The organism is Candidatus Poriferisocius sp. (assembly GCF_965204145.1).
GTDB lineage: Bacteria > Actinomycetota > Acidimicrobiia > Acidimicrobiales > Bin134 > Poriferisocius.
In genome coordinates, this window is record NZ_OZ241977.1 from 1711034 (window position 1) to 1768704 (window position 57671).

Sequence of the window (57671 nt, forward strand, 5' to 3'; positions counted from 1 at the left end):
CCTTCGTCGGCGGCTTGCCTGGTCAGCCCGGACAGCAGCAGTCTGAGTTGGGGGTGATGCGCGGGGTTCGGGCCGGTGTGGTCGCGGTGTTTGTGGGCGACGGCGGCGAGGTAGGTGGACAAGGTGGCGGGCTTTTTGCCCTCTTGCCACAGGGCGGCCAGCCACAGTTGGAGGTGGCCGGGCTCGGCGGGCAGTGTCGGGAGGCCTCTGGCTTCTGCCCATTTGGCCCAGCTCCTCCATCCGGTGCGGTAGGTCTTGCGGGTGTTGGGGGAGAGCGCGGCCGCTTTGCCTTGGGCGACAAGCCGGTCCAGGAGCCCCGAGTCGGGTCCGCTGTCGAGGCCGGGGTGGCAGAGGGGGCGGTGGGTGCCGGTGAAATCAGATGCCTGGAAATCCATGGCCGCTGGCCTAGCGAATGAGCACAGCTCGACACGAATCGTAGCTATATGCCGCTGATTTATCCGAGCGCAGTTCAATATGGCGGATAATTGCCTTTATTGGCTAGCTCAAATCGGCGGTGCTTGTCAACCCTTTCCCCACATGCAGCCGTCGCAAGCGCCGCACCCAGCGGGAAGCACACCCGCTGGCCTGGGGATATAGAACACAGCCCGGGTCGCCGAGCATGACGGGGCGCAGTGCCCCCGACACCGGGTCCGATGAGATGCGGCGCCGCCCGGAACCGGGACAGCAGCCGCGGCGCTGTGCAGCGCCCTGGTCCGGGGAGGCCGGACCGGCCCGCCGCAGACAGCGGAAGATCCCAGTTGCGACCTCGTGTACGCGGTTGCGGTTCTAGCGGCGGTCGAGTTCTCGGAGGGGGTTTGTTCGTGGCGGATAAAGGCAATTATCCGCCGCGTACCAGATCGGGGAACCAGACCGATGAGACGACCAGCATCCCCCTTTGTCCCATTCATTCGCCTCTTGGCCGGCCGACCAGGCGGCTTCCGGCGCGACCGGAGGGTTCCGGGGTCCGCTTCGGGCAGGCCTCGGGGGCTGTGTTTGGTGGTCGTGGCTGTGGCTGTGCTGGCATCGTCGTTGGTGTTCGCGGGCGGGTCTTCGGCCCACAAGGTGGAGCCGGTGTATTCGTGTGATGAGGGGGAGCCCGACGCCGAGAACCAGTGCGCGGTCACCGTTGAGGCGACAGCCGAGTATTCGTGCGCTACAGGGGATCTCGTCGGCACCGAGTGTGTGATCGACACTGGGGAGGTTCCCGCCGCGAGCTGCGCGTCGGGGAGGCTGGCGGGCGACATCTGTTTGCATGTCGCGAACCCCATTTCTTGGTGCCCTGTGGGGGACCTGGTCGGCGGCAAGTGCGAGCACAGCGTCGACGCGGCCGAGCCGTGTGTGTCGGGGAGGCTGGCGGGCGACATCTGTTTGCATGTCGCGAACCCCATTTCTTGGTGCCCTGTGGGGGACCTGGTCGGCGGCAAGTGCGAGCACAGCGTCGACGCGGCCGAGCCGTGCGCGTCGGGGAGGCTGGCGGGCGACATCTGCTTGCATGTCGCGAACCCCATTTCTTGGTGCCCTGTGGGGGACCTGGTCGGCGGCAAGTGCGAGCACAGCGTCGACGCGGCCGAGCCGTGCGCGTCGGGGAGGCTGGCGGGCGACATCTGCTTGCACGCCGCCGACCCCGTCTACCGCTGCTCGTCGGGCACGCTGAGCGGCAGCCGGTGCCTGCACACCGCTTCGACCGTCTACCGCTGCTCGTCGGGCACGCTGAGGGGCGCCAGCTGCGTGACGTCCACGACCGCCCCCGCTGCGGCCAGCTGCTCGTCGGGCAGCCTCAGCGGAGGCCGGTGCCTGCACGTCACCACCGCTGACCCCGGCTGCCCCCGCGGATACCAGGCCGGCCCGTTCGACACCTGCTACAAGTACACCTCGCCCGCCTACCGCTGCGCCTCGGGCACGCTGAGGGGCGCCAGCTGCGTCACGACCACGACCGCGCCGGCCACCGCCGGCTGCCCCGCCGGGTACCAGGCCGGCGCCTTCGGCATCTGCTACCGCTACACCGCAGCCAACGCCAGCTGCCCCGCCGACTACGACCCGCCGAGCCTAGGCATCTGCTTCAAGCGCACCCCGGCGACGCCGCCCTGCCAGACGGGGTACACCCACACGGCGGGCAAGTGCACCCGCGTCACCGTCGTGTCGTCGAGGTGCCCCGCCGACTACGACCCGCCGGCCGCGGGCCTCTGCTTCAAGCGCACCCCGGCGACGCCGCCGTGTTCGGCCGGGTACACCCACACGGCGGGCAAGTGCATCCGCGTCACCGTCGTGTCGTCGAGGTGCCCCGCCGACTACGACCCGCCGGCCGCGGGCCTCTGCTTCAAGCGCACCCCCGCCGAATACACCTGCACCACCGGAACCCCCAAAGGGGCCAAATGCACCACCACCACACCGGCGACGGTCAAATACACCTGCCCCACAGGCACCCCCGACGCCAACAACGAGTGCACCACCACCGCACCCGCCACCCTCACCTGCGACGGCGAGGAAACCACCGACCCCGCCTGCCCCCACCCCCACCCCGACCCGATGATCGACGGCCTCGACGCCACCGGCACATCCGTGGCAGGCACCGCCTACACCGACGACTTCACCGTCACCCCCACCGACACCCCCGTCACCGCCACCGGCACGGGCTGCTCGGTCGCCGGCACGGCCGGCAGCTACACGCTGACCGCCACCCGCCCCGACCCCGGCACCCTCACCTGCACCATCACCGCCACAACCGCCACCGCCACCGCCACCGCGTCGATCACCGTCACCTTCACCGACCCGCCCGCGACGCTCAGAGCGCCCACAGGACTCGCATGCACATGGCCGACCCAGGCCAAAGGGGCGGTGGAGTGCTCATGGAACCCGGTCACCGGCGCCACCCGCGGCTACACGGTGGAATACGAGATGACCCTCGACCTGGGGCGGGGAAACATCAGAACAATCCCCGGCGACAGGGACATAAGCGGCACCAAGTTCTCCATCGGGGCGAACAAATACCTGACACAGACCAGGCTCCGGGCAGCCGCCATCGGCCCCGACGCAACCGGCCCCTACACCGCCTGGGCCACCGCCACCAAACCCCCACCCTTTCCTGCGCCCTCCGGGCTCATGATTGAGTGTTCAGGTGACGGTAGGACATTGACTGCCTCTTGGACAGCAGTGACGCCCCCCTCAGACGTTCAGTTGCAATACCGAGTCGCTACGGCAATCGAGGGACACGGTAACCCAGCCGACCAAGTTGTAGCCCATCCGACAGAAATCGCACACATCAGAGAGGCCGTCAAGGGTGCCCTGCACGCTGTCACTGTCACGGCCGAGCAGACCAGCGATAGCACCAAGGCGTCCACGCCGATAACGGGTTCTACCCGGTGCCCAGAAGCGCCAACCGCCCCAACCGGAGTTACAGCAGCGTGCATCGATGATTCTTTGACACTCTCTTGGAACGCTCCCGCGCACCAGATCTACAACCGGGCAAGCGAATACCGTGTCCGCCTCTACAGCGCCGATACCACCAACGCAGCAGACAACCTCACCGCCTACAACAAAAATGCACTACGAGAGACCGAAACCAAGATCACCCTCAGTAAGACCGACGGAACCTGGCCCGGCTCCTACTACGTCAGAGCACGAGCAGCCAACCTCGCCGGCAGTTCACTTCTCAGCACCCCAGCAACCCCCGTCACCTGTTTCGATTTCCCTTCTCCGTCTGATCTAGAGGTGACATGTTCGGGTGATGGAACTACCTTGACCGCTTCCTGGAGAGCGGTGACTCCCCCAGATGGCATTAAGTTGCAGTACCGGATATCCGTCGCTGTCGCGGGTCACACTGACCCGGCCGACATGGTTGTGGCCCATCCGGGAACAGTCGCCAGATTCGACTCGATAAAAGGTGCCTTATATACCGCCACAACCACAACTGAGCAGGCAGACAACACCAGCAAAGCATCAACCTCGCCATCATCAGATTCTGTTCGTTGCCCAGAGGAGCCCACAGCCCCACGCACTGTTACCGCCCTGTGCGTTGATGATGTGTTGACAGTTAAATGGAATACCCCAACAAATCAATCCCACAATAGTCCTAGCTGGTATCGCGTACGTGTATTTCAAAAAAACACTATCAATCCAAATGACCAGCTACCGGATTACATTCATAATGATCTGCGCGAAACTGTGACAACATTCAACATAGATCGAGATGATGGCATTTGGCCAGGGCCTTACTATGCGCGGGTCATAGCTGCAAACCTTGCAGGCGCATCCAACTTTAGTCAATACGCAGTTGAAGCGAATTGCGTAAATTCACGGCCCACTTCTATGAATGGCATTTCCGAAAGTAGAGTAGCTCTATTTGCTACCCCTGGACCACATTATGACGATATTGCATGCTCTATTCGCTTAGTACACCACCACCCAATAATTGGGTTGTTCTATGATAGTATTCAACATCAAGTTGTAACCTGTTATTATCATTATCATGCAAAAAACTGTCCTAAAGGTAGCGTTATGCATGAAAGTGAATTAGAGGGACCAAATGTATATGCAGGAGGCAGGGACGAAGCAGTAACTCACTCACATTGGTCATATTTTGTCTGGTACGAATGTTACGTTCCCGACAATTAGGCCAAATCAATTTAGTCGGTTTACCAAACCAAGCCTCATCGGCCATTGAACCTACCGTCTGGCAAGCCTACCGTAGTAAGACACAGTTTCCCCGGCTTCAGCATCTCTTGTCGCCCGGACGTTCTGGACCCATCCAGTCTATCAATGTCGGTTGTGACCGGGATATACCCTGTCGGATACCAGTGGAATCGAATAACAGAGTGAAGGGATCTTCGTTGAACACTAAGTCGTCCAGCAGCAGCGGGTGGCCATTGCCCGCTCCCTGGCTATGCAGCCCAAGATCATGCTCTTCGACGAGCCCACCTCGGCCCTTGACCCCGAGATGATCTCCGAGGTGCTCGAAGTGATCCTCGAGCTATCCCGAACCGGTATGACCCTCATCGTGGTGACCCACGAGATGGGATTCGCCCGTGAGGCCGCCGACCGGGTGATCTTCATGGCCGACGGCGAAATCGTCGAAGTCGGCGAACCCGAGCACTTCTTCACCAACCCCCAAGAAGAACGCACCCAACTCTTCCTCTCCCAGATTCTCTAACTGGCGAGACACAGTGCTTTAGTGGCGTGACGCTTCCCGTAAAGCGTGCGTCCACAAAATGGGGAGATCCTGATTTACCACTTCCTAGAGCGTCGGACGATGCCCGCTCGACGCAGATGGTGTTGAGTTCGCCTCCATTTCCTTGCGAAAGCCGCAACGGCTACAAGCAGGATTACTGCGACCAAGACTTGAGTGATGATGATGGTGCCGTCCAGCCAGACCGTCTCCACAAACCTTGCCAAAGCAATGAGCCCGACTGATACGAAGAGCCAAACATAGGCCGTAGCCAATTCTGGGGTGCGGGGCGTGTCTGGCGGACCAAGGTGATACTGCCCAAAGAAGCCCCTCATGAGTTCACCCTACCTTCGTATCCAGCCCAGCAGAGTCGGAAACGGAGCAATCCGGTCCGCCGGTATTATTGGCGGTATGAATGCTGGTTCCCCGCTGATTGAGAATGTTGCTCCTCCTGGCCTCAAAGGACTGATCGTGGCCGATACGGAGGTGGGCTCGGTTCGCGGGGACGAGGGGTGGTTCCACTACCGGGGACGAAATGCGGCTTCGCTGGCCCGGGAGCACTCGTTTGAGGCGGTAGCTCATTTGCTGCTGGGCGGGGACTTGCCGGACGACGTAGCCGAGGAGGCATTTCGGGCAAAGCTGGCCGCGGCCCGGAGTCTGACTCCAGAGGCAGCCGATCTGGTTGCTGCCCTGGGGCAAACTGATCTGCCTCCTATGACAATCTTGCGCGGCGTGCTGGGGGTAGAAGTTGATCCTCGGCCCACCCTGGATCTTGACCCGGATGAGCGGCGGGCTGCGGTGATGCGGGCCATCGGGATCACGCCCACTGTGTTGGCTTCCGTGAATCGCATCCGCTCTGGGGCTGAGCCGCTAGGACCCGACGAGTCGCTGTCCCACAGCGCCGACTACCTGCGCATGACCTTGGGGGAGACGCCGCTTCCGGAGCACGCCCGGGCGGTGGAGACCTACTTGTGTTTGACCGCCGATCACGGTTTCAACGCCTCCACGTTTACGGCCCGAGTTATCACCAGCACCGGTACCGACGTGGGCGGGGCCATGGGCGGAGCGTTGGCCGCGTTGGCCGGCCCGCTGCATGGCGGGGCGCCGGGTCGGGTGCTGGACATGCTCCACGCCATCGGCCATCCCGACAACGCGGTGCCCTGGATTGCGGCCGAGCTCGATGCTGGCCGCAAGATCATGGGGTTCGGGCACGCCGTTTACCGGGCGGACGATCCCCGCTCTGAAACCCTGAAAGCCATGGCCATCGAGCTGGGCGGCGAGCTGGTGGAACGAGCCCTCGACATCGAGAGCCGAATCCTGTCCTATCTGGCCGAGTGGAAGCCTGATGCGGTGATTGTCACCAACGTGGAGTACTACGCCGGCGTGGTGCTTCACCTGGCCGGGCTTCCCCAAGAGGCGTTCACCCCCACCTTCACTACCAGCCGGGTCGTCGGCTGGGGCGCCCACCTGCTGGAGCAAGCCGCCAACAACAAGATCATGCGCCCCAGCGCCCGCTACACCGGGCAGCTCCACAACGGCGACTAGGCGTCGAACGCGGCCAGAATTTGGTCGGCGGCCGCTGCGGGGGCCACTTGTCCCCCTGCTACCTGGTCCTCGAGGAGACCGGCCAGGTCGGCCACATCCGGGGAGGCCCGGAGGCGGTCTCGGAGGCGGTCTTCCACCATGGCCCACATCCACCTCACTTGCTGGTCGGACCGGAGCCCGGCGAGCTCCCCAGAATCGCTCAGCGCTTGGTAGTAGGCCTGGATTTGTTCCCAAACCTGGTCGAGGCCGGTGCCCTCGATGGCGCTCACCGCCAGCACCGGGGGAACCCAGTTGGGATTGGCCGGAGCAGTCATGGCCAGTGCGGCCCGGTAGTCCCGCACTGCCCGCTGGGCAGCGATCTCGTTGCCGCCGTCGGCTTTGTTCACCACCAGGGCGTCGGCCAACTCCAACACACCCTTCTTGATGCCCTGGAGCTCGTCGCCGGCGCCGGGCAGCATCATCACCAAGAAGAAGTCCACCATGTCGGCCACCGCGGTCTCCGACTGGCCCACGCCCACCGTCTCCACCAGCACAACATCGAATCCGGCCGCTTCCACCACGGTCATGGTCTCGCGGGTAGTGCGAGTTACCCCGCCCAGCGAACCAGAAGATGGCGACGGGCGGATGTAGGCAGCGTCGTCGATGGCCAGGTTGGGCATCCGGGTCTTGTCACCCAGGATGCTGCCCCCGGACACGGTTGAGGATGGATCAACCGCCAGCACCGCCACCCGGTGATCCTGCGAGGTGAGATAGGTGCCCAATGCGTCGATGAAGGTGGACTTTCCAACCCCGGGCACCCCGGTGATCCCTACCCGCCGAGCGCCGCCGGTGTGAGGCAGCAGCCGTTGAAGAAGCTCAGTAGCCAATGTCCGATCATCTGGCTTGGTGCTCTCCACCAGGGTGACGGCCCGGCCCAGCCAAGTGCGGTCGGCTCCCAGCACCCCCTCGACACAGGCGTCGAGGTCGATCACTGGCGGTTGTCCAAGGCGGCCAGCAAATCCAGCGCCGCGTCGGCGATCACCGTGCCGGGCCCGAAGATGGCCTCGGCCCCCGCGGCCCGCAGCTCGTCGTGGTCGCTAGGCGGGATGACGCCGCCGACCACGATCATGATGTCGGCCCGGCCCATCTGCTTCAGCTCGGCCCGCAACTCGGGCACCAGGGTCATGTGCCCTGCGGCCAGTGACGACGCTCCTACAATGTGTACGTCGGCCTCCACCGCTTGGCGGGCCACCTCGGCCGGGGTCTGGAACAGTGGTCCGACATCCACGTCGAAACCGAGATCGGCGAAGGCGGTGGCGATCACCTTCTGACCTCGGTCGTGGCCGTCTTGGCCCATTTTGGCCACCAAGATGCGGGGTCGGCGCCCGGTTCGGGACGCGAAACCAGCCACTGCTTCCCGCACTTCGCCGGTGCCGCCGCCGTTGCTGTCGCTCTGTCCCATCTCTGATTGGTATACCCCGGAGATCGTTCGGATCCGGGGTGCATGGCGACCATACACCTTCTCCAGCGCGTCGCTGATCTCTCCCACGGTGGCCCGAGCCCGGGCCGCGTCTACCGCGAGAGCCAGCAGATTGGAACCCTGGCTGCCGACGGGCTGGTCGGCCCCAGCAGTCAGCGCGTCCAAGGCTCGAGCGCAGGCCTCGTTGTCCCGGTCGGCCCGCAGCCGCTCCAGCCGGGCGATCTGGGAGGCTCGCACCTCGGCGTTGTCCACCTTCAGCACCTCGATGCCCTCTTCGCCATCCACCTGATAGCGGTTCACCCCCACCACCGTCTGAGAGCCGGAGTCGATGCGGGCCTGGGTGCGGGCGGCGGCCTCCTCGATGCGCATCTTGGGGATTCCCGCCTCGATGGCCTCGGCCATTCCGCCAGCGGCCTCCACCTCGCTGATGTGCTCCCACGCCCGCTGGGCGAGGTCGTGGGTGAGCCGCTCCACGTAGTAGGAGCCGCCCCAGGGGTCGGCCACCCGACAGGTGCCCGACTCGTGCTGCAACAGGAGCTGGGTATTGCGGGCGATCCGGGCCGAGAAATCGGTGGGCAGGGCCAGCGCCTCGTCCAGGGCGTTGGTGTGCAGCGACTGGGTATGGCCTTGCGTGGCGGCCATGGCCTCGATGGTGGTGCGGACCACGTTGTTGAACACGTCTTGGGCGGTGAGGCTCCAGCCCGAGGTCTGGCTGTGGGTGCGAAGCGACAGCGACCGGGGGTTGGAAGGATCGAATGGCCGCATCAGCTTGGCCCACAGCAGGCGGGCGGCCCGCAGCTTGGCCACCTCCATGAAGAAGTTCATGCCGATGCACCAGAAGAAGCTGAGCCGGGGAGCAAAGGCGTCGATGTCCAGCCCCGAGTCCAGCCCGGCCCGCACGTACTCCACCCCGTCGGCCAGGGTGTAGGCCAGCTCCAAATCGAGGGTGGCCCCGGCCTCTTGCATGTGGTACCCGGAGATGGAGATGGAATTGAACTTGGGCATGTTGGCCGAGGTGAAGGCGAAGATGTCGGAGATGATCCGCATCGACGGCGTCGGCGGGTAGATGAAGGTGTTGCGGACCATGAACTCCTTCAAGATGTCGTTCTGGATGGTCCCGGCCAGCTTCTCGGGGGCAACGCCCTGCTCCTGGCCGGCCACGATGTACATGGCCAGGATGGGAAGCACCGCGCCGTTCATGGTCATCGACACGGTCATCTGGTCGAGCGGGATGCCGTCGAACAGGATCTGCATGTCGAGGATGGAGTCGATGGCCACTCCGGCCATGCCCACATCACCGCTTACCCGCTGATTGTCGGAGTCGTAGCCCCGATGGGTGGCCAGGTCGAAGGCCACCGACAGACCCTTCTGCCCGGCCGCCAGATTGCGGCGGTAGAAGGCGTTGGAGTCCTCAGCGGTGGAGAACCCGGCGTACTGGCGGATGGTCCACGGCTGGGTGGCGTACATGGTGGCGTATGGACCCCGCAGGTAGGGCTCCAGTCCGGGGTAGGTGTCACAGAAGTCCAGCGGGGCCCGATCCTCGGCGGTGTAGAGCCGGCGCACGCCGAAACCCTCAGGGGTGGCCCAGGTGAGGTGGTCGGGGCCCTCCCCGGTCTGCGCTGCCACCAAATCGGCCCAGCCCATGCCGTTGGCGCCAGACACAGGAGAGGCGTGGAGGTCCACTCGGGAGAAGTCCGGGACGGTCATAGGCCCAGCCTGTCGTGGATGGCGCCCAGGGCATCCAGCACGTCGCAGCCCATGTGGATGTAGCCGTCGGCCCCCCATCGATCATCGGGGCGGCCGGCCAGCAGCACATAACCGCATCCGGCTTCTTTCAGCGCGGCCACCATGTCGGCGGCGTGTTTTTCGTACATCTCGTCAGACGAGCACACCACGGCGATGGGTGAGCCCGAGACCTTCCACGCCGAACTCGCTTCTGCCGGGGTGTCGCATCCATCACCGCCGACCGCCTCGATGCCGCCCGCAGCCAGCAGATTGGTGGAAAAAGCGGTTCGGGCCGTGTGGACGGCGATGGAGCCCAAGCTGGCCAAGAAAGCGGTTGGGCGAGACGGACCAGCGTCAGCGGCATCCCGCAAAGCCTCGAACGGCTCGGCCAAGCGGCGCAACCCGGGATCGGAAACCACCGGTGGCCGGTCGACCGCCGGCTCATCGAGGTCGGGGAACTCGCTCACGCCGGTGAGCGGCAGGCGGCGGGTGGCCACATCCCGGCTGCGGGCCTCATGGACCGCCTCAATGCGCTCCGACAGGCTGGCCCCCGCCTCCAGCTCCTGGAACAGTCCCCAGGCAGTAGTGGTCAGGGCATCGGTAAGCGACTCGATGTAGTAGGAGCCGCCCGACGGGTCGATCACCTGATAGAGGTGGGACTCCTCCCGAAGCAGCAGCTGCGTGTTGCGGGCGATCCGCCGCCCCAGCGGGTCGGGCACTCCAATGGCCGAGTCATACGGGCTAACGGTGATGGCGTCGGCGCCACCCGCCGCGGCGGCGAAGCAGGCCACCGTGGTGCGGATCATGTTCACCCACGGATCGCGGCGGGTCATCATGGCCCCGGCGGTAACCGCGTGCTGGCGCTGGGCGGCAGGCTCGATGCCGCATGCCTGGGTCACCCGGGCCCACAGTCGTCGGGCGGCCCGGAACTTCGCGATGGTCAAGAACTGGTCTACCCCGGCGGCGTAGCGGAATTCCAGCCTGTCGGCCGCCGATGCCAGGTCGAGGCCCGCCTGCTCACAGGCCCGCAGGTAGGCAACTCCGTCGGCCAGCGATCCGGCCAGCTCCTGGGCCTCGCTCGCGCCCTGGTCGGCCAATCGTGCCCCGTTAACAACCGCGACCAGCACGTTGCAGTAGTCCAGGTTCAAGGTGTTGGCCACTGCTTCAGCCACCGCGGGATCTCGGGGGTCCATCCCGAAGCCGCCGAGAGCCTTGTCTCTGGCCACTCCCCTGCTGTCCCAAAGGTCGACCAAATGCCAGATCGCGGCCTCGCTCCCCGGCGCCAGCATGATCGGCACCGTTGAGGGAACGCCATCGAGAAGGCTGTCGAGTTCTTCCAAACTCGTTTCGCCGTCGATGTGGAGCTCTATGGCATCAGCTCCCCCGGCCAAGTCGTCCAGCACCGCGCGGTTGCCGGTAGCGCGGCTGTGGGCCTGGCGGACCTGCCACGCGCCCCCCACCACCCTGCTTCCCCGGGTGAACGGCGCCACACCGGGCAGGCTGGTGTCTCCGGCGTGGTCGGCACCGGTGTAGAGCGGTTGAATCCGAATGCCGTCGTAGGTGGTGCCCACCAGCCGCTTGTCGAACGGCGCCCCCCGCAGCACCTGCTCCACCAGCTCCATCCACTGGTCCCGTCCGACCAGGTCGAAATCCCCAGCCAGGCCCATCACGGCGTCGCTCACCCCCTCATGGTACGTCCCGCCCCCTCCCCTCTCCCCAACCAATCTGCCTGAGAAGAAAACCAGTAAGGGAGGTCGAAGCCGCCCTCGTACCATCTCCGGGTGGCTGCAACATTCCTCCGAGACATCACCGACCTCGGTTTATTGGAGTCGGCCATCACGGATAAGCACGTCTCTGCCCGCACAACCGCCGAGGGGCTGACCGTGTACAACTACACCGCCCGGGCCCAGTATTCCGAGGCGTGGAACCAAGCCACCTTGGCCTGTCGGGGGTTGATCGCCGACCAGCACGGACGGGTGCTGGCCCGCCCGTTCCCAAAGTTCTTTGCCCCGTCTGAGCCCTGTGCCCCGGAAGTACCAGCGGAGGGGCCAATGCACGTCGCCGACAAGTGGGACGGATCACTGGGCATCGCCTACCGGCACCCCAATGGCGATATCCACATATCCACCCGAGGCAGCCTGGAATCCGCGCAGGCCATCGAAGGAACCCACATCTGGCAAGAACGGTACGCAACCGTTGAAGTCGAGCCCGGCATCACACCATTGTTCGAGATTGTCTACCCGCAGAACCGGATCGTTGTGAACCACGGGGACATGCGCGATCTGGTTCTGCTCGCGATCATCGACATCGCCACCGGCACCGACCTGCCGCTCGACCGGTTGGATTGGCCCGGCCCGGTGGCCGCCAGCCGAGAATTCGCCTCATTGAACGATCTTGCTGATCACATGGCCAGGCCTCGTCCTGACCACCACCCTGAGGAGGGTTTCGTAGTCCGGTACGACACCGGCGACGGCCAGCCCCACCTCCGCTTCAAGATGAAGTGGCCGGCCTATGTGGAGCAGCATCGGATGGTCACCGGATTGAACCGGCGACACATCTGGACAGCGGCCGCGGTGTTCGACGCTGCCCGTCGCGGTATATCCCCCAAGCACATCGCCGCCCGCCTGCGCCTTCCCCCCGAGACGGTAACGGGCCTGCTCGACCAGCCCGAGAATCCCATCGAGGCCATCCGGTCGGTGATGCCTGAGGAGTTTCACGGCTGGATCGACGGTACGCTGGCCGCCGTCGCTGCCGAAGCCAGAGAACGGATCTCCCTCTACGAACGGCTGACCGAACAGGCCGCCGATGAGAGCCGCGGCCAAGGTGACCGGGAGTTCGCCGAGGCGGCCCAGAGGCTGGCCGCCCACCACGACCTGCCAGTCGGCCCCATCTTCGCCCTCCACAAGCAAAAGCCCGAAGCCCATCTAGCTATCTGGGCCGACCTCCGACCCCCTGCCGATCCCGAAAGCGGTCCCCTGACCGGCAACCACCCACAGCTCTGAGCCACCTGCAATTCATTCGCTGTGGGTGCGAGAACGCATCTGTGAAGCGGTCCTGTAATAGTGATTGACATACACCCAATATCATGTAAAGTCACGATATGTCTGTGATGGAAGAGCCAGAGCAGCCAACGCCGCAAGAGCAACACCGAGCGGTTCCCATGTCTTCCACCGCTCAGTCAGTTTCCGCTGCTTCGACTGACGACGGCGATTCTCCTGCTCGTGACGACGCCGCAATCATCAAGGCGGGACTCGCCGCCGTAGAGGAATGGGAGGCCGAGCACGGTCCCATTTCCGCTGAAGCCTTGGCCTGGGCCGAAGAGGCCTTGAACGAAGCTCTTGGCTCTGCCAAAGAGCCATCCGACAAGTGAACGGAGTCACATATGACACTGGAGCTCTCATCGCGGCCGAGCGAGGCGACCAGCAGATGTGGGGGTTGCACCGCAGGGAAACCTAAGTGAGTTGATCGGCCGCGCCGGGATTTGTGGGCTTGGGCTGGCGCGGCGAAAATCGGGGGCAACGCCCGCCCCGCCACTCCCAGAGGTGCATCATGGCAGACCTGCCGTTCAAGGTGTTCGACGCCGACAACCACTACTACGAGGCCACCGACGCCTTCATCCGCCACATCGACCCGGCGATGAAGAAGCGCTGCATGCAGTGGGCCGACATCGACGGCAAGCAGCGCCTGCTGGTGGCGGGAAAGATCAACCGGTTCATCCCCAACCCCACGTTCGACCCGGTGTCCAAGCCGGGAGCGCTCCAGGACTTCTTCCGGGGCCGCAACAAAGAGGGCGTGGACGTGAAGACCATGTTCGGCGAGCTCGACCCCATCTCCGAGCGCCCTGAGTACCGCGACCGGGACAAGCGCCTGGAGTTGATGGACGCCCAGAACATCGAGGCCGCCTTGTTCTTCCCCACCCTGGGCGTGGGCATGGAGCAGTCGCTGCGCCACGACCCGCCAGCAGTGGTCGCCGCCTTCACCGCCTTCAACCGGTGGCTGGCCGAAGACTGGGGATTCGCCTACCAGGAGCGCATCTTCGCCGCCCCGGTGATCTCCATGATCGACGTGGAATGGGCCGTCTCCGAGGTGGAGTGGGCCTTGGCCAACGACGCCCGCATGGTGGTGATGGTGCCCGGCCCGGTTCCCACCCCTGAAGGGGGCGACCGCTCACCGGGCATGCCCCACTACGACCCGGTGTGGGCCCGCATCGCCGAGGCCGGCATCACCGTGGGCATGCACGGCGGCGACGGCGGCCTCCACGACTACAACGAGCGGTGGGAGCCCACCGCCGACTTCCAGTCGTTCCGAACCTCCACGTTCAAGCAGATCACCGGCCACGACCGCCAGATCTTCGACACCATGGCCGCCCTGGTGTGCCACGGGCTGTACGACCGCCATCCCAACCTGCGGGTCGCCTGCATCGAGAACGGGGGCATGTTCGCCCCTCGCCTGGTGGAGGAGCTGAAGATCGCCTACGGCAAGATGCCCCAGGAGTTCCGCACCGACCCGGTGGAGCAGTTCATCAAGCATGTCTGGGTGTCGCCCTACTACGAGGACGACATCGACCTGATCAAGGAGACGATAGGCGCCGACCACATGCTGTTCGGTTCCGACTACCCCCACGCCGAGGGGCTGGAGGTACCCACCGACTTCATCTACGACATCCCCAACTTCACCGATGCCGAGGCCAAGGCCATGATGCGGGACAACGCCTGGGACGTGATCACCCCCCGCTCCGCCCTGGCCGCCTGAAGCAACCCAAACCATCAATCCAAAGGACCTGACCCATGGGCATGCCCACTGACATTCCGATCATCGACACCATGGTCGGCTTTCCCAAACCCGACTTCTCCACCTACGACTTCATCCGGGCCCAGACCAAGGACGACCAGACGTCGGAGGAATTCGACTTCCCGGTGGAGTACATGTTCAAGGGAGTCCCCAAAGAGCTGTATGGCACCGACGACGACCCCATCCAGGTCGTGCTCAAGGAGATGGACCGGTTCAACGTCGAGATGGCTCTGATCTCCTGCGAAGACGAGACCGGCCAACGGGCGCTGAAGGACTACCCCAACCGGTTCATCCCCTCCATGAACGTGGACCCCAACGACGTGATGGGCGAAGTCCGCCGCATGGACCAGCTCCATCGGGAGTGGGACGTTCGGGCAGTAGGGGCGTTCCCCGCGGGCTGCTTCCCCCAGGTACCGATCGACGACGCTAAGTTCTACCCGATCTACGCCAAATGCGTGGAGCTGGATCTGCCCATGTTCGTGTGCGCCGGCGTGCCCGGCCCCCGCTTCCCGTTCTCGCCTCAGCACGTGGAGCGCATCGACCGGGTGATGTATGACTTCCCCGAGCTCACCTTCGTGACCCGCCATGGCTGCGAGCCGTGGGAAGACCTAGCAGTGAAGCTCATGCTGAAGTGGCCCGGCCTGCACTACTCCACCTCGGCATTCGCCCCCAAGCACTACCCCGAGGCCATTATCCGCTACGCCAACACCCGGGGCGCTGAGAAGGTGATCTACGCCGGCTACTTCCCGATGGGCCTGTCGCTGGAGCGGATCATGACCGACATGAAAGACGTCCCCTTCCGGGACAAGGTGTGGCCCGGCTTCCTTCGGGAGAACGCCCGCCGGGTTCTCAAATTGGATTGAGCGACAGGAGACAGCACATGAGCGATCAGCGAGTCGAGCAGGACTGGGAGACACCTTCTTTGGAGGAGATCCCGGTCATCACCAAGATGCACGTGGAGGCGATGGAGTCCAGCGACGACTCCGCGGTGTGGGGCGTGGCCGGCATGCACCATGTGCTGATCCGCACCATCGGACGCCGTTCGGGCAACGAGCACAAGGTGGCCCTGCCCTACTGGCGGGATCCCGACGGGCACCGCATCGTGGTGGCGTCGTACGCCGGGGCCAAGGCCCATCCTTCGTGGTACTTCAACCTGGCCGACAAGGAGGCCAACCCCGAGCTACTGGTCACCGACCAGGGCCAGGACTTCTGGGCGGTGGCCGACATCTGCGAAGGCGACGACTATCAGGCCACCTGGGACGGCTTGGTGGCCGACCGGGCCTGGTATGCCGACTACCAGGCCAAGGCCCCCCATCGCCAGATCCCCTTGGTGCGGCTCGTCGAGCAGCGCCCCGCTTAGGAGCAACCGCCATGCCGAACCAACCCGTCCGCACCCTGCCGCCCGCGGGGGCCATCCAAGACGAGCGCGAGATCGAAGCCGTGCTCGAGGTGCTGCGCTCCGGAGACCTGTTCATCGGAGAGAACGTGGCCCGATTCGAAAACGAGATCTCCACCTTGCTGGGCAAGCAGCGGGGGGTGATGGTCAACTCCGGCTCCTCGGCGCTGCTCTTGGCGGTGAGCATCTTGGACTTGGAACCAGGCGACGAGATCATCACCTCGGTTCTCACCTTCTCCACCGATGTGTCGTCCATCGTCCATCAGGGGCTGGTGCCGGTATTCGTCGACGTGGAGCCCGACACTTACCAGATCGACGTCAACCGCATTGAGGAGATGATCGGCCCCCGGACCAAGGCCGTATTGACCCCCAACCTGATGGGCAACTGCCCCGACTGGGATGTGATCCGGTCCATCGCCGACAAGCACGGGCTGAAGGTGATCGAGGACTCCTGCGATGTGCTGGACACCCGTTTGCGAGGCACCCGGATCGGCGCCCGCAGCGACATCAGCGTGACCAGCTTCGCCATCTCCCATTCGCTCACCTGTGCGGGCAACGGGGGCATGGTGGCCATGGACGATGCCGAGATGCACGACAAGTGCCTGACCCGCCGCCGCTGGGGAAGGCGCTCGGAGTCGTACCTGTACGGCTCCCGTCAGGGCGAGGACACCCGCTGGGGCCCCCTTGACGACGGCACCATGTACGACCAGATCTTCATCTTCGACGACATGGGCTACAACTTCGAGCCCTCAGAGCTGGGCGCGGCCTACGGGCTGGTGCAGCTCTCCAAGCTGGAGGAGTTCAACGCCCGCCGGCGCCACGCCTTTGATCGCTACAACGACCTGCTGGTCAACCACACCGACAAGGTGATCCTGCCTCGCACCACGCCTGATCTGGAGACCACCTGGATGCGCTACGGGTTCATCCTCCGGCCGGAGTCGGGCTACGACCGCACCGAGGTGCAGAACTTCCTCGAAGACCGCAACGTGCAGTCCCGCATGGTCTGGACCGGCAACATCCTCCGCCAGCCCGGCTTCTCGGGCATCGAACACCGGGCACCGGCCGCCGGCTTCCCCAATGCCGACCTGGTGATGGACAACGCGCTGTGCATCCCCACCCACCACGGGCTGGGGTCTGACGACATCGGCTACGTGGTCGACACCCTGTCCGATTTGTTCGGCGGCTGAGCCACCCCCCTTTGGGGCGCCGCGCTCAACCGCCGGCGAATTGCCCCATGTCGAAATAGTCCGACCAGCGGGCGATGCGCCCGTCGCGCACCTCGAACACGCCGCACACCGGCAAGGCAATTTGCCCGTCGCCGGTGTTGATGTAGTCGGTCCGCTCGTTCAAGACCATGTTGCCGTTGGCTGCCTGATGGTGGGTCTCGAACACAATGCCGCCGGAGGCGGGGAAGAACCCCTCCAAGAACGCCCGAATGGCCGCAGCCCCTTCCAAAGGGTCCATCGGCACGTTGTGATAAACGGCGTCATCGGTGAAGTAGGCCATCAGCTCGTCGGCGTCGCCGTTGGCCCATGCGGCGCAAAACTGGCTCACCAGCTCGCTGGGATCGGTTGGCAAATCAGCCATCGCACTCTCCTGTCATCGGGGATGCCCAGCATGGCCCGCCTCGCGCCCGCGCTGCCAAACGCGAAGACCCTCTAGCGCACGGCGGTGCCATGTGCTATCTTACAAAACAGTCCAGCTAGCCTGTTTTTCGGGCGCTGCCAATTTAGGGAGGGGAATCCCAATGCGGACCAACAAGACAAAACCGTTCCGAAGCTGGAGACTCACGGCCTTGCTCCTGGCTGTACTGGCGCTCGTCGCTGTCAGCTGCGGCAACGACGACGATGACGACGCCAGTGCTCCAGCTGCCACCGCAGCAGCCACTGCGGCGGCAACCGCGGCTCCGGCAACCGCGGCTCCGGCAACCGCGGCACCTACGCCAGAACCCGAGCCCGAGCCCGCGGATACCCATGGGTCGCAGCACACGATCACTATCGCGGTAAACGGCTGGAACGGTGCCGCAGCCAATTCAGCGGTTGCTGCTCAACTGCTTGAAAGCGAGCTCGGCTACGAGGTGGTCCGGGTGGACATCGACGAAAACTCCCAGTGGCCAGCCATCAACACCGGCGACATCGACGTGTCGCTGGAAATCTGGCCATCTGGGCACGCACAAGACGTCGTCGACTTCATCGACAATCCCGATGCCAACATCGACAACGCCGGACTGCTCGGACCCGTCGGCAAGATCGGCTGGTTCATCCCCACTTACATGGTGGACCAGCACCCGGAACTAGCTACCTGGGAAGGCTTCTCCGACCCTGAGCTAGCCAAGCTGTTTGCCACCGCAGAGACCGGCGACCTCGGACAGTTCCTGGGCGGCGACCCCAGCTTCGTGCAGTTCGACGAGGCGATCATCAACAACTTGGGCCTGCCTCTCCAGGTGGTCTACGCCGGCTCCGAGGCCGCAATCCTGGCCGCGGTTGATTCGGCCTACAGCCGTCAAGACCCGATCCTGGTCTACCTGTGGACGCCGCACTCGGCATTCAACAACTACGACCTCACCAATGTGCTCCTTCCCGAGTACACCGACGCATGCGGCGAGGCAGCGGCGAGTGCGCCCGAGGATGTTGACTGCGACTACCCGGCAGACGTGCTGTTCAAGATCATCAACGCCGACCTGGCTGAGAACGCCCCTGATGCAGACGCATTCCTGAGGGCCATGAACTACACCAGCGCCGACCAGATCGCGATGCTGGCCGCCATCGAAAACGATGGCCTGTCAGTGGACGACGCGGCAGCCGCGTGGATTGAGGCCAACGAAAACGTCTGGAGCGCTTGGCTCCCCTCCTAGGCTCCAGCTGAGAACTGGTGTCGGCGGCTTGCGGGAGCTGCCGACACCAGTTCTCTCTTCCTCTCATTAGGTCATTAGGAGCAGTCGTTGTACGACTTCATCATCGTCGGAGGCGGCTCTGCTGGCTGCGCGTTGGCCAACCGACTGAGTGCGGATGCCGACAACAGCGTTCTGGTACTGGAAGCAGGGCGGCGGGATTACAAGTGGGATGTGTTCATTCACATGCCCGCGGCCCTGGCTTTTCCCATCGGCAGTCGCTTCTACGACTGGCAATACGAGAGCGAGCCCGAGCCCCACATGGGAGGTCGACGGGTCTATCACGCCCGGGGCAAGGTTCTAGGCGGCTCAAGCTCGATCAACGGCATGATCTTCCAGCGGGGAAACCCCGCCGACTACAACAAGTGGGCCGCCGAACCCGGCATGGAGAACTGGGACTACCGCCACTGTCTGCCCTACTTCAAGCGCATGGAAACCTGTCTGGCTGGGGCAGACCAGTGGCGCGGCGACGACGGACCGCTGGTGTTGGAGCGGGGGCCGGCCGACAGCCCCCTGTTCACCGCCTTCTTCAAGGCAGTGCAGGAGGCGGGATACGAACTGACCAACGACGTCAACGGGTACCGCCAAGAGGGCTTCGCTGCGTTTGACCGCAACGTCCACCGGGGACGGCGGCTCTCGGCGTCGCGGGCCTACCTGCACCCGGTGATGCACCGCAAGAACCTCGAGGTGAAAACGGGCACTCTCATCAGCCGGGTGCTGTTCGAGGGCAACCGTGCGGTTGGCGTTGAGTACCGCCGTCGGGGACGCAAGCACACCGCCCGGGGGGGCCAGATCCTGTTGTGCGCGGGGGCGTTCGGCTCAGCCCAGCTGCTCCAGCTCTCCGGGGTGGGGCCGGCTGGCCTGCTGGAGTCTTTGGAAATCCCGGTAGTGGCCGACCGGCCCGGAGTGGGAGAGAACCTCCAAGACCACCTGGAGGTGTACGTTCAGTACGCCTCCAGCCAACCGGTTTCCATGCAGCCCCATCTCAAGCTGTGGCGCCGGCCCTGGATCGGCCTGCAATGGCTGGCCCGAAAAGGGCCAGGGGCCACCAACCACTTCGAGGGCGGCGGCTTCGTCCGCTCCAACCCCGACGAGTCCTACCCGAATCTCATGCTCCACTTCCTGCCGTTGGCCATCCGCTACGACGGCTCGTCGCCGAGCAGCGGACACGGCTACCAAGTTCACGTCGGACCCATGTACTCAGACGCCCGGGGCCATCTGCGAATCAAATCGCTCGACCCCCGGGTGAAGCCGGCGATTCAGTTCAACTACCTCTCCACGGAGCAGGACCGGCGCGAGTGGGTGGAGACCATCAGAGTGACCCGCAGCATCATGAGCCAACCGGCGTTTGCCGCCTACAACGCCGGCGAGCTGTCTCCGGGCCCCGAAATCGCCACCGATGACCAAATCATGGACTGGGTGGCCCGCGACGCTGAGACCGCGCTGCATCCCGCGGGAACGGCTCGCATGGGAAATGATGATCAATCAGTCGTGGACCCCGCAACGATGCAGGTTCACGGAACCGAGGGGCTGACGGTGGTGGACGCCTCAGTGATGCCCACCGTCACCAACGGCAACATCTACGCCCCGGTGATGATGATTGCCGAGAAGGCGGCCGATCTCATCTTGGGCAGCCAGCCCTTGGCTCCCCAGGATGCCCCGGTCTATTCCGCCGAGCCGATCAGGTCCCGAGCCGCCCCATGATCGGAAATCAGGCTGGAAACCAAGTCGATCACCTTGCTGCGCTCCTCCCCGGTGGGCGGGGCCAAGCCGAACAGGTCGATGAGCCAGAGCCCGTCGCCGACGATTCGGGCCAGCAGCGCCCCAACCTCGTCGAGCCCGTCGTCGTGGCACAGCCGGTCCTGCCAACGCCGAAAAGTGGCCCGAGTGCTGTCCAGCAGGTCGTCGTCCACTGCGGCGGCGGCCAGGATCGACACCGCGGTGTCGGTGGCCGCCTTGGTCGGCTCCCGCACGTAGTCGAGGTAGGCCAGCGCGAACGCTCCCTGGCTGGCCTCGATGCCGTCGGCCAGCACGTTGAGCTCGTGGTCGAGCACTCCCATCACCTGATTGAGCAAACCGACGATCAGAGCGTCTTTGGAGCCGAAGTGATACAGGAAGCCGCCCTTGCTCACACCGGCCCGGGCCGCCACCTTGTCAAGAGTCAGCGACGAGACTCCCTCTTGGATGATCACCTCGGTGGCCGCTTGGAGTATCCGGTCGCGGGTCAGCACGGCCCGCTCTTGCACCGGCTGATTTCTGGGCCGTTCGCCCGCCTGTCCCATTGCCGGGTCAGGGTAGCCCAAACCGATACCCGTCTGTTCGGACGGTAAAGTCGGTAGCCGGGGACGGCAATGGACACTGCGACAGACACGGTCAACGAAGCAACCCAAGTCCGAGTCGAGGGCGTGTGGAAGGTCTTCGGACGAAAGCCCGCCGAGGCCCGGGAGATGGCCGGCGCCGGGGCCACCCGGGAGGAGATCCAAACCGCCACCGGAAGCGTGGTGGCCGTGCGCGACGTCACCTTCCGCGTGGCGCCGGGAGAGACGTTCGTGGTCATGGGCCTTTCCGGCTCGGGCAAATCCACCCTCATCCGGTGCGTCTCCCACTTGGTGGAGCCGACCGAAGGAACAGTGGAGGTGTGCGGCACAGAGCTCACCCAAGCCGACAATGCCACGCTGCGGGACCTGCGCCGTCAGAAGATGGCGATGGTCTTCCAGCACTTCGGTTTGTTCCCCCACCGCAAGGTGGTGGACAACGTGGCCTACGGGCTCGAAGTGCAGGGGGTGGATCGTCAGGACCGACAAGACCGAGCCAGAGAGCTGTTGGACACGGTCGGCTTGGAGGGTTGGGGCGACCACTACCCCCAGCAGCTCAGCGGCGGCATGCAGCAGCGGGTGGGGCTGGCCCGAGCCCTGGCCGTGGACCCCGAGGTGCTGTTCTTCGACGAGCCGTTCTCTGCGCTCGACCCGCTCATCCGCCGTGACATGCAAGACGAGCTCATCGACCTTCAGATGAAGCTCCAGCGGACACTGGTGTTCATCACCCATGACTTCGCCGAGGCGCTGAAGCTGGCCGACCGCATTGCGATCATGAACGACGGGGCCTTTGTGCAGGTCGGCACCCCGGTGGAGATCCTCACCAATCCGGCGGACGACTATGTGCGGGCGTTCACCCAGGATGCCCCGGTGGCCAAGGTCTTGCAGGCCTGTTCGCTGATGCGACCCCTCGACGGGACCGCAATCGAGCCGGGATGGCCGCAAGTGTCGTTGACCACACCGTTGGAGACTGCCCTCCCCCACTTGCTCGGGTCGACCCACCCCGTGGTGGTTTGCGATGAGCACAACACGCCGGTGGGCCTGCTCCACGGAGACGATGTCGCGGGTGTGATTTCTGAGAACCGCCCATGACGGCGGTCGATGAGGCCCGCCGCATGGTCGGCGGGCTTCGAAGCGGGACCGACAGTCGCCTGGCGCGTTTCATCCTGGCCGTCGGCACCATAATCGTGCTGGTACTGGTGTTTCGGCTGTCCACCAACTTCGGCGTCTTCCCCGACTCCTGGGATATCGGACTGGCCGATCCCATCGACCGGGCCCGGCGGTGGCTGATCAACAACCAGACCTCCCACTGGCTGTACACCGCGTTCTTGAACCCCATTACCGATGCCATCGACTGGGGGATCCGCCGCTTGGAATCCATCCTCAAATGGTTTCCGTGGTACTCCTACCCGCTGTTCACCGGCATCGGACTGTGGTGGACCCGAGGACGAGTGGCCGGAGTGCTCGGCTTGGCCAGCGTGTCGCTGATCGGAGTGGTGGACCTCTGGGAGGAGTCCTTCGCCACCCTGGCGCTGATGGGAGTGTCGGTGCTCATCTCCATGGTCATCGGCATTCCGCTTGGCATTGCGGCCTGGCGCAGTGACGCGGTTGCCAGAGTGGTTCGCCCCACCCTGGACGCCATGCAGACCATGCCGGGGTTCGTCTACCTCATCCCGTTCGTGCTGCTGTTCGGGTTTGGGCGGGTCCCTGCGTTGATCTCCACGGTGATCTTCGCTTTGGCACCGGTGGTACGGCTCACCGAGGTGGGGCTGCGCACCGTCCCCCAGGTCACCGTCGAGGCCTCGGAGATGTTCGGCGCCACCGAGCGCCAGACTCTACGGCTTGTTCGCCTCCCTCAAGCCCGGCCGGCCATTTTCGCGGGGATGAACCAAACCACGATGCTGGCCATGAGCATGGTGGTCATCGCCGCATTCATCGGCGCCGGAGGCCTGGGCCAAGTGGTGCTGCGGTCCATGCAGAACATCAACGTGGGGAAGGCGTCGGAGGCCGGAATCGCCATCGTGATCATGGCCATCATTCTCGACCGCTTCTCCACCGGAATCGCCACTGCGGATCCGGGCCGCGACGCACTGGCCATTCGGTGGCTGGCCACCGCAGTATCCGTGGTGGCCGTCGTCGGGGGCATTATCGGCCACAACGAGTTCCCCGAACCGCTGAACTGGCAGTTCGCCCCCTACGTGAACGACGCCACCGACTGGGCTCGGGACAACCTGTACGACATCGGCGGCTCGGAGATCGGGACCGGCCCGTTCAGCGACTTCGTCACCCTCGAGTTCGTGACCCCGCTGCGCGAGCTGCTCGCGTCCGACATCCCGTGGCCGGCGATGATCGGGATCGGAGTCGTTCTCGGTCTGTGGGCCCGAGGGATCCGTCTGTCCATCGGCATCGGAGCGGCGTTGTTCGCCATCGGGTTCTTGGGCATGTGGGCGCTGTCCATGGACACCTTGGCCCAGACCATCGTGGGGGTGGCCATCACCCTGGCCATCGGGGTGCCCGTGGGAATTCTGACCTCGCACAATGATCTGCTCCGAACCGCCCTCAAACCAGTGCTGGACTTCTTCCAAACCATTCCCAGCTTCGTGCTGCTGGTGCCAGTGATCACCCTCTTCCACGTGGGCCGCATTCCCGGCATCATCGCCTCGGTGATCTATGCCCTTCCCGCCGCGGTCCACTACACCGACCTCGGGCTGCGCCGAGTGCCCGCGGAGATCCATGAGGCGGCCGAGAGCTTCGGGGCGACCCGCGGCCAGCGTCTGCGCCGAGTGGAGATGCCGCTGGCCGCTCCCGAGCTGATAGTGGCGGTGAACCAGGTGATCATGCTCATCCTGGCCATGGTGGTCATCGCCGGCCTGGTCGGCGGGGGCGGTTTGGGTTTGGAAGCCGTTCGGGGGCTGCGGCGCAGCGACGCAGTAGGGCGGGGCTTCGAGGCCGGCATCGCCATCGTGCTGTTGGCCAGCATCCTCGACCGCCTCACCCGGGCCATCGCCGACCGCCTCCGCCCTCCGGCTGCGGTCTAAGGGGCCACCGCTCAAGCCGAAACAATCACCGGCCGTCCTCGATCCACGCGGCCGTGGCCGCCGCCTGCTTCGTGCCGTCGAAAGAGATGCGCTGGGTGGGCTCGACCTCGAGGATCACTCGCCGGGAGGAATCCAAGAATTGGGCAAAGTGGCGCTGCATCTCCTCATCGGCGTGCAGGGCGGCAGCCAATTCTGGGTAGAACCAGGCTTTGGTCTCGTCGTCGTCGTGGAGGCGGCAAATGCCCTTGTAGGTCACTGTCTGCCTGCGGGGCACCCCGTCTGCCCCGGTGCTTGTCACCACCACGCATACCCGGGGGTCGCGGCGCACTGCGGCGATGCGGGCCCGCTGGCCGCTGGCCGTCAGCCAGAAGCGCCCATCCCGCCAGATGAAACTCATGATGACCCCCACCGGCCATCCCTCTTTGTTGGCCCAGATGAATGTGCATTCGGTCTGAGCCGCCAGCATGGCCTCCTCGGCGTCGGTTTCCAGCCCCCATCCCGTCACATCCTCGTAGTCGGCCACCGTGTCGGATTGGTGTTCGTCGCTCATCAGTGCCTCCGCCCGCTCAGCCCTCGGCCATTGTTTGTACTTGGGATCGGGCTATCTTGCCCAGAGGACTACGGGGAAATGCCTCCACGAAGCAGATCTCGCTCGGAACCTTGAACGCGGCCAGATTGGCCCGACACAGGCCGAGCAGGTCTTCTGCTGCCACTTCCACACCGTTGGCCGGCTGCACGAAGGCCACCACCACCTCCCCGAGGCGGTCATCGGGCCGGCCCACCACACAGCATTCGGCCACCCGGCTGTCGGCCCCCAGCACCCGCTCGATCTCGGCGGGGTAGATGTTGTTGCCGCCCCGGATGATCAGCTGGCTGCGACGCTCCACGATGTACAGCTCGCCGTCGGTGTCGAACCGGCCCAGGTCGCCAGAGTGGACCACGCCGCCCCGCAACGTTTCGGCCGACAGTTCGGGCAGGCCCCAATACCCCAGCATGGTGCGGTATACCCCGGCCCACAGACCGTCCCGACGGGGACCGAAGCAGATCTCCCCCACCTCGCCCACCGGCACGAGCCGGTCTTCGTCATCGAGCACCTGCACCTCCACGTGGGGCAGCGGCCGCCCGCAGCTTCCCTCGATGATCGGGCGGCCGAGATCTTGGCGGGCCACCAGCGTCGGCCCCTCGGTGAGGGCATAGCTGGTGGCCGGCTTGGCCCCGAACCGCTCCTCGAACAGCAGTTTGACCGTTTCGGGCATTGCCGCACCCCCCACCCGGGGCTTGGTGAGGGTGGCCAGATCGTCGGGATGGACATCGGGGTGGGTTAGCAGGTCGTAGGCCACTGTGGGCACCACGGCAAAGTGGGTGACGCCCTCCTGCTTGATCCATCGGGCCAGCGACAGCGGGTCGTGGCGATCGGCAATGGCACAGGTGGCATGGGCCTGAACCGTGGTCAACGGGTTAAGCACTTGCAGGTTCAGGATGCTCAGCGGCTGGACGCACAAGAACACGTCGTCGGCGTCGTAGCTGCCCCGCTCCACGGCCACCGCTCCCGGCAACAGGGCATTGTGCTGGCTGTGCATCACCCCTTTAGGGCTGCCGGTCGTGCCCGAGGTATAGGCGATGGCCGCAGCAGCCAGCGGGTCGGCCTCGGGCCATGGATCCAGGGGATCGGCGCTGGTTACCAGCGATCGCCATTCATCCAGATCGACGGTTCGGGGTGAGCTCACATCCTCGGAGGGATCGGCGGTCAAATACAGCGCGGGCTGGCAGTCGCCGATCAGATAGCGCTTCTCGGGAGGAGCCAGCACGGTGTGGACGCCCACGAACACCGCGCCGCGGATCCAAATACCCATGAGCGCAACCACGATGTCGATGTCGTTGGGGAGCGACACCGCCACCCGGTCGCCGGCTTGAACCCCAAGGCCGTCAAGTGCGGCGGCAGCTCTGGACGCCTCATCGGCCAACTCGGCATAGGTCAATCGCCCGCGAGCACCGACCAGCGCGGCCTTCTCCGGGACCGCATCCACCGCTCGACCGAACTGCACATCCAGCGACAAAGGCCGGCTGAAGTCAATGGGAGGGGTATCCAGCACCGGCCCACTGTAGGCGGCGGGCTCGTTGAGCGGCCTCTATCCTCGGGCCATGAGCGCATCCATCGCATTCGGCACCGGGAAGGTTCCCGAAGACCTGACCACCTACGGGGCTTGGGCCCGCCAGGTGGAGAGCTCGGGCTTCTCCATGGTGGTGGCGGGCGACTCCCAGTCGCTGTGGGCCGACCCCTTCCTCACCCTCTCTGTGGCCGCCAATCACACTGAAAAGGCGCTGCTGGCCACCACGGTCACCAACCCCGTCACCCGCCATCCGGCCGCAGCCGCCTCCACCGCCATGGCCCTCCAGCAGATTTCGGGAGGGCGGTTCCACTACGGGATCGCCTCGGGCGACAGCGCGCTGCTCAATATTGGGGAGAAGCCGGCGACCGTGGACTACCTCCGGGACTACACCGCGGCGGTCAAGGCGCTCAGCAACCGCGAGACAGCTCGCTGGCAGGGCAAGGACCTGCACATGCGCTGGGGTCCGGCACCGGTCCCAGTGTGGATCGCCGCGGAAGGGCCCCGCACCCAGTACATGGCCGGTCAGATTGCCGACGGGGTGATCTTGTCCAACAGCCTGCCCGCCGACGTGTGCGAGATCGTGCTGGGCAACATCGCCGAAGGGGCCCGCTCGGTGGGCCGAGACCCCGACGAGGTCGAGGTGTGGTGGTTCGCCAACCTGCTGTTCGCCGAGTCGGAGGAGGCCGGCCTGGAGCAGATCAAGTTCCTGATCGCGGGCACGGCCAACCACGTGTACCGCTTCCACATGGACGGCAAGGGATTACCTGAGGACATCAAGCCCCGGGTGGCCGCCATGATGGCCGAGTACGACAGCCGCCACCACGCCTTCGCCGATGGGGCCAACGTCAACGCCGGGCTGGCCGACAAGCACGGCCTCACCGAGTTCTTGGCCAGCCGCGGCACCATTGCCGGCCCGCCCGAATACTGCATCGACCGGCTCACCGAACTGGCCGAGCGGGGGGTGAACAAAATGGTGCTGGCTCAGTTCATGGACGACAAAGAAGGCTGGATGCGCACATTCGCCGACACCATCGCCCCCGTTTTCTGCCGCTGAGCAATCAAGGCGCTGCGCTGTTGCGACCCCAGGATCAGCTTTCGGCATCCGCCGGCAAAAGGCGGAACGGGAGGCTGGAGAGAGATCGGACGACCCGGAAATGCCGCTCGTCCAGGGTCAAGATGGTGTCGGTCTCGTACCGGTGGGCAAGCACAACCAGGGAGGCGTCGGTCAAACCGAGCGGCAGATCCCGATAACGCTCGATCACCGCCCGAGCCCGAATCAGATCGTCGAGCCCAAACGAAGCCAGTTCGTAAGCCCCAGAGGACAGCTCGCCGAGGAGGGCCAACTCGGCGTCCACTCCTGCCAACTGAGCCGTCAAATAGTCCAGTTCGGCCAAGACCAGCGGCGAGAGAACCAGCGGCCTTGTGGAAGCGATGACTCGGGCGCATGCCTCGTGCTGTCTCTGGTCAGGGACGAAGGCAGCGAGAAGCACGCTGGTGTCGACGATCACTGGCCAAAGCCGGTCTCGGCCAGCAATTCGTCGACTCGCTCGGCCAGCGTCGGATCGCCCCACCCCTCGGCAAACAGCGGCACTGTGGGCGACACCTCGCGACGCTTGAGAGCCTGATCAAGCGCTTCGCGCACGATGGCCGCCTCAGTGCACCGCTCCTGCTCAGCAACCTGCTCCAACCGCAACTTCAGATCATCCGGAAGGTAGATAGTCGTCCGCTTCACGCCATACATCATAACATACATTTACGTCTGGAGGCATCCTGCCGAAGACCACGTGGATTGCTGGTCGCGCCGGGTTCTGACGGCTTCGCCAGTCGATGCAATCACCACGACGCGACCCGTCAGACTAAAAGTTAGTCATCTTGACAAATTATCAGATCTGCCTTATGCTGCCCCAGCAGGCGGCCACAGGGTTGAAGGGAGGCAGAGTATGAGCACGCAGGGCATACCGCCCACTCTCCATTTGCCCGCTGAGAGCGCAAAGCAGGGTGGGTGCAGTGCGCGGAGGGTTGGGAGAACTCTCGCCCTCGCTCTTACGTTCTTCGCATTCCTGCTACCACCGGTGAGCTCTGCAAGCGCGAAACCTGATGGGAAAACATGGGAAGACTTCATCCAGACTGTCTGGGCGTTCGAATCGTCGATTGATCCGAGCAAGCAATCCTTTTACGAAGCAAACTGGGACAAACCAGTTATGGACCCATACCCGCTCGTATATTACCCAGGGCGGGTTGTGCGGAATTATGGCACAGGCAATCCGGCGATGAGCGAATCGCTCACAGTGAGCCAGTATTTTGAAGTGATTGGTGTTGCCAAATTTTTTGATAAAGGTACTCCCATAACCGATTGGGAGAACATACAGTCTAAGGTAACAAACTACCTAGGATTTGTGGGGTTTCAATTTCAAGAATCTGATCTGTATGACCTTGGCTATTACAAATATGGCACAGTTACCATTTCCCAAATTACCTATCCATCTCACTATGTAGATGTCCCGAACTCAAACTGGGCATATGGAATAACGGGATTTCTTGACACTAATTCCAAGCAGGTTTCAGAGCCAACCTATGTCACGGATGTTATTCACTGGGATGCGGGTACGTTTACAGGCAAGAACGGCATTGATAACTACAACGACTTCACAACCCCTGAGAAGCACAAGATAATTATCCAAGATCATTTCAAAAACAAGTTTGATGGAATCGTAGCTGGTTTGGCAAAATACGGAAAAACCCTTGATGACTATCTTGGAACGATAGTCACCTGGAACGGCCTTGATCCACCGGTTAGTCCACCCCCAGGCGGTCGATCCAACTCGGTGACTATCACTCTTTCAGGCCTTTTGGCTGGCGCACACTTGCGCGGTGCTGAGGGTGTCATTGAGCTGCTTGTAAAGCACCAAAACCCAGCCGACGAGAGCGGTACATATATATTGCAATATGTACAGGATTATGCGGGTTATGACACTCCGTTCAAACCCTGACATCCATTACACCAATAGATCAGGCTGTTACCTGCTGGAGACCATCGGGCGATGAGGGGCGCTTCTGATTCTCGGCTGCTTCGGTTGTTGAACGGGCAGCGCATCGTTGATGCCATGTTCGACGCTGCCCCACAAGGAATATCTCGGGCGGACATTGCGCGCGTTACCGGTTTGTCGAAACCGACGGTCTCAAATCTGGTCGCCGACTTGGAAGCTTCGGGGCTGATCCGCCTGGCCGGAACGCCGACCGTGGCTGGGAATGTGGGTAGACCGGCCATGCCCTACGAAATCGTGCCGGAGGCAGGGTTTGTGGTGGCAGCCGACATCGGTGCCACCAAGATCATCGTCGGCGTGGCCAATCTCTTGGGAACCGTAGTCGCCGAACAGGAGTTGGAGACTGGACCCAGTGCGGAGTCCGCGCTCAACAGCGTGGCCGAAACGGCCTTGCGCATGCTGTCAGACATCGGTGGCCAAGCCGGTTCGGCCTGTGTCGGTATTCCCGGTATCTATCGGCCGGACCCCGACCGCGTCGAACAAGCATTGAACCTTCCGGGATTCGAGGAAATCGCCGTTCGGGCGAAGCTCGAAGATCTGCTGGGCATGGAGGTTCACGTCGAGAACGACGTCAACCTTGCTGCTCTCGCCGAGGCCGACGCGGCTGTAGACCAAACTGACTTTGCCGCTATCTCGGTCGGCACCGGGATCGGCATGGGTCTCATTGTGGGTGGAGAGCTGTATCGCGGAGGAACCGGAGCAGCCGGTGAAGTCGGGTCGATGGTGCTCCACAACTCCCTTGCCGAGCCCAACGCTGCGGTCATCTTGGAAGCCGTCTCATCAGCTCCGGCCATTCGCAAACTGTTCGGCCAGGCCACGGAGGCTGGCTACGCATCAGAGCTTCAAGGCAGTGCGGACGTACCGGAGATCTTCGATGCGGCCACCCGCAAGGATCCGGCGGCCGCGCATGTCCTCGATATCGCCGCAGATGCTATGGCAACCGCTGTAATGCAGATATGCCTCATCACCGACCCGGAGCGGATCGTTTTCGGCGGCGGTGTGGGAAGCAATCGGGTGTTCGTAGAAGCTGTGGCCGCTGAGCTAGGCAAACGACAGTCCCGGCCAGTTGAAATCGTCGCTTCGACACTAGGGCGGCGGGCCACATTCCTTGGTGCCGTGTCATGGGCCCTCGGGGCACTGCACGAGTCGCTCGTCACCAACAACCTGGGATCCCAGAGGTGAACCCCGAAGCAGCCGCCGAGGCAGTGGATGCTGACCAGCTCGTCGAGCTCGTCCAGCAGGCCATCCGCATCCCCAGCGTGACACCGCATGAGGAGGACTTTTCCCGGTGGGTACACCAGCAACTCCTTCACGGCGCGTGGGATAACACGCAGATCTCCCTTTGCGCTGACAACCGGCCCAACGTGTACGCCCGCGTCGGCCAAGGGGGTCCTTCCCTGGTCCTTGCCGGACACCTCGACACTGTCCACGCTGACGACTGGGCGGATCATTGGTCGGGCACCGATCGTGCCGACCCCTACGCCGCCCCGATCGTCGACCGAGAGATCTGGGGCCGAGGGGCAGCAGATCAGAAAGCCGGCATCTGCGCAGTCCTAGAAGCACTCCAGGCAATCGACCGAACCGGCTGCAAACCAAAGGGCGCTGTCACCGCTTTATTCGTTTGCGACGAGGAATCGGGGCAACCCGGGAGCGGCGTTTCAGCGGGGATGAAAGCCGCCATCGCCGACGGCGCGATTTCAGAAAACCATCCGCCGGAGTTCCTGATCTACACCGAGCCCTCGACCTCGGCCATATACACCGCTCAGATGGGCTTCCTTATCGCCGATATCACCCTGACCGGTCGATCGGCGTATTTCGGACGACCAGAACTGGGCGTGGACGCGCTGAAAGCAGGACATCACCTGCTCTCCGCTCTGTGGGAGCACTCTGAAGACCTCCGGACCCAACCGCCACATCCCCTGATCGGAGAGGCATTCCTGCTGGTGACCGAGGTCCGCTCAGGAGAGAGCATCGCCGTTCCCGGTCAGTTCGATCTGTCCTTGATCCGCAAGGTCCTTCCCCATGAGAGTCTCGACTCGGCGGCACAAACCATCCGAGACATGACGGCACAGGTGGCCTTAGACCATGGAGTCGAGTCGAAAGTGGAGTTCTCCGCCCCTCGCGATCATCCGGTTGGGGGCACACCAGACGAAATTCCGACCGACCATCCCGCAGTCCAGGCACTCGGAACATCCATCACCGCGATTACCGGAGAAACTCCCCGGATCGAGGCCGCACCATTTTGGTCGGAGAAGTCGTTCCTCGCCGCTCTCGGTGTGCCCGGTGTGTACTTCGCGCCAGGGGATATCTCACATGCCCACACTCCATTTGAACGTGTGGGGATTGACGAACTCGTAGCCGCCACCCGCACCCTTGCCCATTTTGTGGCGTCGTGGTGCGGACTCGAAAAAGCCCCAACCACCAACTGAAAGAGGAGAAACCCATGCAACCCCGAAAGAAATCGCGATGGCTCGTATTGAGCGCACTGCTTGCCGTTCTCGTTCTGTTGGCCGCAGCTTGCGGCAACGACGATGATGGCAGCAGTACCGACGCCACTGCTGCGCCAGCTACGGCCGCACCCACGGCTGCCCCCGAACCTCCCCCGGAACCCACACCCGATCCGGAGCCTCCTGAGGAAGAAACTCCGGCCAGGGAAGCTCCGGTAACTCAGGGGCCGAACGGGGAGACGGCCAGTCCATCAGGCGAGATCGTCCTGACCGCCGACGAGCTGGCCCAGATCCAAGAGGGCGGCTACACCGCGGCACTCCTATGGCACATCTCCGGTGCGTTCACCGACGCGGTGAGCCAGGGGGCGCGCGACGCCTTCGCGGAGATGGGCATCGACGTGGTGGTCGAAACCGAGGCCGGTTTCGATGCCGCCCAGCAGGCCAATGACGTCGAAACTGCCATGGCGCTAAACCCCGACATCATCCTCAGCCTCACCATCGACCCGGTCTCCGCAGCGGAAGGGTTCCGGCCTGCGGTCGATGCCGGTGTGCAGCTCGTGTTCTTGTCCACGACCCCCGAGGGGTATGTGCAGGGCCAAGAATTCGTGGGGGTGGTGACCGACGACTTGGCCGCCATGGGCATCGCTGCCGCCAATCTGCTCGGCAACGCGCTCGGCGGCGAAGGCGAGATCGGCTTCATCTTCCACGATGCCCCGTTCTACGTGACCAACCAGCGCGACCAGGCGTTCAAGGCCTGGATCGAGATCAACTTCCCGGGGATCGAGATCGTGGCCGAGCAGGGTCTTGCCGACCCGGCTGCCGCAGAAGACATCGCCTCTGCCATGTTGACCCGCAATCCCGGCCTCAACGGGATATACGCCCCATGGTCGGCCGGGCCCGCTGATGGCGTGCTGGCCGCGCTGCGAGCTGCGGGCGCAAGCGATGTGGCGGTTGTGACCATGGACCTGGACACGAACGTCTCGCTCGACCTTGTGGAGGGCGGCAACATCGTGGGCATCGCGGCTGATGAGGCCTACGAGATCGGTCGGACAATGGCCACTGAGGGGGCCTACGGCCTGCTCGGGAAGCAAGCGCCGCCCTTCGTCGTTGTCCCTGCTATCGAGGTAACCGCTGACAACATCGTCGAGGCATACCGGGTGTCGCTGGCCGCCGACCCGCCGCAAGAGGTGCTTGACGCCCTCGGCGGCTAAACCTGCACAGGTGATTCGGAAGTCGATCAGCAAACAGGCCCCGACCGGTCTCCCCTCCCCGGTCGGGGCTTGGATCGACCGCTATCGACATAACGGCGGAATCCGCCAATACGTTGTCTACCTGGCATTTGCGCTGATTCTGGCAACGTTCAGCATCATCTTGCACGACGACGGGTTCCTCAGCTCCTCCAACCTGCTCAATATCGGTCGGCAGGCCGCACCAATAGCGGTCATGGCGGTGGGGATGGCTTTCGCACTCGCGGCGGGCGAGATCGACCTCTCGGTCGGCTCGGTGGTGGCGCTGTCGTCCCTGGTGGCTGCGGAACTGGTGGGCAACTATGGATTCCTGGCCGGCGCGCTGGCCGCCCTTGGAGCTTCGGCGCTCGTCGGCGTCGTGAACGGGCTCATATCCGTAAAGGTGCGAATCCCGTCCTTTCTGGTCACACTGGGAATGCTGGGGATCATCAGCGGAATTGCTCGCAATTGGAACGACTTGCAGTCGCTGCCCATTCGCAACGACAGGTTCAGCGGGATATTCGGCGCGGGAGGTCTTGGCCCTGTCTCTTCGCTCCTGATCTGGATCGTCATCGTCGGAGGACTCGGACATATTGTGCTCCACCACCTGCGGTGGGGACGCCACGTGCTGTCCACCGGTGCCGACCGCGACGCAGCCAATGCAGTGGGGATCAACACCGCCCGAGTCAAGATCTCGGCGCTGGTGGTCAGCGCGACCGCCGCAGGATTTGCCGGGATTCTCCTCGCGGGCCGGCTCAGCATCGGCCGCCACGATCTCGGAGAGGATTATTTGCTCACCGTCATCGCTGCAGTAGTGATCGGAGGGACGAACCTGTTCGGCGGCAGAGCTTCGGTGATTGGGGCTGTCACCGGCGCCCTCATTATGGCCATGCTCAATAACGGGCTGATTCTCATGGGACTGGAAGTGGCTGACCAGCTCATCGCCCGGGGTGTGATCATCATCTTGGCCGTGGCCCTGAGCATGCGAGAAGCCAAGGAGGCCTGACGGTGTTCCTGAAATCGCTGCTGGACAAGAACCCTGACTTTGTGGAGACGGTTGTGGCTCTGCATCAGGCCGGCGCCATCCCTGCCAACAGCTACGCATTGGACCTCGACGCCATGGCCGCCAACACCGCGCATCTCATGGGTGAGGCGAGGGCCCTTGGGCTGACCGTGTACGCCATGACCAAGCAGGTCGGAAGGGCGCCAGGCGCGCTCAAGGCAATATCCGGCGCAGGGGTGAACGGCTATGTGGCGGTGGACATGGCCTGCGCCCGGCCGATTGCGGCCCTCGGGCACAATCTCGGACACCTTGGACATCTCGTGCAGGTGCCCACAGCCGAAACCAGCGAGGCCGTGACTATGCAGCCCGACTATTGGACGGTGTTTTCCCCCAACAAAGCGGCAGAAGTTTCGGCTGCGGCCGCCCGCTCCGGGCGGGTCCAGAATCTGCTCGTACGGGTGTTCGCTCCCGGCGACGATTTCTACCCCGGGCATGAGGGGGGCGTTCCGCTCGATGAGTTGCCCGGGATGCTCGACCACATCAGCGGCCTGCCAGAAGTCCGGTTCGCCGGCCTCACCACGTTCCCAGCGCTGCTCTTCGATCCCGACAGCAGCGGGGGGCGCACCACCCCCAATCTGGCGACCCTGGGTCGGGCCGCGGAAATGGCCCAACGACACTTCGGAGGCGACGGCCCGACGCCACTACAGATCAACGCCCCGGGCACGACGTCGACGGCAGTGTTGGCCCAACTCGCCGAGGCGGGTGCCACCCAAGTGGAACCGGGCCATGGCCTTACCGGAACCACTCCCCTGCATGCGGTTCGAGACCTGCCCGAACAGCCGGCGGCGTGCTACGTCAGCGAGGTCGCCCACATTCATCAGGGCACCCCGTTCTGCTACGGCGGCGGTCTCTACATCGATCCCGTCTTCGGGGACTACCAACCCACCGCCGTCGTTGCCCACGACCCCAGCGAGGCAGCTACCAAGCCCATGCCGGTGGATATGCCCGATCCTGCCACCATCGACTACTACGCCAAACTCAGGCCTGAATCAGGTCGCACAGTCAGCGAGGGTGACACCGTAGTCTTCGGCTTCCGGATTCAGGCCTTCGTGACCAGGGCATTTGTTGTCGGCGTCGCTGGTGTGCGGTCGGGAGCGGCGTCGGTCGCCGGAATCTGGGATGTGATGGGCAACCCGGTGGCTTGGAAGGGCAAGCGATGAGCAGGGTTCCCGCATTGGTCGCTTCTGGGATCTCGAAGTCGTTTCGGGCGGTGCAAGCCCTCGACGACGTGTCCATTGAGCTGCACCATGGCCGGGTTACCGCCTTGTTGGGCGACAACGGCGCAGGAAAATCAACCCTGGTGAAGTGCATCGCTGGTCTCTACCAACCCGACGCGGGACGTATCTTCGTTCAGGGGGCAGAGCACCGCATCAATTCTTCTCGCCATGCGCGAGAGCTGGGCATCGAGACAGTTCATCAAACGCTGTCGGTGATCGACCCGCTTGATGTGGCAGAAAACCTTTTCTTGAATCGAGAGCACACCCGGGGAGGATGGCTCGGTGCCCGCATCGGCCTGCTCGACAAGCGGCGTATGCGCGAGGAATGCGCCGCCACGCTTGCTCGTCTCGACATTCGAATTCCGTCACTGCGGCGCTCGGTCGGCTCGCTTTCCGGGGGACAGCGCCAAGCTGTGGCCATTGGCCGCGCCGTCGCCTGGGGCCAGCGGATCGTGCTGCTCGACGAGCCCGCCGCGGCCCTCGGCGTCGAACAGACCCAGCGAGTTCTAGATCTCATCGTCAACCTGCGCGACCAGGGGGTAGCGGTACTGCTCATCACCCACAACATGGACCGGGTGCTCGCCGTGTGCGACCAGGCGGTCGTGCTCTACCAAGGCCGAATATGCGCTGAAGTCGACGTGGCCGACGTCACAAAAGACGACCTGGTGTCATACATAACCGGGGCCCGTACCACCGCCTGAAGTGCCGGGGTCTGGTTGTGCAGGTCTTCATCGCCGCTGATGCCGCAGAGGCTGCCGACAAAGCAGCCGACATTGTGGAGAATGTCGTCCGGTCGAGACCTCGGCCGCGCCTCGGGGTGGCGACCGGCAGCACCATGGTCGGCGTCTACCAATCGCTAGTTGATCGGTGTCAGGCCGGGGGGCTCAGTTTTGCTGAAACGTCCATCTACTTGCTCGACGAGTACGTCGGCCTCGACTCCAACCATCCGCAGGCATTCCGAAACGTGATCAGGGCAGATCTCGCCGACCTCGTCGACCTGAGAGATGACGCGGTGTTCGGGCCCGACGGGAGCTCACCCGACCTCGAGGCTGAGGCTCAGCGCTATGAGCAACTGGTCACTGAGGCCTGCATCGACATCCAACTCCTCGGTATCGGCAGCAACGGACACATCGCCTTCAATGAACCAGGCACTTCATTCGAAGGGCTGTCAAGCGTGGTCACGTTGAGCGAAAGGACGCGGCGGGACAATGCCCGGTTCTTCGCCTCGATTGACGATGTCCCCCGCCAGGCGATAACTCAAGGAATCGGAACCATCTTGCAGGCAAGAGCGATACTTCTAGTAGCACTCGGTGCCCACAAGGCCCGTCCAATCTGTGATGCCCTCATAGGGCCAGTTTCGATTGAGACTCCGGCCTCGGCAATTCGACTGCACCCCGATGTTTCCGTGGTCCTAGATGCTGAGGCGGCTTCGCAGTTACCGGCGGCCAGGTCGGAAAGCTGACCTCCGGCTACACCAAATCCAGCAGGTGGCCGAGGCGTTGTTGTTTGGTGCGGAGGTAGTCCACGTTCTCGCTTCTGGGGGGCACTACCAGGGGAACTCGGCGGGCAATCTCCAGTCCGTAGGAGGCCAAGCTGTCGAGTTTGGTGGGGTTGTTGGTCATCAGCGCCGCTCGCGTGACCCCCAGCTCGGCCAGAATGGCCGCTCCGACGCCGTAGTTGCGGTCGTCCACCGGCAAGCCGAGTTCCAAGTTGGCGTCTACCGTGTCACGCCCCTGGTCTTGAAGGCCGTAGGCCTGAAGTTTGTGCCCGATGCCGATGCCCCTTCCCTCATGGCCCCGCATGTACACCAGCACACCGGTGCCGCAGGCCGCGATGGCATCCATAGCCGCGTGCAGCTGAGCCCCGCAGTCGCAGCGCCACGAGCCGAACACATCCCCGGTAAGACACTCGCTGTGTACCCGCACCAAGACCTCGTCGACACCCGTTATATCGCCGAGGGTGAACGCCACATGCTCCACGCCGTCGTCCATCGACTCGAAGGCGTGACAGGCGAATCGCCCCCATCTCGTGGGCACCTCGGTGGTGGCTACCAGCCTGATCTTTGGTTGGTGTCTCATTAGCTGGCCCCGACAGTACCCGTGCCAGCAGCGAAACTGGCAGCCCAAGCAACATACGCTTTGGGCATGCGGTTCGGGGTGATGATGCAGACCACCGACCAGTCGATGTCGCCGGTGCGCCTGGCCCAGGAAGCAGAGGCCCGGGGCTACGCATGCATCTACCTGCCCGAGCACACCCATATCCCCACCAGCCGGCGAACTCCACCTCCCACCGGCGACGACGAGCTGTCTGAGACCTACCTACGAACGCTGGACCCCTATATCGCCCTGGCCGCCTGCGCCCAGGCCACCAGTGCCGTCGGGCTGGGGGTGGGGGTGGCCCTGCCCGCCCAGCACGACCCCATTACCTTCGCTAAGCAGTGCGCCACCCTCGACTGGATGAGCGGAGGGCGCCTGGTGCTGGGAATCGGCTACGGCTGGAACCGCGAGGAGATGGAGAACCACGGCATCGACGTTCGCCGCCGCCGGGCCCGGGTGCGCGAGCACATGCTCTGCGCTCAAGCGCTGTGGGGAAGCGAGATCGCCGAGTTCCACGGGAAGTTCGTGAACATGGAGCCCTCGTGGAGCTGGCCCAAGCCGATCCAGCAGCCCCGTATCCGCACCATCATCGGCGCCGCTCCCGGCCCCACCACCTTCGCCCATATCGCGGAGTTCGGCGACGGCTGGATGCCCATCGGCGGTGCTGGGATGCGAGCCGCTCTTGCTGACCTGGGCGAGGCCATGGCCGCCGCGGGGCGGAGCATCGACGAGTTGGAGCTGGTCACCTACGGCACCCACCCCGACCCCGGAAAGCTGGGCTACTACGAGGACATCGGGATCACCGAGGTGGTGCTGCGGTTTCCCCACGGCGGCTCAGCCGATGAAGTGCTGCCGGTACTGGACGACTACACCCGCTGGATCGAAGAGTTCGGGTAGCCGGGCTATTCCTCGCCGATGTCCAACACAGTGCGGACCACGCCGCCGGTGTCCAGCTCGTCGAGGGCGGCGGTGACGTCATTGAGGGGGCGGTGCTGGGTGATCAGCTCGTCGAGCAGGAGCTCGCCGGAACGGTAGAGATCGAAGATCCACGGAAAGTCCCGAGCGGGCGAGGAGTTGCCGTACATGCTGCCGGTGAGCGCCTTGCCGAAGTAGATCTCAGTGGCGTCGATGTGGAACGGGGTCCCCGCGGGCGGCCCGCCCACCATCACAGCCAACCCGCCCATGCCGATCGAGTTCCAGGCGTTCATGTAGGTGGCCCCGGAACCGATCACCTCGAAGGCGTAGTCGGCCCCCCGGCCTCTGGTCAGCTCCATCACCGCGGCCACGGGATCGTCGTCGGATGCATTCAAGGTATGGGTGGCGCCGAACTTCTCGGCCAGAGCCAGCTTGTCATCCAGCAGATCCACCGCCACGATCTCGGCTGCGCCCATGAGGCGGCACCCCTGGATGACGTTGAGACCCACCCCGCCACAGCCGTAGACCACACAGGTGCTGCCCCGGCGGACCTGGGCGGTGTTCACCGCCGACCCCACCCCGGTGGGAACGCCGCAACCCACCAGGCAGGCCACGTCCAAGCCCACATCGTCGGGCACTCTCACCGCCTTGGAGAAGTGAACCACGGCGTGCTCGGCGAACGAGCCCACCGTGCAGAACGAGTGGTGGACCTCGCCGTCTTTTTCGAAGCGATGGCCGCCGTCGTAGTAGGTGCCGATGGGGAATGCAGGCAGCACCTGGCAGCGGTTGGCGAAACCGGCGGCGCACGACCGGCACCGCCCGCAACTGGCCACCAGCGACAGCACCACCCGGTCGCCGGGCTTGACTCCGGTGACGCCCTCCCCCACATGCTCCACTATCCCGGCCCCTTCGTGGCCCAAGATCATGGGAGTTTCCCAGTCTCGGCTGCCGTGGTACACGTGCAGGTCGCTGTGGCAGATCCCACTATGGGTGATCCGCACCAGCACGTCTTGGGGGGCCAGATTGCAGATGTCCAATTCGACGATGTCCAGCGGAACATTCGGCTCCCGATACACCGCAGCCCACGTCTTCATGCCTGTGCCTCCCTTTCCGCCAGCCACTCCCGCAGCTCCCGAACACCCCAGTGCCAGCGGTACTCCCCGATGCCCGGCTCGCCGTCGTAGCTCCAATCCACGAAGCCGTTGCACGAGAACGCGTTGGTGGACACCTTCTCGATGGTGCGGGCCACCCGGCCCTCGAAGCGGTGGTGACGGCCCCGCTCGTCGACCACCTCATAGACCAGTGCAGTGGTGCGATAGCCGTCGAGCTCGAACCGGCCTGTCCCCTCGGCGATGCGGAGGATTTCCCCACCGTCTAGCAGGTAACCGTGCGTGATCACGCAGGAACCAGGAGTGTCGTTGCGGGTCTGGACCAGGAAGTGGAAATCGTCGCCCCAGTGGCCGTCGTCGAAGTTGCCGCAGCCCAGCCGGGCCACCGACTCCCGGCGGGGCCCCCACGAGTGATCGCGGTTGACCGCGCAGTCCACCTCGAACCGCACGCCATTCACCACCACTTCCCCCGAGACGTGGAGAGTCTGGTCGATGTGGCCGTGGGACAACGCCGCATCGGAGCGCTGGATCGACCCGAATCCCTCCCCCGCTCCCGCCACTTTGGTCTCGCCCACCTCTACCGGCGGCATCAACGCGGTGTACTCCAAGTCGAACACCGTCCCGTCGATGCCGTCGTAGCGGACTTCCCAACGCTGGAACGCCTCGGTCTGGCGCACCGCGATGCCATTGTCCAGGCGGTAGTCGTCCAGGTTGTGGGGCGGCATGGGCATGGCAAAGCGGTCCTCGTGCATATCGTTGGCCAAGGCCCCGGTGGCGCCCAGCCCTCGGTTGGAATACACGAACACGTTGGCCCCCACCACTCCTAGCGTGGGCCGCCACATCGAACGCAGGTGCCCGACCATGGCCTCACCGGGGACGAAGAAGCAGAACCAATTGGTCTCCACCCAGTTCCAATCCCGAAAGCGGGGCTGGTGCAGGAACCGGTCTCTTCGACTCAGCCGAGTTCCCGGGGCCTGAATGCTCTCTCCCATCCACCTCCGACCGTACCCCGCGAGCACAGCCCAGCACGCAATGGATCAGCCGGGGCCGAGGTCGAGACCGGCGAAACCGCGGGACCGGATGACCGTGGTCGCCCAAAAGACAGCCAGCAATCCCCCGTACACCAGCACCACGAACCGCATGGACACCAGGTCGCCCAAGAATCCCCCGATCAACGCGCCGATAGGCAGCCCGGAAAGCACCGACATCAGCCACACCGACATGACCCGGCCCCGAAACTGCTCGTCCACCTGCACCTGCAGGGCGCTGTTCATGGTCACGCCATGGGCCATATGCCCCGCTCCGAAGATCAAGTACCCCAACAGGCCGACAACCAGCCAAGAAGTCGCCCCGGTAACCAGCACCCCGACGGCATACACCCCCACTGCTGTCATCTCGACCCGGGATCGGGCGTGGCGATCGCCGTATCTGGTGACGTACAGCGCGGCCAGCATCGACCCGAAACCGAACGTCGCCGTGAGCCAGCCCAGCCCGCCATCACTGAGAGCGAACACATCGTCAGCCACGCTCTCCGCCAGGGCGAACGCGAAGACCGCTCCGACACTGGCCACGGCGAACGAGGTGAACATCACCAGGCGCATGGCGGGACGGCGCCTGACGTAATCCAAACCGTGGCGGAACTGCAACCAGAACGGCTCTTGCTCAACCGGTTCCGTGGCCCGAAGCCTCATCGGAGCCATCAAGGCCAAACCCAAGCCGAAGCCCACAATGGTCACCGCGAACGCCGGTCCTGGACCCCAATTAATTAAAGTGAGCCCGGCCAGCGCCGGGCCTAGCGCACGCCCGGCGGTGAACGACAGCGACACGAAGCGCACCGCCGACAAGAGATCTTCGGGCGGCACCAACAGCACGGTCATTGCCTGGGTGGGGGCCCACTGGAACCCCGATGCCACCCCCACCACCACCTGGATGCCGATCATCAGCCACGGGGTGAGGAGGTCGGCGGTGAACAGTGCCAAGAATACCGCCGAGCAGGCTAGTTGGGTGAAGAATGATCCGAACAAGAGGGCCTTCCGGCTCATCCGGTCGCTCCAGATACCGGCCACCGGGGTCATGAACAGCGAAGGGATCAGCACCGCGAACGCCGAGCTGCCCACCCACCAATTCGAGTCGGTCAGCTGGTTCATGTAGAAGGGCACGGCCAGCGACTGCATGAACTGCCCGGTGGTGGCAATGGACACGCCGATGAAGAACAGCCGGAATCCCCGATGAGACAAGGCGCGAAGCGGAGAAGGCGGGACAGACACGATCAGCCGACAGTACTTCCCTGGATGATGAATCTGGTCGTCCGGATTCGGTGTGCCAACATCGGCCAGTGCCTCAGGATGAACGAGAGCCCGGGTTGGTCCGCAACCGCCACGGCAGCGGCGCCTTCCGCCGACGGCTGCGGATGGTCGCCCCCGACCCCCACACGGTGGTGGTGGGCCTCGAGGACGACATGCACCACTACGAGGCGGCGCTCGCCCATGACGGCCGCCACATCACCGGGGCGTCCGCCGCCGGGCCCCGGATGCCCTGGGAGCCGTGCTCGGGAGCGCTCGACCAGCTCCAGGCCCTTGTGGGCTGCCCGCTGACCACCACCGCGTCGGAGGTGTTCGCCTGGACCGACGTCCGCCAGCAATGCACTCACCTCTACGACGCCGCCGTGCTCGGGGTGCTCCACGCCGCCCGGGGGCGAGTCGGCACCCGCCAATACGACGCCACCGTGCCCGATTGGGACCAGCCCCCGTTCGACGCCTGGGTCGAGCGGGACGGGACCGAGGTCTTCCGCTGGCGGATGGCCGCGACCCTGGAGATCGAATCACCTGAGCCGTTCGGCGGTCGTCGGCTCAAAGGCGGGTTCGTCCGCTGGTGCGAGCAGGCGCTCAATCCTGAGGCCGCCGAGGCCGCCTGGGTGCTCCAGCGCACCGTGTGGCTGTCGGGTGCCCGCCGGGTGGAGCTGGAGGACTGCGACAACGCCATCATCTCCGGGCTGATCCCAAACGTCTGCTGGACCTCCCAGCCTGAGCGCTATGACATTGCGATCCGCCGCCGGGGCACATTGCGCGATCACGGCCCCGGACCAGACAGGATGCTCGTGGACATGCCCGCCCGCTGGCCGCAACTCCGCGACACCTGAGAGACTCCACGATATGGCTATGAGAGACGATATAGCTATGAGCGAGGCAGAGGAACCGCTGTTCGCCGAGCAGTTCCAATCCATCACAGCCAACATCGGCCGGGCCATCATGGGCAAGCCCGATGTATTGGATTTGGCGGTGACGTGCTTGCTGGCCGAGGGGCATCTGCTCATCGAAGACGCCCCCGGGGTCGGCAAGACCAGCCTGGCCAAGGCTCTCGCCATCACCGTGCAGGCTGAGTTCGGCCGAATCCAGTTCACCCCCGATTTGCTTCCCTCCGATGTGGTGGGGGCCACGATCTGGAACCGCGCCGCTAACACGCTGGATTTCCAGCCCGGACCGGTGTTCTCCGGCATCGTGGTGGCCGACGAGATCAACCGAGCTTCCCCGAAGACCCAGTCGGCGCTGTTGGAGGCCATGGCCGAGAGGCAGGTCACCGTCGATGGAACCACCCATCCCCTTCCCCGGCCGTTCATGGTGATCGCCACCCAGAACCCGCTGGAGCACGAAGGCACCTACCCGCTGCCCGAAAGCCAGCTCGACCGATTCCTGATGCGGATCGAGGTGGGCTACCCCTCGAAGCAGGCCGAGCTTGACATCCTCGACGCGCACGGGACCGACAACCCGCTGGACTCCCTTCGTCCCGTGGTGGATTCCCAGGCGGTCAATGCGCTGGCCGACCATGCCGGAGCGGTCTTCACCGCGCCGGGGATCAAGCGCTATTTGGTGCAGATCGCGAACGCCACGAGAGACCACCCGAGCCTGGTCTTGGGGATGTCCACTCGGGCCACCCTTGCACTGCAACGGGCCAGCCGGGTGCGGGCGGTATCCCAGGGACGGGACTACGTGCTCCCCGACGACGTGAAGCAGCTGGCTGTGCCCGTCTTGGCCCACCGGCTGCTGCTGAACCCCCAGGCCCGGGCTCGGGGCACACCAGCCGCGCAGATCGTGGACGAGGTCATGAGCTCGGTTCCGGCCCCAGTCGACTAGCTTCCCGCCAACCGTGCTCACCCCCTCAGGCTGGCTGCTCTTCATCGGGTCGGCGCTGCTGGTGGCGGCTGGCCGGGTGTTCGGTTCCGACGAATTGCTGGCCGTCGGCGTTGCCGGAGCCGCAGTGGCGGTCCTCTCAGTGGCGTACGTCAGAGCCCGTCGGCCGCTACGGGTGATCAGCCGGTCGCTCAAGCCGCAGCAGGTGCACGTCGGCGACGAATGCCAAGTGCGGCTGGAAATGGCCAACCCCGGCGTGTTCCGCAGCCCGGTGCTGCGACTGGCTGATCAAGTCTCGTTCTCTACCAAGAGCTCAACCAGCTCCTTCCAGTCTCCCGACCTGTTGGTGGCACCGGTTCGCACTGATGACGAGCTCACCGTTGCCTACCGGCTCCCCACCGAGGAGCGGGGAAGGGTCGTCGTCGGGCCGCTCACGCTGACGGTGACCGATCCACTCAGCATGTCCGCCCGGCATTTCCAGTTCGGCGGCAAAGCAGAGGCGCTGGTCTACCCGGCCATGTATCCCATCGGGCCGCCGCCGCGCCTGCCGGGGAGCTCGTTCGACGCCGTCCGGCGCAGCCCCATGGCCCAAAGCGGCGACGAGTTGTACGGCTTGCGCCCGTTCCAGAGAGGCGACGACCCCCGGCGCATCCACTGGCGATCTTCGGCCCACCACGACGAGCTGATTGTCCGCCAGTTCGAGGAGTTCTCCCACACCCACACCACCGTTTTGCTGGACACTCGGGGCGCGCTGCTGGGCACTGAGGCCGACGGCGAGCGCTTCGAGGCCATGGTCTCGGCCGCGGCCAGCATCTGCCGGGCCAGCCAGCATCGAGGAGACCAGGTCCGCCTGATCACCACTGCGGACTTCGACAGCGGCTACGGATCTGATTCTGCCCACCTTCACAAGATCTATGAGCACCTGGCTCTGATCAGCCCCGACGTCGGAACCTTGATGGGCGCTGTCGAACGGCTGGGCCGAGAGCACGGCGGCGGGCTGCTGGTGGCCGTGGCCGCCGCGGTCGACGGAACCGAGCCCCGGTCGCTCATGCCCTTGGGCTCCCAATTCAGCTCCAAGACGGTTGTGCTGTTCGCCCCGGCCAAAGGGGGGCAACCGCCCCCGGCCTTCATTCCGGACACAACCCTGCTGCCCGTGAGCGAGCCCTCGGGATTCACCGGCGCATGGGCCGCTCATTCGACCTCCGGCGAAGATCCCTCGACAAGGCCCCGCTCGTCGGCCTCGGCTTCCGCCGACAGACGCCCATGATCGGCTCCCGAGACTCTCGCAGGGGTCGGGCGGCCGAGTGGGAAATTCCCTTGGAATCGACTGGACCGATTCTGACGGCGGCCACCGCCTTCGGCCTCATCCGCGTCTTCCAGGGAGACGACTGGGTTCTGCCTGTGTTCATCGCTGCCGCGGTCAGCCATCTGCTGGCGCTGGCCGTGCGCCGTATCGGCTGGGGAATGCCGATCTCGGCTGTGGTCACCGGAGTCGGCCTGATTTTCACAGTCACCTGGACCCGCTACTGGGACACTGCGTTCTGGGGCCTGCCGGTCGGAGACACCTGGACAGTGCTGCCCGACGACTTGGAGCAGGCCTGGGCCAACTTCGGAGAACTCAGCCCCCCGGTGGAGCCGGTCAACGGTTTCATCGTGAGTGCCATGGCCGGGATATGGCTGCTGGCATTCCTCAACGACTGGACGGCGATGCGGATGCGGGCCCTGTTCGAACCCATGGTTCTGCCCATCGTCGCCTTCGGCTTCATGGGGCTGGTAGGCGACGGCCAGCACCGCATTCTCACCATCGGGCTGTTCACCGCAGCATTGCTGCTGTTCGCCACGATTCACCGGGTGTCGGCCCGCACCGCAGGGGCCGCGTGGCTGGGGGGCGAAGGCCGGGCCTCGAGCGGGCGCCGGGCGTTGCTGGGCGGAAGCGCCGCCATCGCGGCGGTTGCCTTGGCGGGGGCGATCGCCGCAGGTCCGGCCCTGGGCAGCAGCGAAGACCCATTGGTCGACCTGACCGAGGCCGTCGAGCGAGGGCGGAGGAGTTCGGGGAGGGTGGTGATCAGCCCTCTGGTGGACATCAGGGGCCGACTGGTAAATCAGAGTGACACATTGATGTTCCAGGTGAGGGCGGAGGAGCGGTCCTATTGGCGCCTCACCTCGCTGGACCAGTTCGACGGACAGGTGTGGACGTCCCGTGCCGAGTACGCCGCTCGACCCACACAGCTGCCGTCCCTCTTCCGATCAGGCTCCAGCGTGCAGGAATCGGTGCAGCAATTCAACATCGAACGGCTGGGTGCGGTCTGGCTGCCTGCGGCGTTCGAACCCCGGTCGCTGGTCTCGACCACTGACGACACAGGCAATGGCGACATCAGCTACGAGCCCTCGTCCTCGACGCTCATCGTCGGGCGCTCTCTGGCCAGTTCCAACGGCCTCTCCTACACCGTCACCTCCGCGCTGCCCCGATTCGACCCCGAGGTGCTCAGGAGCATTCCCCTCGATGCCGTGGGGACCACCCCGGTGGACTCCTACACCTCGCTGCCGTCGGACTTCAGCCCCCGAGCTCGGGATCTGGCCGCCCAACTGACCGCCGGGGCCCGATCGGGCTACGAACGGGCGCTCGCCCTCCAAGGTTTCTTCCGCAATGGGGGCTTCGTTTACGACGCCAATGTGGCGCCTGGCCATTCCGGGAACCGAATCGAGGAGTTCCTGGCCAACCGACGGGGGTACTGCGAGCAGTTTGCCGGCACGTTCGCGGCCATGGCCCGGTCGGTGGGTCTCCCAGCGCGGGTGGCAGTGGGATTCACTGTGGGCGAAGCCGACCCGGACGATCCCAACCTCTATCTGGTTTACGGAAGACACGCCCATGCCTGGCCCGAGGTGTTCCTGGCCGGCGTTGGGTGGGTGGCCTTCGAGCCCACACCGGGCCGGGGCGCCCCGGGCGCCCAGAACTACACCGGCCTGGCCGAAGACCAAGCCGTCAGCGGATCTGGTCTCGAGGCTCTGGGGGCAGAGCCGCTCACCGGCCCTGCCGGCCCTCTTGAGCCCCCGACCGACTTCGAGAGCCTCTTTCCCCCCGATTCGCCGGAATTCGGCGACACCCAGCCAGAAGCCGGCGATGACGGCGGGATGACTTGGAGAACTTGGATTGCCATACTGGCCCCGCCGCTTGCCGGGCTGCTTATCCTGCTCATCCCCTGGCTCAAGAGATTCCAAAATCAACGGCGATTTCTGAAGATCACGGGCAACCGGGGGAAGATCAGGCTGCTTTGGACAGAGACCGTGGAGTCGTTGGCGCTCATCAACATGACCCCTCGGCCCGACGAGACCTACACCGAATTCGCCAGTCGGGCCATCAACCAAGTCCCGCTCCACAGCCCGGACCTTCGACAATTGGGCGAGCTGGCCGCGGCCGCAACCTTCGCGCCGTCGGAGCCCACCGACCACAACCAGTGGCTGGCCCGCACCTGGTCGTTGTCGGTGCGCTCCGAGGTCAACTTCAGGGTGAGCCGGTGGCAGAAGCTGGCGGCCGCGTTCAATCCTCAGCCGCTTGTCAGCTCACGGCGGCGAAGACCGCAGGGCCCAAGCTGGAAGATCGGCCCCTAAGCGCGACCAGGTTTGTCTCAGGTTGTCCAGCTAGGACCGCTCGGCGTCGCCGCGGCGCAGGCGGTTGACGATTCGGCGGCCCGGTGACCTCAGGAAGCTGCTCACGTCGCCGCGGTTGATGCTGTCGCTGATCTGCTGGAGCCCGAACCGGCCGAGCTGGCGCAGGTTGCTCCACCCCCAGAGCGACGCCGCCAACATGACCAGAAAACCCAGGAAAGACAGCAAGTACGAGGTGGAAAGGGTCAGGATCATGAAGACCAACCCCGCGATGCAGCCCAGAATCGCCAGCCGGAGGTTGCGGGCAGGATGGGTGAAAACCGTGGTGCGGCCGACCTCGCGGGCCAGCGCAGGGTCGGTTTCATAGAGCTGTTCCTCTATTTCGCTAAGGATGCGTTGCTCGTCCTCGGAGAGTGGCACTTTCTAAGTGTCTCACAGCCCAACCCGCCAAACAATGCCAGCCGCTCGCGGGCGCGGCCCGACGCGCTCACTTCTGCCGGGACCAGCCCATTCCCCGGGGGCCGCCGTCGGCAGCTCCGCCGGTCTGGATGACCTCGCTCCCAAAGCGGTCCCTGATGCGATCGACAGCCCGGTCGACGTCGTGCCATGAGGGGGTGCTGGCGTCTTCCAGCGAGAGCTGGCGCTGGCCGTGATCCTCCAGATCCGATACCCCCACCCCGATCAAACGCACCCCCGGGGCAACATCCACGGACCCCAGCAGCCGCTTGGCCTCCCGCGCCAACACCACCCCGGAGTCGACCGAGCTGGCCAGGGTGTGCGACCGGGTGATGGTGCTGAAGTCCCCGAAGCGGATCTTGATGATCACCGTGCGTCCCGCCACTCCGGCGGCCCGCAGCCGGGAGGCCACCGAATCGCTCAAGGCCACCAGCTCCGCGCCGAGGTCCTCTTGGGTGTGCAGGTCGCGGGCAAACGTCTTCTCGTGGCTGATCGACTTGGCTGCCGTCTCAGGAATCACCGGCCGAGGGTCGATGGCGTTGGCCAAGTTGTGCATATGCCGGCCATGGGCCTTGCCCACGATCCCCTCCAACCGCTCCAGGGGGAAGTCGGCCAACTCGCCGATGGTGGCGATGCCGACGCGGTTGAGGTGGGCCAGCGTGGCCGGACCCACCCCCCAGATGTCGCTGACCGGGCGAGGCGACAAGAAGGCCAGCTCTTCGCCCACCGGCACCTCGAACACTCCGGCCCCGCCCGACGGCCCCGACGGGGTGGGCTCGGGCTTGGCCAGCTTGGAGCCCAGTTTGGCCAAGAACTTGACTGCGGCCACCCCCACCGCGCAGTTGATGCCCTCCTCGGTGCGGACCTGCTTTCGGATCAGATGGCCGATCTCCACCGGGGGGCGATGGGCGCCGGACACATCCAAGAACGCCTCATCCACCGACAGGGGTTCAACCAGGGGGGTGAACGACCGCAGGATGCCCATGATGCGCCCGCTCACCTCGGAGTACAGCTCGTGGTCACCGGGCAAGAACACAATCTCCGGGCAGAGTCGGCGCGCCTGCCCCGAGGGCATGGCCGATGAAACCCCGTAGGCCCGGGCCTCATAGGAGGCCGACGCCACCACCCCCCGGCTGCCCGAGCCGCCCACCGCCACCGGCAGACCACGCAGTTCCGGGCGCCGGAGTATCTCCACCGACACGAAGAAGGCATCCATGTCCACGTGCAGGATGGACCCCGACTGGGTCTGCCTGCTGCCGCTGCTGAAATCCTCCACCGTCATTGCTACAGCTTCGCTACAGCCTTGTGACCGCGAGACCGTCGATCTCAGTCCCGGTCACCTCGTAGCGATAGGTCAGCATCTGATCAGGGCGCTCGCGGCACCACTCCAACAGCGGCTCGCGCACCCAACGGGGACTGTGGACCAGGCGGGTCTCGCATTCATCAGAATCATAAAAATCGGCGTGCTCCACGATGCCGTCGGGATCCTCCAGCACGATCTCCCCGTTCCAGTCCACCGCCCGATGGGCCTCCACCCGCAGCCGCCAGCCCAAGTCGGTGAAGTCCACGGTTATCTCATACAGCGGCCCCTCCCAGAGATGCACGCGGATCCCGGTCTCCTCCAGCACTTCCCGGCCGAGCGCCTCCAGCATCGTCTCCCCCGGATCCACCACTCCGCCGGGCGTGCTCCACTCCACCGAGTCGTTGCGGCGCCGGTTCCGCACCAGCAGCATCTGCTCCCCCCGCAGCACCACTCCCCCGGCCACCTCCCAATCCCGAACTCGCCCCGGCGCTGCCTCCGCCACTTCACCAGTATGGCCCGACCCAGCGACAGCACGCCCTGAGATCAACTCGGAGTCCAGCCCTGAGATCAACTCAACAGCACAGGTTCAACGTTGCAGGGCCGATGGTTGCTCACTCCTACATCGGGAAATGGCTCGGACTCATGCGGAGGCGAATTGGATTTGGATTTCCAGGGTGGGAGATCAGCGCGAGGCTCGGGTGGCGGTCGCAACTCATAGGTGCCGTCTTGGAGTCGATGCACAACCCAGCCGTCGTCGTGGATGCTGTGGTGGCAGCTGGGGCACACCAGCACCAGATTGTCGATGTCGGTGAGCCCGCCTCGGAACCATTCGACGATGTGATGCACTTCGCACCAAGCGGCCGAGCGACCGCAGCCGATGCAGTGCTTGTCCCGGACGATGAGAGCATCCCGCTGGGCGTCGGTAGCCGAGCGGTACTTGCGTCCCACCCACAGTTCCTGGCCCTCAGTGTCGAACACGGCAGGCAGGATGTCGGCGTTGCAGCCCAGCCGCAGAGCCTCAGACAGAGGCAGCGGCGTACCGTCGAGCAGGCGGGCGTCGGCCAGCTTCTGATTCAGCGAGTCCCAATCGGCGGTCACCACCAAGGTGGTGCCCTGCGGCTTGCGATCGCCAGACTCGGCGCAGACCAGGTTCTCCAGGGCGTCGGCCAGGCGCTGGTTGAACGTAGCCTGATCGGCCGCCGCTTTGTCGCTATTGGCGTTTCGCAGACGGCGTTCCTCATCGGCCAGCGCAGCCTCGATCCGATTCCCGGCTACGGGATCGAACCGGCCGTTCAAGATGAACATGCCGTCGTCGGGCGACTTGAAGAAGCTCAAGTCGCGGCGCTGGCGCTGCTTGGCCATCAGCGACTTGCCGTCATCGCCCGATTGCTCGTGCTGGTGGTCGCGTAATGTCCGGGAGAAGGTGCCAAAGTCCTGGTGTCGGGCCGCTTCCACCAGCACGGTTTCGTCAACCGGCCCCTGGGAAGCGGCTTTGGCGATCTGGGTGGCGTGGGCCGCGGGAATGTCCCCGGCACCCAGCGCGTCGAGGGTTTCGGGAACCTGGGAAAACTGGGAGGCGGTCTCCACCTCCCGCCGAGCCTGCTGCTTGGAGGCCTGAAGCTCTTCAAGAGCCACCCGGCGGGCCAAACCCTTGCCTGCCCGATTGGAATACGCAGCCAGCGTGGCCGTCTTCATCGCAGCCAGTCGAGCCTCAGCCTTCTTGATCAACCCCAGCCGCGCCCGCAACTCCGACAACGACAACCCATCGACATCAACCACCTCCGGCCAAACCGCCCCAGATGGCTTGTCTTCAGCTCGTTTCCCCTGTTCAAGAGGCCCAAACTCCATACATGCAAGTATACCGACCCCTGTGACAACATCCCCCTGAATAAGCGTGAACAGGCTAATTTATCTTGTAATTTATTGAACTTAGTTAAACATAAGCAACATGGTCCACAATCCTCCACGGTCCAGACCCTGTCGCCACCCTCCGAAACCCTCAATTCCGTTGTGACTGGGGCGAAAACTTGAACCTCCGCTTCACATCCAGAAAATCAAGAGTCAGAGGTCCCATCGCAGGGGCTGGGCTGATCACCCCCAACAATCACAACAAGCGGCGTCGCAGCCGGACTCAGATTCGGCGCTTCGGCGACCGCAGACGCGCCGCCGCCAAAGCCATCGAGAAGAACATCGAAGAACGCCTCGACGACGCCGTGCGCAAGAACCCCACCCGGCGAGACCTCGCCGAGCGGTTCCGACGACTCATCGACGAACTCGTCCTCGACTGGAAACGCAAACGACAAACCCTCTCAGCCGTCAAAGTCACCGTACGCAAGACCCTCGACAACGAACTGCCCGACATCTACGGATCCGAGCTGTTCGACCAAAAGGTCAGCGCCGTCTTCGAGCACATCTACGCCAGCTACTACAACAACGGGGAGTCGGTGTATAGCCAATCGCCCCCGTAACATGGGCGGATGGTCGATCCGGGGTCTTCTGAGGAGCGGTCGGCGCTTCCGCCCAGGGGGGCGCGGTGGCTGGCCTTTGCCTCGATTCTGATCGGGGGGCTGTGCGGGGGGTTGATCGGGTTCGCCTTTATCGACCTTCAGTGCGAGGGCAACTGCGGCCTGTGGACCGGGCTCGGCGCATTGGTCGGCGCATTGGTGGGCGCGGTGGGCTTGGCCGTGGTGGCGATATTGACGTTGCGGGCCATGGAGGAGTGGCGTCGCTTCGGCGGCCGCCGACAGGATCGCGATCGCGACTAGCTAAGCCGGGGCGGAGGACAACGCGGCGACGGCCCGCTCGATGTCGGCGTCGCCCACGTCCAGATGGGTGACAAAGCGCACGATGCCCGGCGCCAGCAGCCCGGCTCGGATGCCGGCCTGATGGAGGTGGTCCAACAGGCGCGGCGCGTCGGGGTGGCGAAACGCCACCACGTTGGTGTGCGGACGGCCGCGGGCCGCTTCCGCCTCGCCCAAGCGGGCGCCTGGCCACCGCTCAGCCACAGCATCGCCCAGGCGCTGCGCCCGGTCGTGGTCGTCGGCCAGCCGATCGATGTGGTGGTCGAGGGCATACAGCCCGCCGGCCGCGATCACCCCGGCTTGCCGCATGGCCCCGCCCAGCCGCCGCCGGTGCAATCGGGCTTCGGCAATCAGGTCGGCGGGCCCGGCCAGGAGCGAACCCACCGGCGCCCCCAATCCCTTGGACACACAGGACATGACTGTGGTCGCCGCGCTGGCCAGTTCTTCAGCAGGGGTTCCCAATGCGACGGCGGCGTTGAACAGGCGGGCGCCGTCCAGATGCACCGGCGGTCCCAGTGCGGCGGCCGCGGCCATTTCCCCAGCCCCGACGGCCAAGCCGCCCGAGGCCAGATGGGTGTTCTCAAGGCAGATGAGCGATACCGGGGGCCAAAAGCCGCCGCTCCCGGCCGCCACGGCCTCGGCGGCGGCTTCCGTGTCGATCACCCCGCCGGTGTCGTTCACCGCGTAGATCTGGAAGGCATTGTTGAACCCGGCCGCACCGCTCTCGTAGGACATCAAATGCTGTCGCCGACCCACCACCACGTTGCTTCCCGCTGCTCCGTGCAGCCGCAGAGCGATCTGATTGCCCATCGTGCCCGACGGCACGTACACCGCGGCAGGCTTGCCCACCAGTTCGGCAAACCGCTCCTCCAAACGGTTGACCGTGGGATCCTCCCCATAGCGGTCATCGCCGACCGGCGCAGTGGCCATGGCCTGCCGCATGGCCTCGGTCGGCTGCGTCAGCGTGTCCGACCGCAAATCCACCACTCCACGAGATGCCATCGCCATCAGCGTAGAGTTCAGCTGTGCCAGAGACCGAACCCTCTTCAGTGCCGGCTGGTCCAGAGTGGGACCACCTGGAGAAGCTGGCGGCGGAGGCCGCGGAAGTCGCGGCTTCGCTGCTGCGAGCCCAGACCGGTGCCCAGCTTCAGATCTCGGCCAAGTCGTCGCGTACCGACCTTGTCACCGACATGGACGTGGCCTGCGAGGCCGCCATCGTGGAGTTCTTGACCGCCTGGCGGCCCGATGACGCCATCCTGGGCGAGGAGGGCTCGGGACGTGACGGCACCACCGGCGTGCGCTGGATCATCGACCCCATCGACGGCACGGTGAACTTCGTCCACGGCCACCCGGGCTTCGGGGTATCGGTGGCTGCCGAGGCCGCCGGCCAGGTCGTCGCCGGCGCGGTGATCGATCCAATGCTCAACGAGACGTTCACCGCGCACCGGGGCGGCGGGGCCCGGGTCAACGGAAGTCCCATCCACGTGCGCCCCGACGGCGATCTGGCGCTGGCCCTGGTGGCCACCGGGTTCTCCTATGCCCACGAACGCCGGCGGCGCCAGGCGGAAGTGCTCGGGGAGCTGCTGCCGGTCATCGGCGATATCCGGCGAGTGGGAGGGGCGGCGGTCGATCTCTGCTCGGTGGCCTGCGGCCGGGTGGACGCCTTCTTCGAAGTCGGGCTGAATCCGTGGGACTATGCCGCGGGGGTCCTCATTTGCGAGGAGGCCGGCGCAATCGTCCAAGACCTGAACGGGGGGGCTCCCAGCAGCGATTTCGTGTTCGCCGCGTCGCCAGGAGTGGCCGACACCCTGCTGAAACTGCTCAAGGATGCCGAAGCCGACCAACTATGAGCCCTCCTGCCACGCATTTGCACTGAAAATCAGGCACCATTTCAGGGTGGGAACTCGCATCCTGGCCATTGAGGACGACGAGAGGATCCGCACCGCGGTCCGCCTTGCCCTCGAAGACGAGGGCTGGGATGTGCTGGAGGCGGCCAACGGGCAGGAGGCGTTCGCCGCTTTCTCGGAGGCACCCGCCGACGTCGTTCTCATCGACATCATGCTTCCCGATGTCGACGGGTTCGAGGTGTGCCGCACGCTCCGCCGCTCCAGCGACGTGCCCATCATCATGGTCACGGCCCGAGCCGACACCCACGATGTGGTCGCCGGCCTCGAGGCGGGCGCGGACGACTACTTGACCAAGCCGTTCGCTCCCAAGGAGCTCTCGGCCCGCATCCGCGCCCTGTTGCGCCGAGTCCGCACCACCGACACCTCCATGACCGACCTGCGCTTCGGGCAACTGGAGATCATGCCCGAACAAGGGGTGGTGACCGTCAACGGCGAAGAGGCCCACCTCACCAAGACGGAGTTCCGCCTCTTGGTGGAGTTGGCCACCAACTCCGGCAAAGTGCTGAGCCGAGAGGTGCTCCTCGAGCGGGTGTGGGATCTCGGGTACTTCGGCGACGGCCGCTTAGTGGACGTCCACATCCGGCGGTTGCGCACCAAGATCGAGACCGACCCGGCCAACCCGCGTTACGTGGTCACCGTCCGCGGCCTCGGGTACAAGCTCCAGGCCTAGAGGCCTGGAGGCGTCGCTCGAATGTCCTGGCCCCAATCGGGTTCTGAGGCCCGGCGTCCGGGAATTCGCCCCCGCATTTGGCGCCGGGCGGGCTCTCGGGCCCGGCGGCTGAGGCTCCGCACCCGCATCATCCTGGCTTTCGTGCTCTCCACCTTGCTGCTGTCGGCGGCGCTCAGCGTCATCGTGTTCGCGCTGACCCGCCAGAACCTCCTCAACGGGAGGGAGAATGACGCCCTGGCCACGGTGGGGTTCAACGCCTCGGTGGTCAACCGCCGTCTCAGCCCCGACATCGAGTCTGAGGCCCTCCAGAATCTGGTCAGCACGCTGGCCACCCCCGAGGGCTCCCGGCCGGTCTTGCGGGTGGGCAGCGACTGGTTTCAGCCGTCCTTCGAGTTCGAGCAGGGCGATATCGACGAGCGCCTCCGCCGAACCGTGGAAGGCGGCAAGCCGGCGCGGATGCGCTACCGGGTGAGGGACAGGCCCTTCTTGGTGATCGGCATCCCCATCCCCGGCCACAACGCCTCCTACTACGAGGCCACGCCGTTGGATGAAATCGAGGACACCCTGGGCTCCCTGGGAATCATCCTGGCCAGCGCGGGCGGGGGCGTGACCCTGGCCTCGGCCGTGGTCGGCTTCTGGGCCAGCCGTCGTCTGCTGCGCCCGCTGGTGGACATCGGCGAAGCCGCTCAGTCCATCGCCCGCGGCGACCTCAACACCCGGCTGGAGGCCGGGGCCGCCCAAGAGCTGGTTGCGCTCACCGACTCCTTCAACGACATGGTGGGCGCGCTCCAAGACCGGATCGCCCGGGATGAGCGATTCGCGTCCGAGGTAAGCCACGAACTGCGATCGCCCCTCATGACCCTGTCCGCTTCGGTGGAGGTCATGAACACCCGCCGGGCCGAATTGCCCGAGCGGGCCCGAACCGCCCTGGACCTCTTGACCGAGGACGTCAACCGCTTCGAGCACTTGGTGGAGGATCTGCTGGAGATCTCCCGCTTCGACGTCGGCACCGCGGAACTGGATTTGGACGTGTTCAACCTGCTCGAGTTCGTGGAGAATGCCGTGTCGGCCACCAGCCCGGTCAAGATTCCCATCGACTGCGACCTGGTCACCGCTCGAACCAGGGTGCGGGCCGACAAGCGCCGACTGGTGCAGGTCTTCGACAATCTGCTGAGCAATGCCCAGAGATACGCCGGGGGCGCCACCAAGATCGCCCTCGGCCATCAAGGCAAAGAGGTTGTGATCGCAATCGAGGACTCGGGACCCGGCGTGGCCGACGATGAGAGGGAGCACATCTTCGACCGGTTCTCCCGGGGCCGACAAGCAGTCGAGCGGGGTACCAGCACCGGAGTGGGACTGGGGCTGGCCCTTGTGGCCGAGCACGTGGGCCTGCATCAGGGCCGCGTTTGGTGCGAGGATCGACCTGACGGCCAGCCGGGGATCAGATTTGTCGTCTACCTCCCCATCGCCGTGCCATGACCAGGGCAACCGCACGCCGACGCCGGGGGGCGGCTCTGGCCGCATCTCTGTCGGCCGTCGCCCTCTTGGTCGGCGCGGCCTGCTCAGTGCCCGAAGACGGCCGACCCCGCACCGTTGAATACTCCCGTCTCCCCGACGACCTGGCGGCGCCCACCGCGTCCCCGGAGCCAACGCCGCTGATCACCCAGGAGGTGCTCATCTACTTGATCGATGAGAACAACCTGCTGTCCCCCGTGGCCCGCGACGTGGCCAGCCCAGCCCGTCCCATCGCCGTGCTGGAGGCCCTCTTCTCCGCTCCCAACGAGACCGAGTCGGAACAGGCCCTGACCACCGCCCTGCCGGCCGATGTCGAGGTGTCCTCGGTGGACATCGACCCCTCCAACGACTTGGTGGTCGTGGCGCTGGAGTCCGAGGTGTTCGAAGAGCGCTTGGAGGGCGAGAATCGCCAGCTCGCCGTGGCCCAGCTGGTGTTCACCGCCACCCAGAACACCGGCTCAACCCGATTCTCATTGACGTTGAACGGCAACCCTGTGCCGCTGCCCACCGACAGCGGCGAGAGCGATGTGCCCGTGACCCGGGACGACTTCTATTCGCTGGATCCCGAATACCAGCCTGAACCCACGCCCGAGCCCACCCCGGTCGAGACTCCCACCGCGACCGAACCCCCCACACCGACCGTGCCGCCCGAGGCACCGAGCCCGACGCCGACACCCCCCGTCGTGATCACTCCAACCCCCGAGCCCGGACCCACCCTGCCCCCGGGGATTCCTCCCGATTTCACCCTCGACTTGTCCTGAGATTGCCAACTCGACGGTGAGTGCCGGCCGGGGAGCGTCGGCTAGGGGAAAAACGCCCGGGCCACGTCGTAGAGCGCGGGGCTGACCGGCTTCAGCTCAGCCACCGCATCGGCGAGCCGTACCCGAACCATCTCCCCACCCTGAAATGCCACCATCGACCCCCAGTCACCGTCGTGGACCGCATCGATGGCCGCGATGCCGTACCACGAGCACAGCACCCGGTCGAGCGCACTGGGGGTGCCGCCCCGCTGGATATGGCCGAGGACCGTCACCCGGGTGTCGAAACCGGTTCGGGCCTCGATCTCAGCCGCCACCACCTGGCCGATCCCGCCCAACCGGACGTGGCCGAACTGGTCGATTTCCGGCTCGGGCATCTCGATGGTGCCCTCCTTTGGCCGAGCCCCTTCGGCCACTACCACGATGGAGGCCCAGCGTCCCCGTTGGTGGCGTCTGATGATGGCATCTGCCACTGCCTCGATATCGAAGGGCTCCTCGGGGATCAGGGTGAGTGTGGCCCCACCGGCGATGCCGGCCCAGGTGGCGATATGGCCCACATGGCGGCCCATCACCTCTACCACCATCACCCGGTCGTGCGACTCAGCGGTGGTGTGCAACCGGTCGATAGCCGCAGTGGCGATACCCACCGCGGTGTCAAAACCGAAGGTGAGCTCGGTGAGCCCGATGTCGTTGTCGATGGTCTTGGGCACCCCGACCACATTGGCCGCCCCGGCTTCGAACACCCCCACACCCGCCGAAAGAGTGCCCTCGCCCCCGATGACGATCAAAGCGTCGGCGCCCGCAGTCTCCATCGTGGCCCGCACCCGGTCGATCCCGTCGTCGTACATTCTGGGAGACAGCCGGGAAGTGCCCAGCACAGTGCCACCCCGGGGCAGAGTGCCCCGCATGCGCTCGACGTCCACCTCGATGAACTCGCCTTCGAGCACCCCGCGCCATCCATCGAGAAAACCGATCACCGA

General features: G+C 64.8%; 54 protein-coding genes and 1 pseudogene (2 of these 55 running past the window's edge). 33 read left to right on the top strand and 22 right to left on the bottom strand.

Annotation, left to right across the window (positions count from 1 at the left end; translation table 11 throughout):
- The 3 genes from ACOGI7_RS07885 to ACOGI7_RS07895 all read right to left on the bottom strand — a co-directional run.
- Positions 1–395, bottom strand: the 5' end (the start) of a protein-coding gene (locus tag ACOGI7_RS07885) for a tyrosine-type recombinase/integrase (protein WP_419851368.1). It extends 637 nt beyond the left edge of the window; only the first 395 of its 1032 coding nucleotides appear in the window; it begins with the start codon at positions 393–395; the stop codon falls past the left edge of the window.
- Positions 396–2288: 1893 nt separating this feature from the next.
- Positions 2289–2570, bottom strand: coding sequence for a hypothetical protein (locus ACOGI7_RS07890; protein ID WP_419851369.1), 282 nt, complete (start codon positions 2568–2570; stop codon positions 2289–2291).
- A 90-nt stretch (positions 2571–2660) separates the two neighbouring features.
- Positions 2661–2861, bottom strand: coding sequence for a hypothetical protein (locus ACOGI7_RS07895; protein ID WP_419851370.1), 201 nt, complete (start codon positions 2859–2861; stop codon positions 2661–2663).
- Between the two features lie 970 nt (positions 2862–3831).
- On the opposite strand from ACOGI7_RS07895, the gene ACOGI7_RS07900 reads away from it, so the two are divergent.
- The 3 genes and pseudogenes from ACOGI7_RS07900 (at position 3832) to ACOGI7_RS07910 (ending at position 6706) form a co-directional block, all read left to right on the top strand.
- On the top strand, positions 3832–4611 hold the full coding sequence (locus ACOGI7_RS07900) for a hypothetical protein (RefSeq protein WP_419851371.1): 780 nt from the start codon (positions 3832–3834) through the stop codon (positions 4609–4611).
- A 232-nt stretch (positions 4612–4843) separates the two neighbouring features.
- Positions 4844–5146, top strand: a pseudogene (locus ACOGI7_RS07905) (AAA family ATPase); the annotation flags it as partial.
- Between the two features lie 426 nt (positions 5147–5572).
- Positions 5573–6706 carry a citrate/2-methylcitrate synthase gene (locus ACOGI7_RS07910; RefSeq protein ID WP_419851372.1) on the top strand — a complete coding sequence of 378 codons (1134 nt, stop codon included), beginning with the start codon at positions 5573–5575 and terminating at the stop codon, positions 6704–6706.
- Here the strand turns inward: ACOGI7_RS07910 and meaB are convergent.
- Genes meaB through ACOGI7_RS07925 form a run of 3 tightly spaced genes read right to left on the bottom strand, consistent with a single transcriptional unit; the run spans position 6703 to position 11572 of the window.
- Positions 6703–7677 carry a methylmalonyl Co-A mutase-associated GTPase MeaB gene (meaB, locus tag ACOGI7_RS07915; protein WP_419851373.1) on the bottom strand — a complete coding sequence of 325 codons (975 nt, stop codon included), beginning with the start codon at positions 7675–7677 and terminating at the stop codon, positions 6703–6705. The genes ACOGI7_RS07910 and meaB overlap by 4 nt on opposite strands.
- Positions 7674–9872 carry a methylmalonyl-CoA mutase gene (gene scpA / locus ACOGI7_RS07920; protein WP_419851374.1) on the bottom strand — a complete coding sequence of 733 codons (2199 nt, stop codon included), beginning with the start codon at positions 9870–9872 and terminating at the stop codon, positions 7674–7676. Before scpA ends, meaB begins: the two co-directional genes overlap by 4 nt.
- Positions 9869–11572, bottom strand: a complete 1704-nt coding sequence (locus ACOGI7_RS07925) for a methylmalonyl-CoA mutase family protein (RefSeq protein ID WP_419851375.1) — start codon at positions 11570–11572, stop codon at positions 9869–9871. The genes scpA and ACOGI7_RS07925 overlap by 4 nt, the downstream gene beginning before the upstream one ends.
- Positions 11573–11671: 99 nt before the next feature.
- Here ACOGI7_RS07925 and ACOGI7_RS07930 point away from each other — a divergent pair, with 99 nt between their 5' ends.
- From ACOGI7_RS07930 to ACOGI7_RS07955, 6 genes are all read left to right on the top strand, one after another.
- A complete protein-coding gene (locus ACOGI7_RS07930; RefSeq protein ID WP_419851376.1) occupies positions 11672–12892 on the top strand; it encodes an RNA ligase in 1221 nt (406 codons plus the stop codon).
- Between the two features lie 98 nt (positions 12893–12990).
- A complete protein-coding gene (locus ACOGI7_RS07935; RefSeq protein WP_419851377.1) occupies positions 12991–13260 on the top strand; it encodes a hypothetical protein in 270 nt (89 codons plus the stop codon).
- Between the two features lie 179 nt (positions 13261–13439).
- Positions 13440–14642: an amidohydrolase family protein gene (locus ACOGI7_RS07940; protein ID WP_419851378.1), complete on the top strand. Its 1203-nt coding sequence runs from the start codon at positions 13440–13442 to the stop codon at positions 14640–14642.
- Between the two features lie 35 nt (positions 14643–14677).
- Positions 14678–15544, top strand: coding sequence for an amidohydrolase family protein (locus ACOGI7_RS07945; RefSeq protein ID WP_419851379.1), 867 nt, complete (start codon positions 14678–14680; stop codon positions 15542–15544).
- 17 nt (positions 15545–15561) lie between these two features.
- Positions 15562–16041, top strand: coding sequence for a nitroreductase/quinone reductase family protein (locus ACOGI7_RS07950; RefSeq protein ID WP_419851380.1), 480 nt, complete (start codon positions 15562–15564; stop codon positions 16039–16041).
- Between the two features lie 11 nt (positions 16042–16052).
- The gene (locus ACOGI7_RS07955; protein WP_419851381.1) at positions 16053–17264 is read left to right on the top strand and encodes a DegT/DnrJ/EryC1/StrS family aminotransferase; all 1212 of its coding nucleotides are present in this window, start codon (positions 16053–16055) and stop codon (positions 17262–17264) included.
- A 25-nt stretch (positions 17265–17289) separates the two neighbouring features.
- Here the strand turns inward: ACOGI7_RS07955 and ACOGI7_RS07960 are convergent, their stop codons facing one another.
- Positions 17290–17664, bottom strand: coding sequence for an SgcJ/EcaC family oxidoreductase (locus ACOGI7_RS07960; RefSeq protein WP_419851382.1), 375 nt, complete (start codon positions 17662–17664; stop codon positions 17290–17292).
- A 208-nt stretch (positions 17665–17872) separates the two neighbouring features.
- Here ACOGI7_RS07960 and ACOGI7_RS07965 point away from each other — a divergent pair, with 208 nt between their 5' ends.
- Both ACOGI7_RS07965 and betA read left to right on the top strand, forming a co-directional pair.
- Positions 17873–18931 carry an ABC transporter substrate-binding protein gene (locus ACOGI7_RS07965; protein ID WP_419851383.1) on the top strand — a complete coding sequence of 353 codons (1059 nt, stop codon included), beginning with the start codon at positions 17873–17875 and terminating at the stop codon, positions 18929–18931.
- A gap of 87 nt (positions 18932–19018) precedes the next feature.
- Positions 19019–20671: a choline dehydrogenase gene (gene betA / locus ACOGI7_RS07970; protein ID WP_419851384.1), complete on the top strand. Its 1653-nt coding sequence runs from the start codon at positions 19019–19021 to the stop codon at positions 20669–20671.
- Here betA and ACOGI7_RS07975 read toward each other — a convergent pair.
- Positions 20632–21249 (bottom strand): TetR/AcrR family transcriptional regulator, encoded by a 618-nt coding sequence (locus ACOGI7_RS07975; protein WP_419851385.1) that lies wholly within the window; start codon positions 21247–21249, stop codon positions 20632–20634. The two genes, betA and ACOGI7_RS07975, sit on opposite strands and share 40 nt — an antisense overlap.
- Before the next feature lie 69 nt (positions 21250–21318).
- Between ACOGI7_RS07975 and ACOGI7_RS07980 the strand changes: the two genes are divergently transcribed.
- Positions 21319–22374, top strand: coding sequence for a quaternary amine ABC transporter ATP-binding protein (locus tag ACOGI7_RS07980; RefSeq protein WP_419851386.1), 1056 nt, complete (start codon positions 21319–21321; stop codon positions 22372–22374).
- Positions 22371–24320, top strand: a complete 1950-nt coding sequence (locus ACOGI7_RS07985) for an ABC transporter permease (RefSeq protein ID WP_419851387.1) — start codon at positions 22371–22373, stop codon at positions 24318–24320. Before ACOGI7_RS07980 ends, ACOGI7_RS07985 begins: the two co-directional genes overlap by 4 nt.
- A gap of 25 nt (positions 24321–24345) precedes the next feature.
- On the opposite strand, the gene ACOGI7_RS07990 is transcribed toward ACOGI7_RS07985, so the two are convergent.
- Together ACOGI7_RS07990 and ACOGI7_RS07995 are read right to left on the bottom strand one after the other, a co-directional pair.
- Positions 24346–24870, bottom strand: a complete 525-nt coding sequence (locus tag ACOGI7_RS07990) for a pyridoxamine 5'-phosphate oxidase family protein (protein WP_419851388.1) — start codon at positions 24868–24870, stop codon at positions 24346–24348.
- A 16-nt stretch (positions 24871–24886) separates the two neighbouring features.
- Entirely contained in the window at positions 24887–26413 is a 1527-nt protein-coding gene (locus tag ACOGI7_RS07995) for a class I adenylate-forming enzyme family protein (RefSeq protein WP_419851389.1), read from the bottom strand.
- A 49-nt stretch (positions 26414–26462) separates the two neighbouring features.
- Between ACOGI7_RS07995 and ACOGI7_RS08000 the strand changes: the two genes are divergently transcribed.
- On the top strand, positions 26463–27485 hold the full coding sequence (locus ACOGI7_RS08000) for an LLM class flavin-dependent oxidoreductase (RefSeq protein WP_419851390.1): 1023 nt from the start codon (positions 26463–26465) through the stop codon (positions 27483–27485).
- 34 nt (positions 27486–27519) lie between these two features.
- Here ACOGI7_RS08000 and ACOGI7_RS08005 read toward each other — a convergent pair whose 3' ends face one another.
- Both ACOGI7_RS08005 and ACOGI7_RS08010 read right to left on the bottom strand, forming a co-directional pair.
- Positions 27520–27939 (bottom strand): PIN domain-containing protein, encoded by a 420-nt coding sequence (locus tag ACOGI7_RS08005; RefSeq protein ID WP_419851391.1) that lies wholly within the window; start codon positions 27937–27939, stop codon positions 27520–27522.
- Positions 27936–28163, bottom strand: coding sequence for a CopG family transcriptional regulator (locus ACOGI7_RS08010; RefSeq protein ID WP_419851392.1), 228 nt, complete (start codon positions 28161–28163; stop codon positions 27936–27938). The genes ACOGI7_RS08005 and ACOGI7_RS08010 overlap by 4 nt, the downstream gene beginning before the upstream one ends.
- A gap of 208 nt (positions 28164–28371) precedes the next feature.
- Between ACOGI7_RS08010 and ACOGI7_RS08015 the strand changes: the two genes are divergently transcribed.
- The 8 genes from ACOGI7_RS08015 (at position 28372) to ACOGI7_RS08050 (ending at position 36890) form a co-directional block, all read left to right on the top strand.
- Positions 28372–29421 (top strand): hypothetical protein, encoded by a 1050-nt coding sequence (locus ACOGI7_RS08015; protein WP_419851393.1) that lies wholly within the window; start codon positions 28372–28374, stop codon positions 29419–29421.
- 114 nt (positions 29422–29535) lie between these two features.
- Positions 29536–30657: an ROK family transcriptional regulator gene (locus tag ACOGI7_RS08020; RefSeq protein WP_419851481.1), complete on the top strand. Its 1122-nt coding sequence runs from the start codon at positions 29536–29538 to the stop codon at positions 30655–30657.
- Positions 30654–31904, top strand: coding sequence for a M20 family metallopeptidase (locus ACOGI7_RS08025; protein WP_419851394.1), 1251 nt, complete (start codon positions 30654–30656; stop codon positions 31902–31904). Before ACOGI7_RS08020 ends, ACOGI7_RS08025 begins: the two co-directional genes overlap by 4 nt.
- 14 nt (positions 31905–31918) lie before the next feature.
- A complete protein-coding gene (locus ACOGI7_RS08030; RefSeq protein ID WP_419851395.1) occupies positions 31919–33133 on the top strand; it encodes a substrate-binding domain-containing protein in 1215 nt (404 codons plus the stop codon).
- 10 nt (positions 33134–33143) lie between these two features.
- Positions 33144–34154, top strand: coding sequence for an ABC transporter permease (locus ACOGI7_RS08035; RefSeq protein WP_419851396.1), 1011 nt, complete (start codon positions 33144–33146; stop codon positions 34152–34154).
- A 2-nt stretch (positions 34155–34156) separates the two neighbouring features.
- Positions 34157–35371: an alanine racemase gene (locus tag ACOGI7_RS08040; RefSeq protein ID WP_419851397.1), complete on the top strand. Its 1215-nt coding sequence runs from the start codon at positions 34157–34159 to the stop codon at positions 35369–35371.
- A complete protein-coding gene (locus tag ACOGI7_RS08045; protein WP_419851398.1) occupies positions 35368–36129 on the top strand; it encodes an ATP-binding cassette domain-containing protein in 762 nt (253 codons plus the stop codon). The genes ACOGI7_RS08040 and ACOGI7_RS08045 overlap by 4 nt, the downstream gene beginning before the upstream one ends.
- A gap of 17 nt (positions 36130–36146) precedes the next feature.
- Positions 36147–36890: a glucosamine-6-phosphate deaminase gene (locus ACOGI7_RS08050; RefSeq protein WP_419851399.1), complete on the top strand. Its 744-nt coding sequence runs from the start codon at positions 36147–36149 to the stop codon at positions 36888–36890.
- A gap of 7 nt (positions 36891–36897) precedes the next feature.
- Here ACOGI7_RS08050 and ribA read toward each other — a convergent pair whose 3' ends face one another.
- Positions 36898–37506 (bottom strand): GTP cyclohydrolase II, encoded by a 609-nt coding sequence (gene ribA / locus ACOGI7_RS08055; RefSeq protein ID WP_419851400.1) that lies wholly within the window; start codon positions 37504–37506, stop codon positions 36898–36900.
- Positions 37507–37572: 66 nt separating this feature from the next.
- Between ribA and ACOGI7_RS08060 the strand changes: the two genes are divergently transcribed.
- The gene (locus ACOGI7_RS08060; RefSeq protein ID WP_419851401.1) at positions 37573–38421 is read left to right on the top strand and encodes a TIGR03619 family F420-dependent LLM class oxidoreductase; all 849 of its coding nucleotides are present in this window, start codon (positions 37573–37575) and stop codon (positions 38419–38421) included.
- Between the two features lie 5 nt (positions 38422–38426).
- Here the strand turns inward: ACOGI7_RS08060 and ACOGI7_RS08065 are convergent, their stop codons facing one another.
- The 3 genes from ACOGI7_RS08065 to ACOGI7_RS08075 are packed head-to-tail and all read right to left on the bottom strand — an operon-like array spanning position 38427 to position 41815.
- Complete coding sequence (locus tag ACOGI7_RS08065) at positions 38427–39533, bottom strand: Zn-dependent alcohol dehydrogenase (protein ID WP_419851402.1); 1107 nt, start codon at positions 39531–39533, stop codon at positions 38427–38429.
- Entirely contained in the window at positions 39530–40540 is a 1011-nt protein-coding gene (locus tag ACOGI7_RS08070; protein WP_419851403.1) for a DUF7064 domain-containing protein, read from the bottom strand. The genes ACOGI7_RS08065 and ACOGI7_RS08070 overlap by 4 nt, the downstream gene beginning before the upstream one ends.
- Before the next feature lie 45 nt (positions 40541–40585).
- The gene (locus ACOGI7_RS08075; protein WP_419851404.1) at positions 40586–41815 is read right to left on the bottom strand and encodes an MFS transporter; all 1230 of its coding nucleotides are present in this window, start codon (positions 41813–41815) and stop codon (positions 40586–40588) included.
- Between the two features lie 68 nt (positions 41816–41883).
- Here ACOGI7_RS08075 and ACOGI7_RS08080 point away from each other — a divergent pair, with 68 nt between their 5' ends.
- Genes ACOGI7_RS08080 through ACOGI7_RS08095 form a run of 4 tightly spaced genes read left to right on the top strand, consistent with a single transcriptional unit; the run spans position 41884 to position 47284 of the window.
- Complete coding sequence (locus tag ACOGI7_RS08080) at positions 41884–42687, top strand: DUF2889 domain-containing protein (protein WP_419851405.1); 804 nt, start codon at positions 41884–41886, stop codon at positions 42685–42687.
- 37 nt (positions 42688–42724) lie between these two features.
- Positions 42725–43678: an AAA family ATPase gene (locus tag ACOGI7_RS08085; RefSeq protein ID WP_419851406.1), complete on the top strand. Its 954-nt coding sequence runs from the start codon at positions 42725–42727 to the stop codon at positions 43676–43678.
- A 13-nt stretch (positions 43679–43691) separates the two neighbouring features.
- Complete coding sequence (locus ACOGI7_RS08090; RefSeq protein ID WP_419851407.1) at positions 43692–44942, top strand: DUF58 domain-containing protein; 1251 nt, start codon at positions 43692–43694, stop codon at positions 44940–44942.
- Between the two features lie 50 nt (positions 44943–44992).
- The gene (locus tag ACOGI7_RS08095; RefSeq protein ID WP_419851408.1) at positions 44993–47284 is read left to right on the top strand and encodes a transglutaminaseTgpA domain-containing protein; all 2292 of its coding nucleotides are present in this window, start codon (positions 44993–44995) and stop codon (positions 47282–47284) included.
- 30 nt (positions 47285–47314) lie between these two features.
- Here the strand turns inward: ACOGI7_RS08095 and ACOGI7_RS08100 are convergent, their stop codons facing one another.
- The 4 genes from ACOGI7_RS08100 to ACOGI7_RS08115 form a co-directional block, all read right to left on the bottom strand.
- Complete coding sequence (locus tag ACOGI7_RS08100; protein ID WP_419851409.1) at positions 47315–47701, bottom strand: DUF3040 domain-containing protein; 387 nt, start codon at positions 47699–47701, stop codon at positions 47315–47317.
- Between the two features lie 67 nt (positions 47702–47768).
- Positions 47769–49019 carry a DNA polymerase IV gene (locus ACOGI7_RS08105; RefSeq protein ID WP_419851410.1) on the bottom strand — a complete coding sequence of 417 codons (1251 nt, stop codon included), beginning with the start codon at positions 49017–49019 and terminating at the stop codon, positions 47769–47771.
- 13 nt (positions 49020–49032) lie between these two features.
- A complete protein-coding gene (locus ACOGI7_RS08110; protein ID WP_419851411.1) occupies positions 49033–49542 on the bottom strand; it encodes an NUDIX hydrolase in 510 nt (169 codons plus the stop codon).
- A gap of 65 nt (positions 49543–49607) precedes the next feature.
- A complete protein-coding gene (locus tag ACOGI7_RS08115) occupies positions 49608–50888 on the bottom strand; it encodes a DUF222 domain-containing protein (RefSeq protein WP_419851412.1) in 1281 nt (426 codons plus the stop codon).
- Between the two features lie 179 nt (positions 50889–51067).
- On the opposite strand from ACOGI7_RS08115, the gene ACOGI7_RS08120 reads away from it, so the two are divergent.
- Both ACOGI7_RS08120 and ACOGI7_RS08125 read left to right on the top strand, forming a co-directional pair.
- Positions 51068–51508, top strand: coding sequence for a hypothetical protein (locus ACOGI7_RS08120; RefSeq protein ID WP_419851413.1), 441 nt, complete (start codon positions 51068–51070; stop codon positions 51506–51508).
- Between the two features lie 9 nt (positions 51509–51517).
- Positions 51518–51805 (top strand): hypothetical protein, encoded by a 288-nt coding sequence (locus ACOGI7_RS08125; RefSeq protein WP_419851414.1) that lies wholly within the window; start codon positions 51518–51520, stop codon positions 51803–51805.
- On the opposite strand, the gene ACOGI7_RS08130 is transcribed toward ACOGI7_RS08125, so the two are convergent.
- Positions 51806–52843, bottom strand: coding sequence for a threonine aldolase family protein (locus ACOGI7_RS08130; protein ID WP_419851415.1), 1038 nt, complete (start codon positions 52841–52843; stop codon positions 51806–51808).
- Between the two features lie 23 nt (positions 52844–52866).
- Here ACOGI7_RS08130 and ACOGI7_RS08135 point away from each other — a divergent pair, with 23 nt between their 5' ends.
- From ACOGI7_RS08135 to ACOGI7_RS08150, 4 genes are read left to right on the top strand one after another with little or no spacing between them, the layout of a single operon-like run.
- Positions 52867–53691: an inositol monophosphatase family protein gene (locus ACOGI7_RS08135; RefSeq protein WP_419851416.1), complete on the top strand. Its 825-nt coding sequence runs from the start codon at positions 52867–52869 to the stop codon at positions 53689–53691.
- 46 nt (positions 53692–53737) lie between these two features.
- On the top strand, positions 53738–54418 hold the full coding sequence (locus ACOGI7_RS08140; RefSeq protein ID WP_419851417.1) for a response regulator: 681 nt from the start codon (positions 53738–53740) through the stop codon (positions 54416–54418).
- A 21-nt stretch (positions 54419–54439) separates the two neighbouring features.
- The gene (locus tag ACOGI7_RS08145; RefSeq protein ID WP_419851418.1) at positions 54440–55897 is read left to right on the top strand and encodes a sensor histidine kinase; all 1458 of its coding nucleotides are present in this window, start codon (positions 54440–54442) and stop codon (positions 55895–55897) included.
- Positions 55894–56694, top strand: a complete 801-nt coding sequence (locus ACOGI7_RS08150) for a GerMN domain-containing protein (protein WP_419851419.1) — start codon at positions 55894–55896, stop codon at positions 56692–56694. Before ACOGI7_RS08145 ends, ACOGI7_RS08150 begins: the two co-directional genes overlap by 4 nt.
- 41 nt (positions 56695–56735) lie before the next feature.
- Here the strand turns inward: ACOGI7_RS08150 and ACOGI7_RS08155 are convergent, their stop codons facing one another.
- A protein-coding gene (locus tag ACOGI7_RS08155) for a 6-phosphofructokinase (protein WP_419851420.1) crosses the window boundary here: on the bottom strand, positions 56736–57671 show its 3' portion. The gene runs 96 nt beyond the window's last position; the window shows 936 of its 1032 coding nt (coding positions 97–1032); its start codon lies beyond the right edge, outside the window — the gene reads right to left on this strand; it ends in the stop codon at positions 56736–56738.

Coding starts and splice junctions, on each gene's coding strand:
- ACOGI7_RS08065 (WP_419851402.1), bottom strand. CDS start 39,533: ATGAAGACGTGGGCTGCGGTGTATCGGGAGCCGAATGTTCCGCTGGAC.
- ACOGI7_RS07990 (WP_419851388.1), bottom strand. CDS start 24,870: ATGAGCGACGAACACCAATCCGACACGGTGGCCGACTACGAGGATGTG.
- scpA (WP_419851374.1), bottom strand. CDS start 9,872: ATGACCGTCCCGGACTTCTCCCGAGTGGACCTCCACGCCTCTCCTGTG.
- ACOGI7_RS08105 (WP_419851410.1), bottom strand. CDS start 49,019: ATGACGGTGGAGGATTTCAGCAGCGGCAGCAGGCAGACCCAGTCGGGG.
- ACOGI7_RS08060 (WP_419851401.1), top strand. CDS start 37,573: ATGCGGTTCGGGGTGATGATGCAGACCACCGACCAGTCGATGTCGCCG.
- ACOGI7_RS08085 (WP_419851406.1), top strand. CDS start 42,725: ATGAGCGAGGCAGAGGAACCGCTGTTCGCCGAGCAGTTCCAATCCATC.
- ACOGI7_RS08130 (WP_419851415.1), bottom strand. CDS start 52,843: ATGGCATCTCGTGGAGTGGTGGATTTGCGGTCGGACACGCTGACGCAG.
- ACOGI7_RS08015 (WP_419851393.1), top strand. CDS start 28,372: ATGAGCACGCAGGGCATACCGCCCACTCTCCATTTGCCCGCTGAGAGC.
- ACOGI7_RS08000 (WP_419851390.1), top strand. CDS start 26,463: ATGAGCGCATCCATCGCATTCGGCACCGGGAAGGTTCCCGAAGACCTG.
- ACOGI7_RS07980 (WP_419851386.1), top strand. CDS start 21,319: ATGGACACTGCGACAGACACGGTCAACGAAGCAACCCAAGTCCGAGTC.
- ACOGI7_RS07955 (WP_419851381.1), top strand. CDS start 16,053: ATGCCGAACCAACCCGTCCGCACCCTGCCGCCCGCGGGGGCCATCCAA.
- ACOGI7_RS07985 (WP_419851387.1), top strand. CDS start 22,371: ATGACGGCGGTCGATGAGGCCCGCCGCATGGTCGGCGGGCTTCGAAGC.
- ACOGI7_RS07940 (WP_419851378.1), top strand. CDS start 13,440: ATGGCAGACCTGCCGTTCAAGGTGTTCGACGCCGACAACCACTACTAC.
- ACOGI7_RS08020 (WP_419851481.1), top strand. CDS start 29,536: ATGTTCGACGCTGCCCCACAAGGAATATCTCGGGCGGACATTGCGCGC.
- ACOGI7_RS07900 (WP_419851371.1), top strand. CDS start 3,832: ATGGTTGTGGCCCATCCGGGAACAGTCGCCAGATTCGACTCGATAAAA.
- ACOGI7_RS07975 (WP_419851385.1), bottom strand. CDS start 21,249: ATGGGACAGGCGGGCGAACGGCCCAGAAATCAGCCGGTGCAAGAGCGG.
- ACOGI7_RS08070 (WP_419851403.1), bottom strand. CDS start 40,540: ATGGGAGAGAGCATTCAGGCCCCGGGAACTCGGCTGAGTCGAAGAGAC.
- ACOGI7_RS07910 (WP_419851372.1), top strand. CDS start 5,573: ATGAATGCTGGTTCCCCGCTGATTGAGAATGTTGCTCCTCCTGGCCTC.
- ACOGI7_RS08125 (WP_419851414.1), top strand. CDS start 51,518: ATGGTCGATCCGGGGTCTTCTGAGGAGCGGTCGGCGCTTCCGCCCAGG.
- ACOGI7_RS08150 (WP_419851419.1), top strand. CDS start 55,894: ATGACCAGGGCAACCGCACGCCGACGCCGGGGGGCGGCTCTGGCCGCA.
- ACOGI7_RS08115 (WP_419851412.1), bottom strand. CDS start 50,888: ATGGAGTTTGGGCCTCTTGAACAGGGGAAACGAGCTGAAGACAAGCCA.
- ribA (WP_419851400.1), bottom strand. CDS start 37,506: ATGAGACACCAACCAAAGATCAGGCTGGTAGCCACCACCGAGGTGCCC.
- ACOGI7_RS08045 (WP_419851398.1), top strand. CDS start 35,368: ATGAGCAGGGTTCCCGCATTGGTCGCTTCTGGGATCTCGAAGTCGTTT.
- ACOGI7_RS08145 (WP_419851418.1), top strand. CDS start 54,440: ATGTCCTGGCCCCAATCGGGTTCTGAGGCCCGGCGTCCGGGAATTCGC.
- ACOGI7_RS07935 (WP_419851377.1), top strand. CDS start 12,991: ATGTCTGTGATGGAAGAGCCAGAGCAGCCAACGCCGCAAGAGCAACAC.
- ACOGI7_RS07945 (WP_419851379.1), top strand. CDS start 14,678: ATGGGCATGCCCACTGACATTCCGATCATCGACACCATGGTCGGCTTT.
- ACOGI7_RS07960 (WP_419851382.1), bottom strand. CDS start 17,664: ATGGCTGATTTGCCAACCGATCCCAGCGAGCTGGTGAGCCAGTTTTGC.
- ACOGI7_RS07950 (WP_419851380.1), top strand. CDS start 15,562: ATGAGCGATCAGCGAGTCGAGCAGGACTGGGAGACACCTTCTTTGGAG.
- ACOGI7_RS08030 (WP_419851395.1), top strand. CDS start 31,919: ATGCAACCCCGAAAGAAATCGCGATGGCTCGTATTGAGCGCACTGCTT.